Annotated in this window: 49 protein-coding genes and 3 pseudogenes (1 of these 52 running past the window's edge); 42 read left to right on the plus strand and 10 right to left on the minus strand. The window is 41.1% G+C overall.

Annotation, left to right across the window (positions count from 1 at the left end; all coding sequences use genetic code 11):
* The first annotated feature begins 151 nt into the window (after positions 1–151).
* The 7 genes from JQM81_RS07225 (at position 152) to JQM81_RS07255 (ending at position 5,981) form a co-directional block, all read left to right on the plus strand.
* Positions 152–355 (plus strand): PLDc N-terminal domain-containing protein, encoded by a 204-nt coding sequence (locus JQM81_RS07225; protein ID WP_235232851.1) that lies wholly within the window; start codon positions 152–154, stop codon positions 353–355.
* A gap of 1 nt (position 356) precedes the next feature.
* Complete coding sequence (locus JQM81_RS07230) at positions 357–1,253, plus strand: ABC transporter ATP-binding protein (protein WP_235232852.1); 897 nt, start codon at positions 357–359, stop codon at positions 1,251–1,253.
* Positions 1,250–2,011, plus strand: coding sequence for an ABC transporter permease (locus JQM81_RS07235; protein ID WP_235232853.1), 762 nt, complete (start codon positions 1,250–1,252; stop codon positions 2,009–2,011). The genes JQM81_RS07230 and JQM81_RS07235 overlap by 4 nt, the downstream gene beginning before the upstream one ends.
* Positions 2,012–2,093: 82 nt before the next feature.
* Positions 2,094–3,410 carry a sensor histidine kinase gene (locus tag JQM81_RS07240; RefSeq protein WP_235232854.1) on the plus strand — a complete coding sequence of 439 codons (1,317 nt, stop codon included), beginning with the start codon at positions 2,094–2,096 and terminating at the stop codon, positions 3,408–3,410.
* Positions 3,407–4,159, plus strand: coding sequence for a response regulator transcription factor (locus tag JQM81_RS07245; protein ID WP_235232855.1), 753 nt, complete (start codon positions 3,407–3,409; stop codon positions 4,157–4,159). The genes JQM81_RS07240 and JQM81_RS07245 overlap by 4 nt, the downstream gene beginning before the upstream one ends.
* On the plus strand, positions 4,062–4,352 hold the full coding sequence (locus JQM81_RS13590; RefSeq protein WP_268826469.1) for a YmaF family protein: 291 nt from the start codon (positions 4,062–4,064) through the stop codon (positions 4,350–4,352). Before JQM81_RS07245 ends, JQM81_RS13590 begins: the two co-directional genes overlap by 98 nt.
* 90 nt (positions 4,353–4,442) lie before the next feature.
* On the plus strand, positions 4,443–5,981 hold the full coding sequence (locus JQM81_RS07255; protein WP_235232857.1) for an alanine/glycine:cation symporter family protein: 1,539 nt from the start codon (positions 4,443–4,445) through the stop codon (positions 5,979–5,981).
* 59 nt (positions 5,982–6,040) lie between these two features.
* Here JQM81_RS07255 and JQM81_RS07260 read toward each other — a convergent pair whose 3' ends face one another.
* Complete coding sequence (locus JQM81_RS07260) at positions 6,041–7,279, minus strand: amidohydrolase family protein (RefSeq protein WP_235232858.1); 1,239 nt, start codon at positions 7,277–7,279, stop codon at positions 6,041–6,043.
* Between the two features lie 202 nt (positions 7,280–7,481).
* Between JQM81_RS07260 and JQM81_RS07265 the strand changes: the two genes are divergently transcribed.
* From JQM81_RS07265 to JQM81_RS07315, 11 genes are all read left to right on the plus strand, one after another.
* The gene (locus JQM81_RS07265; RefSeq protein ID WP_235232859.1) at positions 7,482–8,717 is read left to right on the plus strand and encodes a threonine/serine ThrE exporter family protein; all 1,236 of its coding nucleotides are present in this window, start codon (positions 7,482–7,484) and stop codon (positions 8,715–8,717) included.
* Between the two features lie 29 nt (positions 8,718–8,746).
* A complete protein-coding gene (locus tag JQM81_RS07270; RefSeq protein WP_235232860.1) occupies positions 8,747–9,577 on the plus strand; it encodes a deoxyribonuclease IV in 831 nt (276 codons plus the stop codon).
* Positions 9,578–9,581: 4 nt separating this feature from the next.
* Positions 9,582–10,274, plus strand: a complete 693-nt coding sequence (gene tsaA / locus JQM81_RS07275) for a tRNA (N6-threonylcarbamoyladenosine(37)-N6)-methyltransferase TrmO (RefSeq protein WP_235232861.1) — start codon at positions 9,582–9,584, stop codon at positions 10,272–10,274.
* A 26-nt stretch (positions 10,275–10,300) separates the two neighbouring features.
* Positions 10,301–10,813: a GNAT family N-acetyltransferase gene (locus JQM81_RS07280; RefSeq protein WP_235232862.1), complete on the plus strand. Its 513-nt coding sequence runs from the start codon at positions 10,301–10,303 to the stop codon at positions 10,811–10,813.
* An 11-nt stretch (positions 10,814–10,824) separates the two neighbouring features.
* The gene (locus JQM81_RS07285) at positions 10,825–11,238 is read left to right on the plus strand and encodes an RrF2 family transcriptional regulator (protein WP_235232863.1); all 414 of its coding nucleotides are present in this window, start codon (positions 10,825–10,827) and stop codon (positions 11,236–11,238) included.
* Between the two features lie 119 nt (positions 11,239–11,357).
* Positions 11,358–12,233, plus strand: coding sequence for a pyridoxal 5'-phosphate synthase lyase subunit PdxS (gene pdxS, locus JQM81_RS07290; protein WP_235232864.1), 876 nt, complete (start codon positions 11,358–11,360; stop codon positions 12,231–12,233).
* Position 12,234: 1 nt separating this feature from the next.
* Positions 12,235–12,795 (plus strand): pyridoxal 5'-phosphate synthase glutaminase subunit PdxT, encoded by a 561-nt coding sequence (pdxT, locus tag JQM81_RS07295; protein WP_235232865.1) that lies wholly within the window; start codon positions 12,235–12,237, stop codon positions 12,793–12,795.
* Positions 12,796–12,960: 165 nt separating this feature from the next.
* Positions 12,961–13,893, plus strand: a complete 933-nt coding sequence (gene cysK / locus JQM81_RS07300; protein WP_235232866.1) for a cysteine synthase A — start codon at positions 12,961–12,963, stop codon at positions 13,891–13,893.
* A gap of 30 nt (positions 13,894–13,923) precedes the next feature.
* On the plus strand, positions 13,924–14,370 hold the full coding sequence (locus JQM81_RS07305) for an RrF2 family transcriptional regulator (protein ID WP_235232867.1): 447 nt from the start codon (positions 13,924–13,926) through the stop codon (positions 14,368–14,370).
* A gap of 126 nt (positions 14,371–14,496) precedes the next feature.
* The gene (locus JQM81_RS07310; RefSeq protein WP_235232868.1) at positions 14,497–16,407 is read left to right on the plus strand and encodes a BMP family ABC transporter substrate-binding protein; all 1,911 of its coding nucleotides are present in this window, start codon (positions 14,497–14,499) and stop codon (positions 16,405–16,407) included.
* Positions 16,408–16,413: 6 nt separating this feature from the next.
* Complete coding sequence (locus tag JQM81_RS07315) at positions 16,414–17,034, plus strand: metallophosphoesterase family protein (protein ID WP_235232869.1); 621 nt, start codon at positions 16,414–16,416, stop codon at positions 17,032–17,034.
* Positions 17,035–17,095: 61 nt separating this feature from the next.
* Here JQM81_RS07315 and folK read toward each other — a convergent pair whose 3' ends face one another.
* The 5 genes from folK to JQM81_RS07340 all read right to left on the minus strand — a co-directional run bounded on the left by folK (position 17,096) and on the right by JQM81_RS07340 (position 21,188).
* Positions 17,096–17,911 (minus strand): 2-amino-4-hydroxy-6-hydroxymethyldihydropteridine diphosphokinase, encoded by an 816-nt coding sequence (gene folK / locus JQM81_RS07320; RefSeq protein ID WP_235232870.1) that lies wholly within the window; start codon positions 17,909–17,911, stop codon positions 17,096–17,098.
* The gene (gene folP / locus JQM81_RS07325) at positions 17,904–18,725 is read right to left on the minus strand and encodes a dihydropteroate synthase (protein ID WP_235232871.1); all 822 of its coding nucleotides are present in this window, start codon (positions 18,723–18,725) and stop codon (positions 17,904–17,906) included. Before folP ends, folK begins: the two co-directional genes overlap by 8 nt.
* A complete protein-coding gene (locus JQM81_RS07330) occupies positions 18,722–19,213 on the minus strand; it encodes an HD domain-containing protein (RefSeq protein ID WP_235232920.1) in 492 nt (163 codons plus the stop codon). The genes folP and JQM81_RS07330 overlap by 4 nt, the downstream gene beginning before the upstream one ends.
* Before the next feature lie 65 nt (positions 19,214–19,278).
* Positions 19,279–19,836: a GTP cyclohydrolase I FolE gene (folE, locus tag JQM81_RS07335; RefSeq protein WP_235232872.1), complete on the minus strand. Its 558-nt coding sequence runs from the start codon at positions 19,834–19,836 to the stop codon at positions 19,279–19,281.
* On the minus strand, positions 19,833–21,188 hold the full coding sequence (locus tag JQM81_RS07340; protein ID WP_235232873.1) for a bifunctional folylpolyglutamate synthase/dihydrofolate synthase: 1,356 nt from the start codon (positions 21,186–21,188) through the stop codon (positions 19,833–19,835). Before JQM81_RS07340 ends, folE begins: the two co-directional genes overlap by 4 nt.
* Before the next feature lie 206 nt (positions 21,189–21,394).
* Here JQM81_RS07340 and JQM81_RS07345 point away from each other — a divergent pair, with 206 nt between their 5' ends.
* The 8 genes from JQM81_RS07345 to JQM81_RS07380 all read left to right on the plus strand — a co-directional run bounded on the left by JQM81_RS07345 (position 21,395) and on the right by JQM81_RS07380 (position 28,229).
* Positions 21,395–21,874, plus strand: coding sequence for an RNA polymerase sigma factor (locus JQM81_RS07345; protein WP_328282601.1), 480 nt, complete (start codon positions 21,395–21,397; stop codon positions 21,872–21,874).
* A complete protein-coding gene (locus JQM81_RS07350) occupies positions 21,874–22,653 on the plus strand; it encodes a zf-HC2 domain-containing protein (protein ID WP_235232874.1) in 780 nt (259 codons plus the stop codon). Before JQM81_RS07345 ends, JQM81_RS07350 begins: the two co-directional genes overlap by 1 nt.
* 44 nt (positions 22,654–22,697) lie before the next feature.
* The gene (locus JQM81_RS07355) at positions 22,698–24,197 is read left to right on the plus strand and encodes an ABC transporter permease (RefSeq protein WP_235232875.1); all 1,500 of its coding nucleotides are present in this window, start codon (positions 22,698–22,700) and stop codon (positions 24,195–24,197) included.
* Between the two features lie 13 nt (positions 24,198–24,210).
* Positions 24,211–24,870 carry an ABC transporter ATP-binding protein gene (locus tag JQM81_RS07360; RefSeq protein WP_235232876.1) on the plus strand — a complete coding sequence of 220 codons (660 nt, stop codon included), beginning with the start codon at positions 24,211–24,213 and terminating at the stop codon, positions 24,868–24,870.
* Positions 24,867–26,099, plus strand: a complete 1,233-nt coding sequence (locus JQM81_RS07365) for a [Fe-Fe] hydrogenase large subunit C-terminal domain-containing protein (protein WP_235232882.1) — start codon at positions 24,867–24,869, stop codon at positions 26,097–26,099. The genes JQM81_RS07360 and JQM81_RS07365 overlap by 4 nt, the downstream gene beginning before the upstream one ends.
* A gap of 68 nt (positions 26,100–26,167) precedes the next feature.
* Positions 26,168–27,088, plus strand: coding sequence for a tRNA-dihydrouridine synthase family protein (locus JQM81_RS07370; protein WP_328282602.1), 921 nt, complete (start codon positions 26,168–26,170; stop codon positions 27,086–27,088).
* A 78-nt stretch (positions 27,089–27,166) separates the two neighbouring features.
* Positions 27,167–27,721: a helix-turn-helix domain-containing protein gene (locus tag JQM81_RS07375; RefSeq protein WP_235232884.1), complete on the plus strand. Its 555-nt coding sequence runs from the start codon at positions 27,167–27,169 to the stop codon at positions 27,719–27,721.
* Between the two features lie 16 nt (positions 27,722–27,737).
* The gene (locus JQM81_RS07380; RefSeq protein ID WP_235232890.1) at positions 27,738–28,229 is read left to right on the plus strand and encodes a prolyl-tRNA synthetase associated domain-containing protein; all 492 of its coding nucleotides are present in this window, start codon (positions 27,738–27,740) and stop codon (positions 28,227–28,229) included.
* On the opposite strand, the pseudogene JQM81_RS13880 reads toward JQM81_RS07380, so the two are convergent.
* A pseudogene (locus JQM81_RS13880) lies at positions 28,127–28,351 on the minus strand (hypothetical protein); the annotation flags it as partial. The gene JQM81_RS07380 and the pseudogene JQM81_RS13880 overlap by 103 nt on opposite strands.
* A gap of 47 nt (positions 28,352–28,398) precedes the next feature.
* Here JQM81_RS13880 and JQM81_RS07385 point away from each other — a divergent pair.
* The 7 genes from JQM81_RS07385 to tsf all read left to right on the plus strand — a co-directional run bounded on the left by JQM81_RS07385 (position 28,399) and on the right by tsf (position 40,103).
* Positions 28,399–29,340 (plus strand): CPBP family intramembrane glutamic endopeptidase, encoded by a 942-nt coding sequence (locus JQM81_RS07385; RefSeq protein ID WP_235232892.1) that lies wholly within the window; start codon positions 28,399–28,401, stop codon positions 29,338–29,340.
* Between the two features lie 128 nt (positions 29,341–29,468).
* Positions 29,469–34,004 (plus strand): glutamate synthase large subunit, encoded by a 4,536-nt coding sequence (gene gltB, locus JQM81_RS07390; protein ID WP_235232895.1) that lies wholly within the window; start codon positions 29,469–29,471, stop codon positions 34,002–34,004.
* Positions 34,005–34,016: 12 nt separating this feature from the next.
* Positions 34,017–35,516, plus strand: coding sequence for a glutamate synthase subunit beta (locus JQM81_RS07395; protein WP_235232896.1), 1,500 nt, complete (start codon positions 34,017–34,019; stop codon positions 35,514–35,516).
* A 161-nt stretch (positions 35,517–35,677) separates the two neighbouring features.
* A complete protein-coding gene (locus JQM81_RS07400; RefSeq protein ID WP_235232897.1) occupies positions 35,678–36,751 on the plus strand; it encodes a coiled-coil domain-containing protein in 1,074 nt (357 codons plus the stop codon).
* Positions 36,752–36,947: 196 nt separating this feature from the next.
* Positions 36,948–38,165: a C40 family peptidase gene (locus JQM81_RS07405; RefSeq protein ID WP_235232898.1), complete on the plus strand. Its 1,218-nt coding sequence runs from the start codon at positions 36,948–36,950 to the stop codon at positions 38,163–38,165.
* Between the two features lie 200 nt (positions 38,166–38,365).
* Positions 38,366–39,112: a 30S ribosomal protein S2 gene (gene rpsB, locus JQM81_RS07410; protein WP_235232899.1), complete on the plus strand. Its 747-nt coding sequence runs from the start codon at positions 38,366–38,368 to the stop codon at positions 39,110–39,112.
* Positions 39,113–39,170: 58 nt separating this feature from the next.
* Positions 39,171–40,103 carry a translation elongation factor Ts gene (tsf, locus tag JQM81_RS07415; RefSeq protein ID WP_235232900.1) on the plus strand — a complete coding sequence of 311 codons (933 nt, stop codon included), beginning with the start codon at positions 39,171–39,173 and terminating at the stop codon, positions 40,101–40,103.
* Positions 40,104–40,462: 359 nt separating this feature from the next.
* Here the strand turns inward: tsf and JQM81_RS07420 are convergent, their stop codons facing one another.
* From JQM81_RS07420 to JQM81_RS13885, 3 genes and pseudogenes are all read right to left on the minus strand, one after another.
* Complete coding sequence (locus JQM81_RS07420) at positions 40,463–41,080, minus strand: hypothetical protein (protein ID WP_235232901.1); 618 nt, start codon at positions 41,078–41,080, stop codon at positions 40,463–40,465.
* Between the two features lie 61 nt (positions 41,081–41,141).
* Positions 41,142–41,648, minus strand: a complete 507-nt coding sequence (locus JQM81_RS07425; RefSeq protein ID WP_420370573.1) for a hypothetical protein — start codon at positions 41,646–41,648, stop codon at positions 41,142–41,144.
* Positions 41,634–41,858 (minus strand): annotated as a pseudogene (locus tag JQM81_RS13885) (N-acetylmuramoyl-L-alanine amidase); the annotation flags it as partial. The gene JQM81_RS07425 and the pseudogene JQM81_RS13885, both read right to left, overlap by 15 nt.
* Positions 41,859–41,860: 2 nt before the next feature.
* Between JQM81_RS13885 and JQM81_RS07430 the strand changes: the two are divergent.
* The 9 genes and pseudogenes from JQM81_RS07430 to JQM81_RS07470 form a co-directional block, all read left to right on the plus strand.
* Positions 41,861–42,781 (plus strand): annotated as a pseudogene (locus tag JQM81_RS07430) (reverse transcriptase domain-containing protein); the annotation flags it as partial.
* Between the two features lie 235 nt (positions 42,782–43,016).
* Positions 43,017–48,779 carry a hypothetical protein gene (locus tag JQM81_RS07435; RefSeq protein WP_235232903.1) on the plus strand — a complete coding sequence of 1,921 codons (5,763 nt, stop codon included), beginning with the start codon at positions 43,017–43,019 and terminating at the stop codon, positions 48,777–48,779.
* A 142-nt stretch (positions 48,780–48,921) separates the two neighbouring features.
* Positions 48,922–50,562: a hypothetical protein gene (locus tag JQM81_RS07440; protein ID WP_235232904.1), complete on the plus strand. Its 1,641-nt coding sequence runs from the start codon at positions 48,922–48,924 to the stop codon at positions 50,560–50,562.
* Positions 50,559–51,590: a sensor histidine kinase gene (locus tag JQM81_RS07445; protein ID WP_235232905.1), complete on the plus strand. Its 1,032-nt coding sequence runs from the start codon at positions 50,559–50,561 to the stop codon at positions 51,588–51,590. Before JQM81_RS07440 ends, JQM81_RS07445 begins: the two co-directional genes overlap by 4 nt.
* Positions 51,587–52,210 (plus strand): response regulator transcription factor, encoded by a 624-nt coding sequence (locus JQM81_RS07450; RefSeq protein ID WP_235232906.1) that lies wholly within the window; start codon positions 51,587–51,589, stop codon positions 52,208–52,210. Before JQM81_RS07445 ends, JQM81_RS07450 begins: the two co-directional genes overlap by 4 nt.
* 561 nt (positions 52,211–52,771) lie before the next feature.
* Positions 52,772–53,542, plus strand: coding sequence for a hypothetical protein (locus JQM81_RS07455; protein WP_005340077.1), 771 nt, complete (start codon positions 52,772–52,774; stop codon positions 53,540–53,542).
* A 118-nt stretch (positions 53,543–53,660) separates the two neighbouring features.
* Entirely contained in the window at positions 53,661–54,488 is an 828-nt protein-coding gene (locus tag JQM81_RS07460; RefSeq protein ID WP_105309246.1) for a ParA family protein, read from the plus strand.
* The gene (locus JQM81_RS07465; RefSeq protein ID WP_235232907.1) at positions 54,442–55,377 is read left to right on the plus strand and encodes a ParB/RepB/Spo0J family partition protein; all 936 of its coding nucleotides are present in this window, start codon (positions 54,442–54,444) and stop codon (positions 55,375–55,377) included. The genes JQM81_RS07460 and JQM81_RS07465 overlap by 47 nt, the downstream gene beginning before the upstream one ends.
* 269 nt (positions 55,378–55,646) lie before the next feature.
* Positions 55,647–57,671: the 5' portion of a VaFE repeat-containing surface-anchored protein gene (locus JQM81_RS07470; RefSeq protein ID WP_235232908.1), read on the plus strand. The gene runs 1,050 nt beyond the window's last position; only the first 2,025 of its 3,075 coding nucleotides appear in the window; it begins with the start codon at positions 55,647–55,649; the stop codon falls past the right edge of the window.

Genomic DNA, 57,671 nt, shown 5'->3' on the forward strand with positions numbered 1-57,671 from the left:
TAATCAATCGGCTTCGCCGCAAATTTTGAGCGATTTGTCAAGCGTTTTTTGCAAAAAAGTGGGTGATTTTTTGAGATAAGGGTCGGAAAGCCTTATAAAATCAGGGCTGAAGATTCCGAGAAGTTATATATGGAAAAAGGAGGAAAATAATATGCCAGAGGTTCAAGAATTATTACCATTTATTATACCACTTGTCATTGTAGAATTTGTATTTCTTATTTATACTGTTCATCATATTTTGACACATCAGACTTATAAGAGAGGGAACCGTGTTCTATGGATGATCGTTGCGATTGTCGGTATGGAATTTATCGGACCAATTCTATACTTCCTTCTCGGAAAAGAGGATAGTTGATATGGATATGTTGACACTTTCTCATGTTGCAAAACATTTTGGAGAAAAACAGGTGTTAAAAGATGTGTGCCTTCATGTACCGGAGCATACGGTCTTTGGATTCGTTGGACAAAATGGAGCTGGAAAGACCACATCTATGAAGCTGATCCTGGGGCTTCTGGCCTGCGACAGCGGTGAGATTGAGGTGAATGGAATGCCGGTGAGGTATGGCAATACAGCGACCAATCGTTTTATCGGTTATCTACCTGATGTACCGGAGCTCTATTCCTTTATGACGTCTCGGGAATATTTGAGATTCTGTGGCGAGATTACAGGTATGCCGACAAAGGAAATCAAAAACCGCAGCCAGGAATTACTGGAACTGGTAGGGCTGGCAGAAGAGAAACGTCGGATTAAAGGCTTCTCACGTGGGATGAAGCAGAGACTTGGAATTGCCCAGGCACTTTTGAACCGGCCGAAGTTGTTGATCTGTGACGAGCCGACTTCGGCTCTTGACCCGGTCGGACGTAAAGAATTGCTGGATATTCTGGTGGAGGCAAAAGAACAGACAACAGTGCTGTTCTCTACCCATATTCTCTCTGACGTGGAGCGCATCTGTGATGAGCTTGCATTTCTACATGACGGAAAGATTGCTGTTCAGGGAACCATGGAAGAAGTACGGAAGATACGGAAAGCTACAGGAACAGAACTGGAGATGGAAGATCGGCAAGGGATTGAAAAACTTCGAAGGGCATTTCCGTTTCTGAAATTAATCGGCTCTCATCGTCTGCTGTTGGAGAATCCAGAACAATTACCAGATATACTGCATTTTCTGGCAGATAAGAAGATGCCTGTTCTGCGCATAGAACGAAGGGAACCGACATTAGAAGATCTGTTCATGGAGGTGATTGGAAAATGATGGCATTTTTGAAAAAGGAATGGATGGAGCTTATTCGTACGGGTCGTGTGTGGATGTTGTTATTGATCTTTATTTTGTTTGGGATTATGAATCCTGCTATGGCGAAGCTTACACCGTGGATGATGGAGATGATGTCAGATTCTCTGGCGGATGCAGGCTTTTTGCTTACAGATGTTAAGATAGATGCAATGTCTTCCTGGACACAATTCTATAAGAACATCCCCATCGGACTGATCATATATGTGTTGATGTGCAGTGGAATATTTACCACAGAATATCAGAGAGGAACATTGATTCCGGTGGTGACTAAAGGACTGTCACGGGGAAAGATTCTTCTGGCGAAAGCGGTGATGCTGTTTGGAATGTGGACAGTACTGTATACTCTCTGTTATGGAATCACATATGGATATAATGCGTATTTTTGGGACAACAGCATCGCAGAGCATCTTTGGTTTGGCGCTGTCTGTTACTGGGGATTTGGTCTATGGGTCATTGCAGTATTGATACTTTTTTCTGCGATATGTGACAGCAATACTCAGGTTCTGCTGGGAACGGGTGCAATTGCTCTGGGGGTATATTTTATAGGCATGTTCCCACAATTACAGGATTATCTGCCAACAAAATTGATGGATGGAATGACATTGCTTCAGGGCGGTGCAAAACCAGAAGATTATTATGTGAGTCTGGCAGTGGCTGTGGGAATGGCTGTATTATGTCTGGTAATGTCTTGTATTTGCTTTCATAAAAAGCAGTTATGACCTTTTCTATAAAAATAACACATTTTTCTGCTATCTTTGAGAAGCGGTCTCGGTTACAATATCAGTAAAGGGGTGAATGAGTATGCTGCGAATGGAAATTGCCTTATTACTGATATTGTTTTTTGTGGCTATGATTTATTTTTCGGCGGGAAGAAAACATACAATGCTGCATCGGACATTTTCAATCCTGCTGGTTGTGATTCAGATTCATCTGGTATTTGATGCTGTTACGATCTATACGGTGAATCATCTGGAAGCGGTACCGTTGACGTTGAATGATATTCTGCATCGGTTTTTCATCGGAACGATGGTGCTGATTGTATATCTGTTTTATCAGTATATTGCGATACTGGTAGAAGAAGAGACCGGAAAGCCTCGGAATTTTGACCTTGCAGCAAGAATCTATCTTGTGGTGGCTGAATTGGGAGCGATGCTTTTGCCGGTTCACTATGCCGTTACAGAGAAGGGGAATTATTCCGATGGAATCCATGCAAATGTATGCTATGTCAGCATGGCATTCTATCTTCTCCTGTGTGTATGGATGTTATTGTCTAACTGGAGAGAGATTGACCGGAAAAAGAAGTTTGCCATTGGTGCAGCCCTTGTAATTGAGGTATGCGTATCACTGTTGCAAGCAGTCAATCCGACCTGGCTGATCAGCGGTATGGGGCTTACCTTAATGACCATGTCTTTTTATCTGACTTTGGAGAATCCAGACATCCTCCGGGCAGAACTGACGGAGCAGAAGATGTCCATGCTATACCTGAAAAGTCAGGTCAATCCACATTTTCTCTATAATACTCTTGATACGATCCGTATTCAGGCACAATTGAATCATGATAAGCCGGTTGCCGATCTTCTGATGCGGCTGGTAGACTTTTTCCGCCTGAGTGTAAAGATAGATCGTCAGATGGTTGCCTTAGATGATGAACTGGAATTGTTGGAGTCATATATGGATCTGATGTGTTATCGGTATCCGGAACTGGTGTGCAATTATGATATTGACCCGAATCTCGGAGGTGTTTTGGTTCCGAATTTTATCCTGCAGCCGATTGTGGAAAACAGCTTGCTGCATGGATTGAAAAATAAGGGATATCGGGGAGAAGTGAAGATCTCCGCTCAAAGATCAAAACTGAAGGAATCGTTTATGGAGATTCAGGTGTCTGACACGGGCAGTGGTTTTGCAGAAGGGAAGAAAGAGAAAATCGAGGATTTACTTCGACATTATGATAAGCAGGCCCCGAAGCTGGAAGGGAACAGTATCGGTATCTTGAATGTTCAGAAGCGGATCAAACTGCTCTGTGGCAGAGAATGTGGATTATGGTATACAGAGAATATTACAGGAGGTGTGACGGCACATCTGTTGTTGACCATGGATGAAGGGAAGGGTGCGAGATGAAAAAGCTGAGAGTATTGCTGGTAGATGATGAGATTATGATTCGGGAAGGCTTCAAGCGATTGTTTGATTGGGAAGCACATGACTGTGAAGTAGTAGGCGAGGCAGCAGATGGCATGGAAGCATTAGCCCAGATTGATGCATTGCGCCCGGATATTGTAATCATGGATATTAATATTCCTATTATGAGTGGACTAAAAGTAATTCAGGTCAGCCGCATCAAGCATCCGAAGATCGCTTATGTGATCGTATCAGGATATGATGATTTCTCTTATTGTCAGCAGGCACTCAGACTGCAGATTACGGACTATATTCTTAAACCAGTAGATTATGAGGAATTCGGTATCTGTATAGACAATCTGAAAATCTCTCTGTATGAACAGCGGATGGCAGAGGAACACGAGCCGAAAGAACAAGGGGAACGCGTAATCATAGGGATTACCCGGTATCTGCAGGAACATCTGGAAGAAGAGGTGAGCCTTTCCGTTCTTGCCGAAGAATTTCACCTGAACCCACAATATATCAGCCAGCTTTTTAAGAATGAGATTGGAGTAGGATTTCTTGCCTATCTGACCAATATTCGGATGGAAAAAGCAAAGAAGCTATTGCTCTCAACTTCATTTCCGATTGCGGAGATTGCACAGAAGACGGGATATGGAGACTACCGGGTATTCACAAAAGTGTTCAAGAAAGCGGAAGGAATCACACCGTCTCAATATAGGAGAGAGTTCCTGGTGGCAGGAGAAATCTGAGCCTGTAATTCTGATACCTTTTTCCGATGAATATTTTCATGAATTCTGTGGCAAAACTACGGGTGCGATTGACGTGGGAAATGGAAAACATGTTCATTTTATCAAGGATTGTACCGAAGAAGAGGATAACCACAAGCATGAATTTCAGGCTGCAACATTGATTGACAGTCCGACAGACTTTAAGTGTAAATAATGAAATCTGGATGCTCCGGAGTGTTCCAGGGTATCTTTACCACAGGGTACTTTTTTGATACAATGAAAAAAACGAAAGAGAGGCTAGTGTATGCAGGGGATTTTTGAATCAATTAATGGGATTTTTGCCTTTGTAGGTCCGTTATCGGATTTTCTGTGGGATTTCCCAACGAATTTTGAGTGGTATTCATCGATTCCGCTTCTTGGAAATTTTTCATTTGCAATCATATTGCTTTTGGGCTCTGGAATTTTTTTCAGTTTCCGAATCGGTTTTATGCAGGTGACCTATTTCAAAAAGGGAATTAAGATTATGACGGAGAAGAGGAAGGTTGATACCGGAATCTCTCCACTTGCAGCGTTCCTGTTAAGTTCTGCCATGCGTGTAGGACCGGGAAATATTATCGGAGTTACAGGTGCCATAGCGGTGGGAGGTCCGGGAGCCCTATTCTGGATGTGGATATCTGCATTTTTCGGAATGGCAGTGGCTTACATGGAAGGTGTGCTGGCGCAGATCTTTAAAGAGAAGAAAAATGATGAATTTATCGGAGGGCTTCCATTCTATGGAAGAAAACTTCTGGGAAATAAAGTCTGGATTGGAGTGTTCCTATCCGTGCTTTATATCTTATATGCCCTCTGTTGTCTGCCGGCACAGGGATTCAACGTGGTATCCTCTGTGGGAAGAATGGCTGAGATCGTAACAGGAGCAACGATTGCGACAGATTCTGCATTTTATTATGCAGTGGGAGCGTTGATCATTGTATTGACAGCTGTCATAGCTTTTGGCGGAATTAAGAAAGTAACCAAGTGGACGGATAAGATGGTTCCGGTAATGGCGGTACTTTATATCATAACGGTGTTGATACTGATTCTCTTAAATCTTGGTTCGGTTCCGTATTTCTTCCGTGCAGTTTTTGGCGGTGCGTTTAAGCCGGAAGCGTTCTTTGGCGGAATGTTCGGAACCGTCCTGGCACAAGGTGTGAAGCGTGGATTGATGTCGAACGAGGCTGGTCAGGGTACAATCACCATGTCTGCAGCCGCTTCTGACGCAAAGCATCCATGTGAACAGGGTATCCTGGCATCTATCGGGGTGTTCCTGGATACCATCGTGATCTGCACACTTTCAGGGTTTGTTGTAGTTATGGCGCACTGCTGGGATGGACCGGATGCAGCGGCTTGGGCAGAACTTGACAAGCTTCCGAAGTTTACAGAGTCTATTGCGACACTGACACCGGGAACAGCAGCCAATGCACTGGTGACCTTTGTGATTACATTGTGTTTCTGCATGTTTGCATATACCTGTCTTCTGGGAATGATCAGCTTCTCTGAGATTGCAGCCAATCGAATCCGTAAGGATAAAGGCTTCATTAATGTAGTCAGAGGAATTGCACTTTTTGTAGCAGCATTTGGTATTCTGTGTAATATTGCCGGTCTGGAATTGGGAAACTTATGGGCATTTTCGGATCTTGGAAATATCCTGATCGTGTTCTTCAACGTTCCGATCGTCTATGTGGGAGCGAAATATGTGCTTCGTGCTACAAAGCATTATAAGAAAAATGATGGGACGCCATTTACTTCGGAAGTGGTTGGAAGAACAGACTGTACGTTCTGGGATGAACGGGCAGAGAAATGATACTTAAAATGTAAAATAGCTTTCTCAGGGAATGGAACCTTGAGAAAGCTATTTTTTAATTACATGAACATATTCTGTGTTCCTACATAACGGATGCCATCTTCAAATACTCTTTTTCCTCCAAGAGTTACCAGTTTGACATCGTTTAGAAGAGTAATGTCTTTACTTAAGTCACCGCCGACCACGAGGAGGTCTGCATCCAAGCCTTCTTTGACCAATCCGCGTTCATTTTCAAAACCAAGCACTTTTGCAGGATTGGAGGTTGCAGTCTGGATGGCCTGAACTGGTGTGATTCCATATTCCACCATATACTGCAGCTCTCTAGGAAGTGGCAGCAAAGGAGAACCATAGACTACCATATCGGTTCCGGCAAGAACGGTTACGCCTGTGTCGTAAAATTTCTTGAAATTGTCACGGTAAGCCTTGTATGCTGGTTCGAAATATTCCCAGTTGGCCATTTCTTTCTGCATGACTGGATCATTGACCGGTTTGCCGGCACATTCTTCCAGATTCTTCTTGGTAATCTCATACAGATATGTATAAGCCATGATTGTAGGCGTCCATGCAAGTCCCTTTTCAGCCATCTGCTGTGCCTGTTCATAGGTCATAAAGGTACCATGCTCAATGGTATCAAATCCAGCATCAATACTCATCTGGATACCTGGCTGTGTTCCGGCGTGAATTCCACATTTAATTCCTCTTCTGTGACATTCATCGACAGCTGCATCCAGTTCTTCCTGGGTATATTCTGGAATGTGGCTGCGGTGGGTTGTGAGGATTTTGATCCATTCAGCACCGTCACGCACCTGACGACGAATCTCCTTACGAATCTCCCAAGGTCCATCCACCTGTGCGATATCATCATCCCATCCATGGCCACCGGTCATGCACATTCCATTATCAACATGCGTGATTCTTGGAATCGTGATAAATCCCTTTTCTGCGGCTAATTTTAAAGTCGCACACAGTTTTCTTGCAGATGTCATATCACGTACACTGGTGATGCCGCGTTCAAAAGCGGACTGCGCATGCTGGACTGCAAATAATGTGATCAGCTGATCGTTGTAATTGAAGCTGTCCGGCTGTGAAAACCAGTAGCCAAGATGCACATGCATATCACAAAGTCCTGGTAAGAGCGTTGCATCCCCATAATCCTTTACTTCTTTTTCAGGAAACTCTGCGATGAGTTCTTCTTTGGTGCCGATTTTCTTGATCTTGCCATCTTCAATGGCAACCGCCTGATCTTCAAGAACGGTCTTTCCGTCGCCGGTAATCATGTGTTTTGCGCTAATAATCATAGTAATTCCCTGCCTTTGTTTATTTATTGACATAATTATAACGCATATTGATAAGAATAGCTATCCTTGTACTAGATAATAGTGAAAAAAATATCATATGAAAAGTTTAAAAAAATGGCTTGACTTCTGGAAAATCAGTGTATATGATTCGTATGTCGGTGTTTATCAAATGCAAAATAATTATAGTTATTGAGGTAGTTTTATGAATTATAACAAAATTTTACAGGGGATTCTTGATATTGGAGAAGCAATGCTGCAAAGTGGTGCAGAGAATTTCAGACTGGAAGACAGTCTGTACAGAATGTGTAAAAGTTATGGATTTACACGGTATGATGTATTTGTAATTCCGAGTAATATCCAGATAACAGTGGAAACACCGGAAGGGGATATTATCACTCAGATCCGGCATATTGAATCAACAGATATTAATTTTGATCGTTTAGATTATTTGAATAATTTGTCCCGTTATGTCTGTCAGAATAAACCAGATGAGAAAAAATTACGCGAAAAGTATCTGGAGGTTATGAATCGGGAAGAGCAGCATCCTGCTGTTAAGTATTTTGCAGGAGTTATGGGTGGAACCGGATTTGCGGTTTTCTTTGGATGCGGATTTATGGATGCAATCGTTGCAGTCATTGTCTCATTGATGATCGTAGTGGTTGGCGAATGGCTGAGTAAAAGAGAAAGTAATCTTATGGTATATAATATGATTCTGTCTTTCTTATCAGAGGTCATTATCATTCTGCTGGTGCGACTTGGAATTGGAAGCCATGCGGAATGGATTATGATTGGAATTGTTATGCTTCTGATCAGTGGACTTGGAGTGACGAATGGAATCCGTGACCTTTTGCAGAGAGACTTTATCTCTGGATCTTTGAATATCATGAATGCGTTTTTAGGTGCAGCCGGAATTGCGTTTGGAATTGCGCTTGCTATGCTCCTGCTGGATGGCGTATCTTTGGAAGGATTTATTTTAAATAACAGTATTCCGATTCAGTTGATTTCCTGTACGATTGCATGTACTGGTTTTGCATGGTGGTTCAAGATTAAGGGAAGACAGGTATTATATACCAGTGTTGGTGCGTTTTTTACATGGGCAATTTATCTTGTAGTATTCGAGTTAGAGCCAAGTAATTTTCTGGCAACTCTCTTAGCATCGATTTTCGTGGCATTTTATGCATTTATTATGTCTAGAATTAACAAAGCTCCATCTACCATCTTTTTGACAGCTTCAGTATTTCCGTTGATTCCAGGACCAAATCTGTATTATATGATGTATGGATGTGTGAGCAGGGATATGGAGATGGCATTCAGCGAAACGGTTGTTTTACTTGCAACCTGTCTTGCTATTGCATTTGGTTTTATCATTGTAGATGTAGCTTCAAGGGGAATTATGCGCACATTGAAGAGAGAATATCATATCAGTAAGAGTTCATAGAAGATACGTGACTTATAGGGAGGGTATAGATGCTGACAATTGGAACGCATATGTCGATTGCCAAAGGACTGGCAAAAACTGCAGAAAATGTGGTGGAGATGGAAGCAAATACTATGCAGATCTTCAGCCGCAATCCCAGAGGTTCTAATTTTAAGACATATGCGGATGAAGAGATTGCAAAATTTCAAAAAATACGGCGGGACAATCAGTTTGGCCCGCTTTTGGCGCATGCGCCATATACCATGAATCTTGCCAGTGCGCAGGAAAAAGTGTATGAATTCGCATGCACAGTGATTCGGGAAGATACGGCCAGGATGGATGCGCTTGGAATTGAGAATATGGTATTTCATCCGGGCAGCCATACCGGAATCGGAATAGAGGCAGGCATAGAGAATATTATTGCTGGTCTTGATCAGGCAATTACCGGTGAAGAGAATATCACGATACTATTAGAGACTATGACGGGAAAGGGAACAGAGATTGGTGCAAGGTTCGAGCATCTGAAAGCAATTCGTGATGGTGTGAAGCATCCGGAGCGTATTGGTATCTGTCTGGATACCTGTCATGTATTTGCGGCAGGATACGATATTGTCAATGATCTGGATGGCGTTCTGGAAGAATTTGATCAGGTCCTTGGTCTGGAGCTTTTAAAAGCGATTCATCTGAATGACAGTATGATGCCATTTGGCTCTCACAAAGATCGACATGCGACGATTGGTTCGGGAGAGATAGGAATGAATACGCTGCTACATGTATTAAGACATCCGTTATTAAGGGAACTTCCTTTTTATCTTGAGACACCTTTGGATGATCAGGGACACAAAGAAGAGATACAGATGATCAGAGAGAAGTTGAGTTAGATTTATGGATGCAGGATTAACATTACGACCGATTGCATATATACATACAGAGTTTTCGTCTAAGTTTGGAATTCCCCGCCAGAGTGGACTGGCGGATACGAAAGCAGAGATTGTTTTTACGCCAGAGTATCGTAATCCAGATGCATGCAAAGGAATGGAAGGATATTCACATCTCTGGCTGTTGTGGGAATTTACCGAGGCAGTGCAAAAGGAATGGAGTCCGACGGTAAGACCTCCAAGATTAGGTGGGAATCAGCGAGTAGGAGTGTTCGCTACGCGTTCTCCATTTCGGCCAAATCCTATCGGACTGTCTTGTGTTGAATTAGAGAAAATAGAATTAAGGGAAGGGTTAGGAATTGTGTTACATGTAAAGGGAGCCGATCTTTTGGATGGGACTCCCATTTATGATATTAAGCCGTATCTTTCTTATGTAGACAGTTACCCAATGGCGAGAGGAGGATTCTCGGAGAAAGTAAGAGAGTATAGACTTGAAGTAGAGATTCCAGAACAATGGATTGCAATCGTTCCTGAGGAAAAACAAACGGTGTTGAAACAGATTCTCAGCCAGGATCCCAGACCGGCTTATCAAAAAGATCCTGAACGCGTATATGGAATGGAGTATGCGGGGATGGAGATTAAATTTCAAGTACGAGAGCAAGTATTGACTGTATGTGAGATAAAGAAACATTTTAAATAGATATATATAAGATTAGGAGGGTGTGTATGGATTTTATAGTAGCTTCTTATGAGCATATTGATAAGATGTGCGAGATTACAGAACAGGCAAAACGACAATTACGTGGTCTGGGGCTCGATCAATGGCAGAAGGGATATCCTTCCAGAGAAGTGTGGCTACAGGATGCGAAAGAGGGCTGTACATATCTCGCAGTGGAGGATGGAGAGATTGCGGGAGTATTTGCATTTCAGACGACTCCAGATCCATCTTATGCGCAGATTGACGGGAAGTGGTTGACAGACGGAGAATATGCATCTATGCATCGTGTTTGTGTGTCTGATGACTTTAAAGGTAAGGGTGTTGCCGGAAAGATGTTCCAGTATGGATTTGAGATGGCGAAGAAGGCCGGATTCCGGGCAGTAAGGATTGATACACATCCGGGAAATCTTCCGATGCAGAGAGCACTTACTAAGGCAGGATTCGTCCCGTGTGGTAATATCCGTTTAGTTGGCGGATGTGAAGATGGGGATCCAAGAATTGCTTTTGAGAAAATTCTGTAGGAGGGATTTTGGTGAAGATTTCAACAAAAGGACGTTATGCGTTAAGAATTATGATTGATCTGGCCAGACATGATGAGGGAAGCTATATTCGGTTAAAAGATATTGCAGAACGGCAGAATATCACATTGAAATACATGGAACAGATCATGCCGCTTCTGACAAAAGCCGGATATGTAAGAAGTTACCGAGGAAATAATGGTGGCTATATGTTGGCACGTAAACCGGAAGAATATACTGTGGGAGATATTTTACGTACAACAGAAGGAAGCATGGCACCAATTGCGTGTATTGAAGATCGGCCAAACCGCTGCCCAAGATGTGAAGAATGTACAACATTGCCGTTTTGGGAAGGATTGTGGAAGGTTATCAATGAATATACAGATCGCTATACATTGGCAGATCTAATGGAAGATAAAGATAAATAAAAAGAAAATAATAAAGTGGCATGTACAAAAAAAGCAAAACTGGATATTTCAAAAACGCCAATTGTAAGTATAATACTCCTATATAACATATTAAATATATAGGAAAGGTAGTATATCGAATGAAGGAAAACAGATATGAATTAAATAAGCAGTTGGCACAGATGTTAAAAGGCGGCGTTATTATGGATGTTACAACACCAGAGCAAGCCAAAATTGCAGAGGCAGCAGGTGCTTGTGCAGTAATGGCTTTGGAGAGAATTCCTGCGGATATCAGAGCAGCAGGTGGAGTATCTCGTATGAGTGATCCAAAGATGATTCGGGGAATTCAGGAAGCGGTGTCTATTCCAGTTATGGCGAAGTGCAGGATTGGTCATTTTGTAGAGGCTCAGATATTAGAGGCAATTGAGATTGATTATATCGATGAAAGTGAAGTCCTTTCTCCTGCAGATGATATTTATCACATTGATAAGACAGAATTCAAGGTTCCATTTGTCTGTGGAGCGCGAGATCTGGGAGAGGCACTTCGCCGTATTGCAGAAGGAGCATCTATGATTCGCACGAAAGGAGAACCAGGTACCGGAGATGTTGTTCAGGCAGTCAGACATATGAGAGTTATGAATGCAGAGATTCGTCGGGTTGTGAATCTTCGTAAAGACGAATTGTTTGAAGCAGCAAAGCAATTACAGGTTCCAGTAGATTTGTTAGAATATGTGCATGAGCATGGAAAACTTCCAGTGGTTAATTTTGCAGCCGGCGGTGTAGCTACACCAGCAGATGCAGCGCTGATGATGCAGCTTGGAGCAGAAGGCGTGTTCGTAGGTTCCGGAATCTTCAAATCTGGAGATCCGGCAAAACGGGCCTCTGCAATTGTAAAAGCAGTGACTAATTATACAGATGCAAAATTAATCGCAGAATTGTCCACAGATTTGGGTGAAGCTATGGTCGGTATCAATGAGCAGGAAATTGAACTTCTTATGGCAGAGCGAGGAAAATAATATGACAGTAGCAATCTTAGCCTTACAAGGTGCATTTGCGGAACATGGACAGATGTTGGATAAGCTTGGTGCAGATCATTTTGAGATACGACAGAAAAAAGATTTGGAGAAAGAGTTTGATGCACTGATATTACCGGGTGGAGAAAGTACCGTAATGGGGAAATTACTTCATGACTTAGACTTATATGAATCAATCAGAGATAAGATATTGGAGGGGATGCCGGTATTCGGCACTTGTGCAGGATTAATCTTATTGGCCAAAGATATAGAAGAGGAATCAACACATCTGGCAACTATGGATATCCGTGTGAAGCGGAATGCATATGGAAGACAGCTTGGAAGTTTCTATACGGGAGATGAGTTCCGGGGGATAGGAGAGATTCCAATGACATTTATCCGTGCACCATATATAGCAGAAGTTTTTGGCGAAGCAGAAGTTCTGGCTCGGGTAGGCGGAAAGATTGTAGCAGCAAGGCAGAACAACCAGTTAGTGACTGCCTTTCATCCAGAGCTGTCAGATGATCTTAAAGTACATCAATATTTTTTGAATATGATTTCTTAGATAAAAACCATCAGAGATATACAGATATCTCTGATGGTTTTCTTGTGCTTTTGAAAAAATAATTATAAAATATAGTTGACAAATATGAGAAGTAGGAATATAATCCTATTAAACCTATTAAAAAAGTAGGAAAACGGAAAATAAAGAAAAGGAAGGAATAGAGACATGGCAAAGATTTATAAAGGAACATTAGGACTGATTGGAAATACACCACTTGTAGAGGTGGCTAATATTGAGAAAGAATTAGGATTAGAAGCAACGGTTCTGGTGAAATTGGAATATTTCAATCCAGCAGGAAGCGTAAAAGACAGAATTGCCAAAGCAATGATTGAAGATGCAGAAGAAAAAGGAATATTAAAAGAAGGTTCTGTCATTATTGAACCAACATCAGGCAATACAGGAATTGGGCTTGCATCCATTGCAGCCGTAAAGGGATATCGTATTATATTGACGATGCCTGAGACCATGAGTGTTGAGAGAAAAAATATTTTGAAAGCATATGGAGCAGAGCTGGTGTTGACAGAAGGTGCAAAAGGAATGAAGGGAGCCATTGAAAAAGCAGAAGAACTTTCCAAAGAGATTCCAAATAGTTTTATCCCTGGACAGTTTGTTAATCCTGCAAATCCTGCAATTCATAGAAGTACAACGGGTCCGGAGATCTGGAAAGATACAGACGGAAAAGTAGACGCATTTATTGCCGGTGTAGGTACAGGAGGAACACTTACAGGTGTAGGTGAATATCTGAAGTCTCAGAATCCAGATGTAAAAGTGGTAGCAGTGGAACCGGCGGGATCTCCGGTATTGTCAGAAGGAAAAGGTGGTCCGCATAAGATTCAGGGAATTGGTGCGGGATTTGTTCCAGAGGTATTGAATACATCTGTTTATGATGAGATTATCAAGATTGAGAATGAAGATGCATTTGAGAAAGGAAAACTTCTTGCAAAATATGAAGGTGTTCTGGTGGGAATTTCTTCTGGAGCTGCGTTGTCAGCAGCAATTCAGCTGGCAAAACGCCCGGAATACAAAGGCAAGACGATTGTAGCATTATTGCCGGATACAGGCGACAGATATTATTCTACACCACTGTTTACAGAATAGATGAATTGAAAGATGTGTAGGTAGAAAAATATGAAATTTTCGAAAAAAAGCAGATACGGGCTTATAGCTTTGATAGATCTATCGGTGAATTCAAAAACAGATCATGTGGCGTTGAATAGTATTGCTGAGAGAAATGGGCTATCTTCACAATATTTGGAACAGATTTTTGCTGCACTTCGTAGAGCGGGTATTGTAAAAAGTGTAAAAGGTCCGCAGGGTGGTTATCTCCTGAGCCGGGAAGCCGGTAAAATTACGGTGTCCGAGATACTGGAAGCTTTAGAAGGGGATTATCGTTTCGAAAGTGAATCAATATCAGAAGACAGTAAAAATGTTGGAATATCGATTACTATTCAGCGATTGGTCATTGATAAGGTAAATCAAGAGTTAGAGAATATACTTACAAATCTGACTCTGGCAGATCTTGAAAGAGAATATCAGGAGCATAATGCATACAGTCAGGATATGTATTATATATAAAAATGGGAAGCATATGCTTCCTATTTTTATGTAAGTCGGATACTGGTGAAATTCTAGAGAATGGTATATAATAAGTTGGAAATGATGTTAATATCAAAGATAATTTCTAATTATTAGGAGGATATTATGGCAATAGAAGAATATATCAAAGCATATAAAATGGGCAAGAAAGAGTATCAATCTCGAATGCTTCGTGGTCTGAAACCGACACTGGAGGTGCTGGATGACATCCTTCCAGGTAAAGGTACATTATCTGAAGTGCCTTTGGGATTAGTTCAGATTCCGGTCGACCAGATCGTGGGAACGAAAACTTATGGAAGAAGTGAAGCTTTTGCGTCTAATTTTATGCCGATATTGAGAGAAAATACAGAATTTGCAATTAAATGGGCGCATCTTTGTACTGCTCACGAAAATGAAGGAATTCGTGAACCAATTAAGGCTTATGAATATATGAATAAATTCTATGTAGAAGAAGGAAATAAGCGTGTCAGTGTCATGAAGTTCTTTGGTGTCGTGTCTACTCCGGCCATCGTTACTCGTGTCGTACCAAAGCGTACAGAGGAAAAAGAAAACAAGATATATTATGAATATATGGATTTTTATGATAAGACAAAGATTAATTATATCTGGTTTTCTGAGGAAGGAAGATTTGCAAAATTATTAGAAGCGGTCGGCAAAAGTGAAGATGAAGAGTGGAATGACGAAGACCGGTTAGATTTTAATTCTGTATATTCCAGATTTAATGGAGAATATAGAGCAAGGGGTGGAGAAAAGCTTTCTATCACAGCAGGGGACGCATTCTTGTCATTTATTACATTATATGGATATGAAGCGTTAAAAGATAAGACAACAAGTGAGTTGAAGGCTTTAATCACGAAGAGCTGGGAAGAGTTCAAGTTGTTGGAAGAAGATAAGGAAGTTGATCTTAAGATGGATCCAGGAAAGGAGAAAAAACCTATTTTAAGCCGTCTGCTTCCAATCAGTGCACCAAAATTGAAAGTAGCCTTTATCTATGAAAAGACAGCAACATCTTCTGCGTGGACCTATGCACATGAATTAGGAAGAATGCATCTGGAACAAAAATTCCCGGAAGAGGTAAGTACAATCTATTATGATAATACAACATTGGATAATATAGAGGAACGCATCGAAGATGCGATACAGCAGGGATGCAATATCGTGTTTACAACGACGCCTTCTTTTGTACCGGCAAGTGTAAAGGCTGCAATTGCACATCCAGATATTCGTATTTTAAGCTGTTCAGTAAATACTTCACATCGGTATATCAGAACTTACTATGCCAGGATGCATGAAGCAAAATTCCTGATGGGGGCTATAGCAGGAGCAATGGCGGAGAATAATAAGATCGCTTATATAGCAGATTATCCGATATATGGTGCAATAGCCAATATTAACGCATTTGCGCTGGGAGCGAAGATGATCAATCCAAGGGCAAAAGTATATCTGGAATGGTCAACGAAGAAAGAAGGCAATGTTATTGAAAATATCAGACAGTTACAGCCCATGTGTGTATCTGGAAAGGATATGGTAATACCGGAAGAAGCGTCTCGGTATTTTGGACTTTATCGACTGGATGGAGAAGTTCCTCACAATCTTGCAATGCCATTATGGCATTGGGGTAAATTCTATGAGCAGTTGATTCAGACGATTATGGATGGGACCTGGAAGTATGATGATAATCCGTCAACGATGCAGGCAATCAACTACTGGTGGGGGATGTCTTCGGGAGTAGTAGATGTTATCTGTTCTCAGAACCTTCCGATAGGAACAAAGAGACTGGTAGATCTTCTGAAGAATACAATCTGTACAGGAGAATTTAATCCATTTTCAGGAGTTCTTTATTCTCAGGAAGGAGTGGTTCAGAACAATCCAAATAAGAGTCTGACACCAGAAGAGATTCTTACTATGGATTGGCTGGCAGAGAATGTCGTTGGATCTATTCCAAAAGAAGAGGAGTTACAAGAGGCATCCAGACCTGTTATTTCACAGCAGGGAATCGATATAACGAAAGGTTAGAATATTATGAGAATATTAGCACTTGCGGATGAAGAGGCTCCTGCCCTTTATGATCATTTTGATAAAAGCAGGCTAGAGGGAATCGATCTGATTATTTCCTGTGGGGATTTGAATCCGAGGTATCTTTCATTTTTGGCTACATTCGCATCTGTACCGGTATTATATGTCCATGGAAATCATGATGAAAAATACAAACAGATTCCACCGGAAGGCTGTATATGTATAGAAGACCAGATCTATGTATATAAAGGAGTTCGCATCCTGGGCTTGGGAGGTTCCATGCGTTACCGTGAGGGAGAACATCAGTATACAGAATGGGGGATGCGGCACAGAGTCAGCAAATTATGGTTTCAGTTGCTGAGAAGGCGGGGATTTGATATTCTGGTCACCCACGCTCCGGCTTATCAGCTGAATGATGGACGAGACCTGCCACATCAGGGATTTCAGGTATTTAATACATTGATGGAAAGGTTTCATCCGAAATATTTTATCCATGGGCATGTACATATATCATATGGAAGAAGGCATAAGAGATATGATAAATATCAAGATACTCATGTGATCAATGCATATGAACGCTGCGTATTTGATTTTGAGGATGAACATCCAGAAGAACATATAAGATAAGATGTTTGGTGAGATAAAGACCTTGGGAAAATTTTCCTGAGGTCTTTATTGGATGATGCAATTATAATGTTAGTGATTCCAGCATCTCATGAACAGTCTTGCCGGTACAAGGGTGATGTTTGTATGGTGCGATCTCATGAAGTGGCTTTAATACAAAGTCTCGTTTGTGCATTTCGACATGAGGGATGCATAAGTCCATAGTCTCATAGATGAGATCATCATAGAAAATAATATCCAGATCCAGTGTACGAGGACCCCAGTGAATGATGCGTTCTCGCCCGGCAGCCTGCTCAATACGATGAAGTTCGCTTAACAGTTCCGCTGGAGGCAGAAGTGTACGAAGTTCAAGACAGGCATTCAGAAAGTCGTCTTGTTCGGTCATTCCGTAAGGCTCTGTTATCAGAAAAGAAGAGACTTTAGTTACTTCACAGTAAGGAGTCGTGTTTAAGGCAGTAATTGCATCGTTTAGATATTGCTCTTTATTCCCAAGATTAGAGCCGAGTGCAATATAGGCGGTATGCCATTGGCGCTCGATTTCAACAGATACGGTTTCCAGAGGAAGACCAATCGGAGCCCAGGGCTTTTTGAGCTCTAATTGAATCTTTTCTAGACCGGCAGTGTGGAGTAATAATTCTTCTGCCAGAGCTTCGGCTGCACGCTCGAGTAGTTTATACGTATGTGTTTTTAGAAAATGATCGATGAACTGGCTTATTTCGCCATAATGGATAGAGTCGGTTAATTCGTCGGTTTTCCCGGCTTTTCGAGTGCTGGTGTACAGAATGGCTGAGACGATAAACTTCTGACCCAGTACATTTTCTTCTGGGAATACCCCGTGATTGGCGAAGATTTCCAGGTTTGATATCTTGATTTTATCCATGGTTCTTACTCCTTTGCAAGATGGCTTCTATCATGGTAATTGCCCTGTGATTCGCCTTGACATCGTGAACTCTTACGAAAGAACAGCCGTGCAGCATTCCATATACTGTAGTAGCAAGGGTTCCTTCTTCACGTTCATCAGAAGGAAGATCCAGGGTAAGTCCAATGACTGATTTTCGGGAAGTTCCAAGAAGAATCGGATATCCGAGTTCCTGCATGCAGTCAATTTCCCGGATAATATCCAGGTTCAATTCATAAGTTTTGCCAAATCCTACTCCGGGATCAAGGATGATCTTATCGTCTTCGATTCCTGCTTTTTTCGCAAGAGAGATGCATTCTTTCATATCCTCCAAAAACTCAGCAATAAAGTTCTGATATAAGGCTTCTTTTCGATTGTGCATCAGGCAGCAGGGCACCTGATAACGGGCAATTAGTTTGGCCATATGTTCGTCGTATTTTAATCCCCAGATATCATTGACCAGATCAGCTCCGGCATCAAGAGCTGCCTTTGCAACCGTACTTTTATAAGTGTCAATAGAGACTGGAATATCGAAATGGTGTTTTAGCTGTTCAATGACGGGAGCAACACGTTCGATTTCTTCGGCATCCGTAATCTGTGTATGTCCGGGACGTGTGGACTCTCCGCCAACATCCAGAATATCAGCCCCATCATGGATCATTTCTTCCGCATGTCTGAGTGCGGCATCCAGATGCTGATATTTTCCTCCATCGGAAAAAGAATCAGGGGTTACATTTAGAATTCCCATAATATAGGTATGGTTTGTAGCATCAAAGTTTTTCTCTCCAATAATCATAATAGAATCTCCATATTTTTCTTATTATTACTCCAATTACAATCTGCTTCTGCCTGACATGCGTAGCAGGCCCGGGATGCCTTATCACTCTCATATAGAAGCGCTTCCAGCGGTTCGGCATCTTGTCGAAGCCTTCGGTGGCCGCGGATTGCAGTCAGGATTTGTTGCTTTTCCTCTGGTGTAAAGCAGATCGGTTCAGGCATGTCGGATAATATTGTGGCTGCAATCGCTTCACTTGCGATTTCGTGTGGAGTACCGTCTTCATATTGACGGTATTTTCCGATATCATGCAGAAGAGCAGCGGCATAGATGAGTTCCTTTCGGATGCCAAGTCCGTGTTCAAGATTATGAATGTATGCAATTCTTGCCACATCCAGAAGATGCGTCATCTGATGGCGGCAGAAGATACGGTCATATTCTAATTCTTCAAGCCGCTGGTAAGAGGAACGGTATAAAGGATGTTTTCGCAGAAATGCGACCTGCTGCATGGAATCATAACAGTCAGATGGTATTACTTGTGTCTCAGACATAGTTTCCTCCAATAGAAATAACTTTAGCGGTTCAGTATATGGAAAAATCGTTCTTCCAACACAGGATTGTTCTCAAATTCCCCTCGTTTTGCAATCGTCACAGTCTGGCTTCCGGGTTTTTTGATGCCGCGCATAGTCATACACATATGCTCCGCCTCAATCATAACCATCACACCTTTCGGCTGCATGTGCTCCATCAGAGCGTCTGCAATCTGGCCGGTTAATTGCTCCTGAAGCTGCAGTCGTCTTGCAAATACCTCTACCGTGCGGGCTAGCTTGCTTAGTCCGACTACTTTCCCGTCCGGGATATAGGCAATATGCACTTTCCCGTAAAATGGCAGCATGTGATGTTCGCAGGTGGAATAGAAAGTAATGTCTTTTTCTAACACCATCTCACTGTTCTCCACGTGAAATACCTTGCAAAGGTGTGTGCCGGCATCCTCGTTCATCCCACCATAGAGCTCTTCACACATACGCGCAATGCGGTCTGGTGTCTCACGCAGACCCTCGCGGTGGATATCTTCTCCGATGCCTTCCAGCATGAGTTGAACGGCTTGTTTGATTTTTTCTTGATCTATCATAGTTTCTTTCCTTCTATCATTTTTTTTTCTATTATTTGTTGCGTGAGTTGGTGGTATTCTTCGCGTACCTGTCCCAGATAGGAAAGGGAGCCAAAAGCAAGGATGATATTATCTCCATCGGATGGATCCATAGCTTTGGCATCTGCCAGAGCATTTTTCACAGCATCTTTGATGCTTCGCTCACAGGATACGGGAATGTCAGGTGAACAGTATGTCCTCATCACTTCTGCAAGATCACCAGCAGAAAGTGTACGTTCTGCATTGGGCAGATCAACCGTGTGCACAGACTTTGCCGATGGAGCCATGATTGCAGCAAGCTTTTGATATTCTTTATCATGGAATACTCCCATAATATAGATAAGACGCTTTCCTGGGAAATAAGTATCAATGGATTCTTTTAATCGCTTTGCAGCATCTTCGTTGTGTGCCCCGTCGATGAAGAACAGAGGGTGTTCTCCAAGACAGGTAAAGCGGCCCGGCCAGGAAGTCTGGGAAAATCCTGTATCAATGTCATTTTCTGTGATATTATATCCCAGTTCTATAAGTGCATCTATAACTTCCAGTGCAGTGATGGCATTATCGGCCTGGTATTTTCCAGCGAGAGGGCAGAAGATGTGTTCTCGCTTTTTATAGGAAAAAGTCTGACCGGAATAGCTTTCATTCAGAATCGTTCTTTTATTGCGTTCTGCAGTGTGAAATGGACAGTGTAAAGAGTTGGCTCGTTGTTCTAATATCTGCAATACTTCTGGTTTCTGAGGAGCAGAAACAACTCTGCATCCAGATTTTATGATACCGGATTTTGTCTGTGCAATCTCTTCTATAGTATTGCCGAGAATTCCAAGATGATCAAGACTGATAGAAGTAAATACAGCGCACAGCGTATTTTCAATAATGTTCGTTGCGTCTTGATCACCGCCAAGTCCACATTCCAGAACAACCAGGTCACAGTGCTCTTCTTTGAAATATAAAAAAGCTATTGCTGTCTCAGCTTCGAACACAGTCGGGCTTCTCTTGCCGGCTGTCTCCATGCGCGCAATAGCTTCCTGGATCTTATGTGTACATCTGGCGAATGCTTCTTCAGATATCCATGTTCCATCAATCTGAATCCGCTCCAAATAGGAAACCACTGTTGGCGATACATATCGTCCGGTCTTGTATCCTGCCTGACTTAAAATTGAAGAAGTGTATGCAAGCACAGATCCTTTTCCATTAGTCCCTGCGATATGTATAAACTTTAGATCTTTCTGAGGATCACCCAGTTCATGCAACAGTTCACGAATCGTATCCAAACCAAGTACACTTCCGTATTTTGACATATTGTCTAAATATACCCTTGCTTCTTTATAGGTCACGTTCTTCGTTTCCTTTCATATTACTGTTATCCATCATAGCACTAAAGGACATTTTCGACAAGCCAGTTTCTGGAATCTTTTTACGTTGTTATGTATCTGAAGAAAGATGCGGATATCAGGTTTTTCAGTTCATAATGATAAAATACATTCATACGTGTAACGAATCTCATTTTTTGGTAGTCTAATAATCAAAGGAGGTGGAAATCGTGAGTTTTGAAGAAATATATCGTTTGTATTTCAGAGATGTATATCTTTTTTTGCTTGCAATGAGTGAAAACCCTGATATTGCAGAAGAGATTACACAGGAAACATTCTATAAAGCGTTAAAGAATATCCATAAATTTAAAGGAGAATGTTCGCTAAAAACCTGGCTTTGTCAGATCGCAAAGAATACATATCTGACACATTGTAAAAAACAAAAACGATTGACTCACGAAGATATCTCCGAAGTGTATGCGGATGCAACGATGGAAGATCTGGTGCTCCAGAAAGAAGAGGAGTTGTCTGTTTACAGGATAATGAATTGTCTGAACGAGCCGTTTAAAGAAGTGTTTATGTTAAGAACGTTTGGTGATTTGTCATATAAGGAAATCGGGGAGATATTTGGGAGAAAAGAAGGATGGGCACGCGTGACATATCATCGGGCTAAATTAAAGATCCAGGAACATATCAAGGAGGAATCGTAATGAGTGATAAGATAAGCTGTAATGTGATTCAAGATCTGCTGGTTCTGTATGAAGATGAGGCATGCAGTGAGGAAAGCTGTAAACTGATTGAAGATCATCTCTCGAAGTGTGAGGTGTGCAGAGATATCTATGAGAAAGCAATGAAAACAGTTCCAGTCACAATGGAAGATCGTCAGGAGGAAGAGCGTTTTGTAAGATTTGCCAAAAAGATGAAGCGAAAATTAAATTCATTCTATATTATCCCGATTGCACTTTTTCTGCTGCTCGTATTGATGATTGATTATGCGTGGTCAGAATATTTTTCGGTCTGGATTAATTCTGTTGCAGCAAAAGATGTCAAAATTACAGAATTATATCAGCTTGATACGGGTGATATCTATTGTACGATTCAGACAGACAGACCATTTGCACATATTACAGATTATGGGATACAGATAGATGGTAATCCAGATGGTGATAATGATGAGGCATGGTATGAGCTTCACTTTCAATATCTGATGCCATGGCAAGATGAAGAAGACAGCTTTTATTCAGACTGTAATGGAAAGATCAGTTTTATATTTCCAATGACACAGACGGTGCATTATGATTACCTCTATACCTGTTCATCTATTTTTTACACAGGAAAAAATAAAAGTGATAAAGCAATCATCTGGAAAGAAGGGCAGTCAGTAGAGAAAGCCCCGCCAGAGATTCAAAAGAAAGCAGATCAATATTATTTGTTGGAAGAGGAACATTATGGATACCCGATTTATATACGAAGTGGAGAACGAAAATGAAAAATTCGTCTGTAAAGATAATATGGATTTTGGCATGGAAATATATGAAAAGAAATAAGCACCGAACAATTTTGACAATTCTTGGGATTGCATTGTCTGTTGCAGCGTTAACCTTTGTTGTCCTTTTCTCTTCAGCATTTCGCAATGCTGAAGAAGGTAAGATTATAGAAAAAGAAGGAGGATGGCATGCCAGATTTCATCAGGTGACGGAAAAACAGATTCAGGAAATTGCAACGTGGAATAAAACAAAGCAGATAGCGGTGACGTCCAATTGTGAAGAGCATGCCGGCAATTGTGTGGATGTGGAATTAAAGCATCCAGGAGTATCTGCAATCGGCAGGACACAACGTTTTGCAGAAAAGATTAATATGAGCATACTTCCCGAAGAAGAGCAGTATGAAGATATCGGGCATGAAAAAATAAAATACAATATTACTTATCATTATAGTCTGTTAGAACTATACGGTATATTTTACGAAGGAGCGCAAGGATCAGGGGCATTGACACTTACAATGATTGTAATTATCATCATTTTTTCCAGTGTGTTTATCTATAATGTGTTTGCAATCTCTGTCAGTGAAAAAATCAGATACTTAGGTATGCTTGGAAGTGTGGGTGCTACCAGATGGCAGAAAGCAAATTGTATATTTTTTGAAGGAATAATAGAAGGAATGTCAGGAATCTTTCTTGGACTTATTCAGGGAATCTTCATAGAAAAGCAAGTACTCTCAAGGAAAAGTGATATGGAATTTATAATAAACAGAATCGATATAGGAATGATTCTTTTATGTGGATTCCTGATAGTATCTCTGGCAAGTATGATACCAGCATCAAGAGCCGGAAATGCATCCATTATGGATATGGTAATTCGCAGATATCCTTCAAAACTGGAAGGGCAAAAGCTTACAACATTAAAAAAACAACATCGTATATTGGGAACGGAAGGTGCGATTGCTTTGAAAAATGTATTCTTTCATGAAAAACAGTATACTATCTGCATTGCTATGTTAAGTCTTATCTGCTGTATTATGGTATGGGCATGTTTTGGCATGCAATGGAGAAGGGAATATACAAAGATAACAGGAGTTCAGCTAGATGGGGAACCTCTTCGGCTTGTTTTCCAATGTGGTATGCTGATTGCTCTGACAGCGTTTTGTATGACCAGTATGATTCAAAAGATTGCAGCTGATATCCGTATGAGACGAAGAGAATTTGCGGTCTATCAGTCGTTAGGCATGGGAAAAAGGCAATTGGCTAAGATGATGGTCATTGAAAATTCTATTTATGGGATCGCAACAGGAGTCATTGGGATTCCGTTCAGTATTTTTCTGCTGCATGAGCAGTATAAAGAGATTGCAATTGGAGGTGTGTATGTAAAAACGGCACAGGATGCCTGGGTTGTAAAGTTCCAATTGAGTATGCCGTATCAAATTGTTGTCGCGGAAATATTGCTGGTATTGGTGGTGGTTTTGCTGCCTACGCTGTATGGTCTGACAAAAATGAAGAGATTGGATATGCAATATATCTGTAATGAAAATGATTGATTAAGGGGGTATTATGACAATATTACGGGTAGAAAACTTAACAAAGATTTATGGTACAGGAGAAACGAAGGTGAAAGCTCTGGACCATGTCTCTTTTAATGTAGAAAAAGGAGAATTTATTGCAATTACTGGTGCGTCTGGTTCGGGAAAATCTACGCTGTTACATTTAATGGGAGGTGTGGAAAAAGCAACAGAAGGAAGGGTGTTGATAGGAAATACAGATATTTTAGCATTGAATGAAAATGAACAGGCTGTTTTCAGGAGAAGACATATTGGGCTTATCTATCAGTTTTATAATTTGATTCCGATACTGACTGTAGAAGAAAATATTCTACTTCCTTTACTGCTGGATGGGAAAAAAATAAATACAAAACGACTTTCTGGAATTGTGAAAATGTTAGGGCTCGAGGCGCGCAGAGAGCATTTGCCAAGTCAGTTGTCTGGAGGTCAGCAACAGAGAGTCGCAATTGGAAGAGCTCTGATTACGCGCCCTGCGATTATCCTTGCAGATGAACCTACTGGTAATCTCGATCAGAAAAATACATTAGAGATCATGCATTTATTCCGAATACTTAACCAACGATTGGAGCAGACTATTCTTATGATTACACATGATCTGGATCTTGCAAAGCAATGTGACAGAATCATAAGAATTGAGGATGGAAGAGTATGAAGACATTTGAAGAACTTTATCGTGATCTCTTGGAAAGGAAGGTATCGTTAGAGGAACCGTTGCCGGACGGATATGATCCATATCATCTGGATTGTCTGTTGCATCCAGAAAAGTATGCACCCGTCCTTCCGGTCAGTACATGTGAGCAGTGTGCCTATGACAGAGCGTGTCAGAACAGTTGTATCTTTGATGCGATTGAGAGGGATGCATCCGGGAAATTATGGATCAATCCCTCTCTTTGTGTTGGCTGTGAGGCATGTATCGAAGCCTGTAAGGATCATCACATTGTTGCTGGGAAGGATGTGCTGCCGGCTATGAAAGCAGTAAGAGAGGCAAAAGGACCAGTATATATGATGATTGCACCGGCTTTTCTCGGACAGTTTGGAGAAGATGTGACACCGGGAAAGCTTCGGACTGCGTTTAAGGCTCTGGGATTTACCGGAATGGTGGAGGTCGCGTTATTCGCAGACATTCTAACACTGAAAGAAGCGCTGGAATTTGATAGCCATGTGAAGCAAAAAGGAGATTATCAGTTGACCAGCTGCTGCTGCCCAGTGTGGATTGCCATGATACGTAAGAGTTATCATGAGTTGATGCCTCATGTACCGGGCGCTGTATCACCGATGATTGCGTGTGGACGTATGATTAAAAGGATTCATCCAGATGCTCTGACGGTATTTGCCGGTCCATGCCTTGCGAAAAAGAAAGAAGCAAAGGAGCCGGATATTGACGATGCTGTCGATTATGTACTGACATTTCAGGAAGTCCGTGATATCTTTGAGGTGGCAGACATCCATCCGGCAGAACTGACAGACGAGTGGAAGGAACATGCATCAAAGGCGGGAAGGCTCTATGCAAGAACTGGAGGGGTAAGTCAGGCTGTCTCAGAGATGGCAGAACAACTGCAGCCTGACCGTAAGATTCAAGTCTGTTCAGAGCAGGCAAATGGAACCAGAGAATGTATGGAAATGATCCAACGGATCAAAGAAAATCAGACAGAAGCAAACTTTTTTGAGGGAATGGGATGTATCGGCGGGTGTGTAGGTGGACCGAAAGCAATTGTTGAGAAAGAAGAAAGCCGAAAACGGGTAGATATATACAGTGATGAAGCGTCATTTCAGACGCCCTTGGAGAATCCCTATGTATTGAAGATTCTGGAAGAACTGGGATTTGAGACAGTGGAAGAACTTTTGGAGGAAGATTCTCTGCTAACCAGAGATTTTCATTAAGAGTTGGTTGTAATCGGAGGGTAAGATAGGGTACAATAGAGCTCGACAGTATTTTGCCAGGAGGACAAATGATGAAGTATTATCTGGCCCCTTTGGAGGGGATTACGACTTATATCTACCGCAGAGCATACCATACTTATTTTCATCCGATGGATAAGTATTTTATCCCTTTTCTATCTCCACATATGAAGAAGGGATTTACAACGAAAGAATTGAGAGAAATTGCACCTGAGAATCATATGGGAATGAGGACGATTCCCCAGATCTTGACGAATCATGCGCAGGATTTTGCCAGAACAGCGCAGAAACTGGAAGAACTTGGATATGATGAGATCAACCTGAATTTGGGTTGTCCATCGAAGACGGTAGTGTCAAAAGGACGGGGCTCGGGATTCCTTGCTAAGCCAGAAGAGTTGGACCGATTCCTGGATGAGATCTATGCAAATGTGAAGGTTAAGGTCTCAATTAAGACCAGACTTGGCAAGTATCAGCCTGATGAATTTGAATGGCTGTTGTCAATATATAATCAGTATCCTGTAGAAGAGTTGATTATCCATCCCAGAGTGCAGCAGGATTATTACAAAAATACACCGAATTATGAGGTGTTTGGTGAGGCACTCAAGAACAGCCGGAATCCAGTTTGTTATAATGGGGATCTGTTCAGGACTGAAGATGTCAGACGGCTTGAACAGAGATTCCCGGAAGTATCAACGATTATGCTGGGAAGAGGAATTATATACAATCCGGGTCTTGTCAGCGAGATGGAGGATGGAGATAAATTAGATAAGAATCGTCTTCGTCAGTTTCATGATCAGATATTTGATGAATATCAGAGTCTCAATATGGGAGAGAGGAATGTACTTTTCAAGATGAAGGAAATATGGTGTTATATGGGACATCTCTTCCCAGATTGTGAAAAGCCTCTTAAGAAGATAAAAAAGGCAGAACATATGAATAAATATGAAGAGGCCGTGCGAGAGATTCTATAGTTTTTCTTTACTTTTGCATAAATTTGCAATATAATAGAAAAAAATTCCATATACAGGAATTTTTGGGGAGGCGTTTGTTTGGAACATTTGAATCAGTTAATTGCAGAGAATTTGAAAGAGATCCGCAAGAAAAAGGGATTAAGTTTAGAACAGGTATCCTCACTTACCACAATCAGTAAGAGTATGCTGAGTCAGATTGAACGTGGAGAAGTGAATCCGACGATTTCAACAGTATACAAGCTTTCTCTTGGCTTAAAAGTTCCGGTTACTGCATTTACAGCAGATAAGCCGATGCCATTTTCAAAAACAGGGAAAGCAGAAGTGATTCCTCTGGTTGGAAACGAGGGGAAATATCGCCTGTATCCAATCTTTAGTTTTCGGGACGGGCAGGATTTTGAAATATTTGACCTGGAATTTGATGAAGGTGGTATGATGGCTGGAAATCAGCAGATGAATGGAACCAGAGAGTTCATCACAGTGTATGCCGGACAGTTGACAATGATCTTTAAAGACAGGGAATATGTATTGGAAGCAGGAGACTCTGCGTCTTATAATGCTTTTGATGAATACATATACAAAAACACAGGAAAGGGTATGGTGACTGCCTGTATTGTAGTCCATTATCCGAATTAGAAAGGAGTTTTGCAGCATGGAAGACCAGAAGAAACGTGTATATGACGCATTGGACAAGTTGAAGATCAAGTATGAGGTCGTGGAACATGAACCCGTACATACGATGGAAGATATGGATAGATTAGGATTACCGGAGAAAGGAACTCTGTGTAAGAATCTATTTTTAAGAGACTCAAAAGGGAAGAGACATTTTCTTGTGACCTGTGATGAAAAAAAGAAGGTTGACCTGAAAGCATTAGGCAGACAGCTGGGAGCTGGAAATATCAGCTTTGCTTCCGAAGATCGTCTGGAAAAATATCTGGGACTGAAGCAAGGAAGTGTATCTCCATTTGGACTTATGAATGATACAGATCATGCGGTAGAATTCTTTATAGACAAAGACCTGAGCAGATGCAAGAGCCTGGGAATACATCCACTGGAAAATACCGCGACCGTATTCTTGTCATTCAAAGATCTGGATAAATTCCTTTGGGATCTCGATGTAGATGTTGTGAAGATTAAGTTATAGATTCTATCTTTTGTTCGACAGCTCTCGAACATCCTGCCATTCCTAAGTTCCACCCATCTCCTACCCAGGGGTCTCGACCAATGAACAAATTTAATACTTTTTTTATTGCATGTTCTGGTCATGAGAAGTAGAATAGGTAACGTAGTGATAGATGAAAGAGAGGATCAATATGGAAGAGCAGAATAGACAGGTCCCTCCTATGCCGCCGAGAAGCAATGGAAAGCGAATGTGGCATTTGTGCGGACCGCTTGTTATAAAATGGGCAATCGGATTCGGTGTCAGTATGGCTGCGATGATGGCATTGAGTTTTACGTATATATATGCACATTATGATGCTGCGATGAGTGCAATGCAGGATGAAACACAGATGATGAATCTCTATGCGAATCTGTTGGAGGAATATATCAATGCAACGACACTTGTAGAAGGAATTGCTGCATTGGTTACAATTCCTGTGATGCTGGTACTGTTTCATAAAGACAGGGTTGCAGAAAAGTTACGAGGTGTGATTCCGAACAAGAAAGCTCCAATCTGGAAGTATCTGGCGGAGATTGTCTTGGCATTATCGTTGAGTATGGGATTGAATAATTTGATTCTTATTGCGAATCTGTCTTCCGTCAGTGATGGATATCAGGAGACGATGGATGCACTTTATTCAGCTCCATTATTCGTGCAGATCATTTCCCTGGCGGTCTTAGTACCAATAAGTGAAGAGTTGGTATTCCGGGGATTGCTTTTTAAGCGATTACGGGAGCAGGGAGCATTTATGCAGGCTGCGTTGTATTCTTCAATTGTATTCGGATTGTTGCATATGAACATGGTACAGATGATCTACGGATTTATCCTTGGAATGATGCTGGCATATGTTTATGAAAAGTATGGTTCTGTGAAGGCGCCGATTGTGGCACATATGGCTATGAATTTGTTGTCTGTACTTGGAACGGAGTTCAAACTGTACGAGTGGTTAGTGGAAGATTCCTTGAGAATTGGTATTATAACAGTAGTGTGTGCGGCTGTTTCAGCAACGATGTTTGTATTGATTCAGAGAATCGATGAGAGACCGGATATAGAAGAACAAATGAATAAAAATGAAAATCTGGCAGATGCATAAACTGCCAGATTTTTTTTGCAAAAATATTAAATAATCTAATTATCTGACAATTTAATAAAAATAATTGTTTACATTTTAACAGAAAAGTAGTATAGTAGGAAAAAATAAAAACAGAAAGGACTAGATATATGAACGAGCAGACAGTAAGCAATCAAGCTGGATTGTATCGTTCTCAGTTTGAACATGACAACTGCGGAATTGGTGCGATCGTTAATATCAAAGGCCAAAAAAGTCATGATACAGTGGCAAATGCCTTGAAGATAGTAGAAAATTTAGAGCATAGAGCTGGCAAGGATGCCGAAGGTAAGACAGGCGATGGAGTTGGAATTTTATTACAGATTTCACACAAGTTTTTCTCCAAAGTCTGCGAACCTCTCGGCATCTTTTTAGGTTCAGAGAGAGATTACGGGGTGGGAATGTTTTTCTTCCCCCAGGATGAGCTGAAAAAGAATCAGGCAAAAAATATATTTGAAGTGATTGTCAAAAAGGAAGGCATGAATTTCCTGGGATGGAGAGAAGTGCCGGTAAGACCTGATGTGCTGGGAAGCCGTGCGGCAGAATGTATGCCATGTATTATGCAGGGATTCATTGAACGTCCGAAAAAGATTGCAAAAGGAATTGATTTTGACAGACGACTATATGTCGTACGCCGAATCTTTGAGCAGAGCAGTGATGATACTTATGTAGCATCCCTTTCTAGCAGAACGATTGCCTACAAAGGAATGTTTTTGGTAGGACAGCTTCGTTCATTTTTTGAAGATCTGCAGAATGAGGATTATGACTCTGCGATTGCATTAGTGCATTCCCGATTTAGTACCAACACGAATCCAAGCTGGGAACGTGCACATCCGAACCGTTTTATCGTACATAATGGTGAGATTAATACGATTCGTGGAAATGCAGATAAGATGCGCGCCAGAGAAGAGAATATGGAATCAGAATATCTGAAGGGCGAACTTCATAAGGTCCTTCCGGCAATCAATACTGCGGGTTCTGATTCTGCAATGCTGGACAATGCAATTGAATTTATGGTGATGAGTGGTATGGATCTGCCATTAGCAGTTATGATTGCTATTCCAGAACCATGGGCGAATACCAAGAACATGTCTCAGAAAAAGAAAGATTTTTATCAGTATTATGCAACGATGATGGAGCCATGGGATGGCCCGGCCTCCATTCTGTTCAGTGATGGTGATTGTATGGGAGCAGTACTTGACAGAAATGGTTTGCGTCCTTCTCGTTACTATATTACGGATGATGATACCTTAATTCTCTCATCTGAGGTTGGAGTACTGGATATTGATCCGAGAAAGATTGTTGTAAAAGAACGTCTTCATCCAGGGAAAATGTTATTGGTCGATACCGTAAAAGGAAAAGTGATTGATGACGAAGAGTTAAAAGAGATGTATGCGAGCAGACAGCCATATGGTGAATGGCTTGACAGTCATATGGTACAGCTGAAAGACCTGAAGATTCCGAATCAGAAGGTTCCTTCTTATACAGCAGAGGAATGCAAAAGACTTCAGAAAGCATTTGGATATTCCTACGAAGAAGTAAAGACATCTATCTTGACAATGGCAATGAATGGTTCTGAAGGTACGGCGGCGATGGGTATTGACGCACCGCTGGCAGTATTATCTGATCAGCATCAGAACCTGTTCGGTTATTTTAAACAGCTTTTTGCCCAGGTTACCAATCCTCCAATTGATGCGATCCGTGAAGAAGTCGTTACATCTACAACCGTCTATATTGGATCAGATGGCAATCTTCTGGAAGAAAAAGAAGAGAATTGTAAGATGCTGAAGGTAAATAATCCAATTCTTACCAATACAGATCTTCTGAAGATAAAGAATATGAAGCAGGATGGATTCAAAGTGGCAGAGATTCCAACAGTATATTATAAGAATTCCAGTCTGGAAAAAGCTATTGATTATCTGTTCATTGAAGTAGACCGTGCGATCCGAGAAGGCGCGAACATCCTGATCCTTTCTGACCGGGGAGTCGATGAGTATCATGTTGCAATGCCATCCTTGCTGGCGTTGTCCGGACTGCAGCAGCATCTGGTCCGTACGAAGAAGAGAACATCGGTGGCGATTATTCTGGAAACTGGTGAACCTCGGGAGGTACATCATTTTGCGACACTTCTTGGTTATGGTGCCTGTGCGATCAATCCATATCTGGCGCATGAATCTATTAAGCTATTGATTGATACAAATATGGTCCAGAAGGATTATTATGCGGCAGTGGATGATTATAATCGCGCAATTATCAATGGTATTGTCAAGATCGCATCCAAGATGGGAATCTCCACGATTCAGTCTTATCAGGGTGCAAAGATCTTTGAGGCGATTGGTTTAAAAGAAGAATTTATCCGCAAGTATTTTACGGATACGGTAAGCCGTGTAGGCGGTATTGGAATAGAAGAAATAGCAAAGGATTATATTGCACGCCATTCTCAGGCGTTTGATCCATTAGGATTGGAAGTAGATCTGACATTGAATAGTGTGGGTCAGCATAAGTCTAAGAGTGGCGGAGAAAAACATCTTTATAATCCACAGACGATTCATATGTTACAACAGTCTACCAGACGTGGCGATTATGAGATGTTTAAAAAATACACGGAAATGGTCAATAAAGAAGGTGAACACATCAATCTTCGCGGACAATTAGAGTTCAATTATCCGAAGAAAGGAATTCCAATAGATGAAGTAGAAAGCGTAGATTCTATTGTTACAAGATTTAAGACAGGAGCGATGTCATATGGTTCTATTTCCAAAGAGGCACATGAGACATTGGCAATCGCTATGAATCGTCTTCATGGTAAATCTAACAGTGGTGAAGGTGGAGAAGAGATCGACCGTCTTGACAGTGACAGATGCTCTGCGATTAAGCAGGTGGCTTCTGGACGTTTTGGTGTGACTTCAAGATATCTGGTAAGCGCAAAAGAGATTCAGATTAAGATGGCACAGGGAGCAAAACCAGGAGAGGGCGGACATCTCCCGGGAGGAAAGGTATATCCATGGATTGCCAATACTCGTCATTCTACGCCTGGTGTAAGTCTGATCTCTCCGCCGCCACACCATGATATCTATTCTATCGAGGATTTGGCGCAGTTGATCTATGACTGTAAGAATGCGAATAAAGATGCCCGAATTTCTGTAAAGTTAGTATCAGAGGCGGGCGTAGGAACCGTTGCAGCAGGTGTTGCCAAAGCAGGCGCCGGATTAATTCTGATCTCCGGATATGATGGGGGAACCGGTGCGGCTCCAAGAAGTTCGATTCACAATGCAGGTCTTCCTTGGGAACTTGGTCTGGCAGAGACACATCAGACCTTGATTCAAAATGGATTAAGAGAGCGTGTCCGCATTGAAACAGATGGTAAATTGATGAGTGGACGGGATGTGGCGATTGCAGCTATTTTGGGAGCCGAGGAATTTGGATTTGCAACGGCACCATTGGTAACAATGGGATGTGTTATGATGCGAGTGTGCAATCTGGATACTTGTCCGGTCGGAGTGGCGACCCAGAATCCAGAATTGAGAAAAAGATTTACCGGAAAACCGGAATATGTAATTAATTTTATGCGTTTTATTGCACAGGACTTGAGAGAACATATGGCCAGATTGGGCGTACGTACCATTGACGAACTGGTAGGCCGCACAGATCTGTTGCGAGCGAAAGAACAACCGACTTCTAACAGAGCAGCTACATTGGATCTGCAGCAGATTCTTTATAATCCATATGAGGGTACGAAGACTCCTGTTACATTTAACCCAAAGAAAGTATTCGATTTTGAATTAGAGAAGACGTTGGATGAAAAAGTCCTGGTGAAAGAATTACTCCCGTCTCTTGAGAAGAAACAGAAGAGAATCATAGAAGTGGATGTTACCAATACCAATCGTACTTTTGGAACAATCTTTGGTTCTGAGATTACAAAACGATATCCAGAAGGATTGCCGGAAGATAGTTTTGTTGTGAAATGTACAGGTGCCGGAGGTCAGTCATATGGAGCATTTATTCCAAAAGGCCTGACTCTGGAGCTGGTTGGTGACAGTAATGATTATTTTGGTAAAGGCCTGTCTGGCGGTAAGTTGATAGTCTATCCGCCAAAGGGTGTTCAATATAAACATAATGAAAATATTATAATAGGAAACGTTGCACTCTATGGTGCTACCAGTGGAAAAGCATTTATCAATGGTGTTGCGGGAGAACGTTTCGCAGTGCGTAACTCTGGTGTGACTGCAGTAGTAGAAGGTGTGGGTGATCACGGATGTGAATACATGACCGGAGGACGTGTGGCAGTCTTAGGAAAAACTGGTAAGAACTTTGCGGCAGGTATGAGCGGTGGCGTAGCGTATGTCCTGGATATGGACAGCGATCTGTACATGAATGTAAATAAGCAGATGGTCAATATTGAACATGTATCGTCCAAGTATGACGTAAATGAACTGAAAAGTATGATTGAGGAACATGTATCAAATACGAACTCAGAGATTGGAAAAGAAATATTGGATAACTTCACAGAATATCTGCCGAAGTTCAAGAAGATTATTCCGATTGATTATGAACGTATGTTGAAGACCATTTTACAGATGGAAGAGCAGGGTATGAGTAGTGAACAGGCAAAAATCGAAGCATTCTATGCAATCAAAAATGGAAGATAGGGGGCGAGAAAAGTGGGAAAAGCAACAGGATTTATGGATTATGAAAGACAGGATAAGATAGCTGAAGAACCAAAAGAGAGAATCAAGCATTTTAACGAATTCCACACCCCTTTGTCCAGAGAAGAACAGGAACGTCAGGGAGCAAGGTGTATGGCTTGTGGTGTGCCATTTTGTCAGGCGGGACAGATGATCGCAGGGATGGCCAGTGGGTGTCCGCTGCATAATCTGGTACCGGAGTGGAATGATTTGATTTATCATGGGAATTGGGAGGAAGCATACCATCGTTTGAAAAAAACGAATAATTTTCCAGAATTTACTTCACGTGTGTGTCCGGCCTTATGTGAGGCAGCATGTACCTGCAGCCTGAATGGAGATTCTGTATCGACGAAAGCCAATGAATATGGAATTATTGAAAATGCATATGAACAAGGATATGCGTCGGCAAAACCAGTGAAAGTGCGTACTGGAAAGAAAGTGGCAATCGTAGGTTCCGGGCCATCCGGACTTGCGGCTGCAGATATGCTGAATCGCAGAGGCCACAGTGTTACTGTCTATGAACGTGAAGACAAAGTTGGGGGCTTGCTTCGTTACGGTATCCCGAATATGAAGCTGGAGAAACAGATTATCGATCGCAAGATTGCGATTATGGAAGAAGAAGGTATTACTTTTGTAACAGGATGTAATATCGGAAAAGATAAGAAGGCGGCAACATTATTGAAAGAATTTGACAGGGTCATCCTATGCTGTGGAGCATCAAATCCAAGAGATATCAAAGTTCCAGGGCGCGATGCAAAAGGCATCTACTTTGCAGTAGATTTCCTGAAGTCAACAACAAAGGCTCTCTGGGCGAACAAGATGCAGCTAAAAGATGGAACTTATATCTCTGCAAAGGGCAAGAAAGTTATGGTCATAGGTGGAGGTGATACTGGAAATGACTGTGTTGGTACTTCGATGCGTCATGGTGCCAAATCAGTCCTTCAATTAGAGATGATGCCAAAGGCACCAGATGAACGTACAGAGATGAATCCATGGCCGGAATGGCCGAGAATCTGCAAGACAGACTATGGTCAGCAAGAAGCAATCGCTGTATTTGGAAAAGATCCCAGAGAATACCAGACCACTGTAAAAGAATTCAAGAAAGACAAAGATGGCAATGTATGTAAAGCAGTTCTTGTAAAACTGGAGTCTAAAAAAGATGAAAAGACGGGCCGAACGATGATGGCAGAGGTAGCAGGAAGTGAATATACTGTCGATGTAGATTTGGTGCTGATCGCAGCCGGGTTCCTGGGAAGTGAAAGTTACGTTACCAAGGCATTTGGTGTAAATGTAAACGAAAGAACGAATGTTGCAACACCAACAGGAGAATATCACACGAACATGAAGGATGTATTTACAGCAGGAGATATGCACAGAGGTCAGTCGCTGGTCGTGTGGGCAATCCGGGAAGGCCGGGAGGCAGCACAAGAAGTTGATATTAGTCTGATGGGATATACAAATATGAATATACAGTAAATACCTTGTTAGTTCTCAAAGATATTTCTTAAGATGTTACAAAAATGTTAAAAAATATTGCAAAAAATATCGTATTAAGGTATAATTGGTTCCAGATATAGGATTATCTATGTTAATAAGGGTAAAAGAGTATAAAAATAAGTTAAAGGATGATAAGATTTATGAAGAAATTTGGAACAAGACTGTTAGCTGTTGTGGTTGCAAGTTCTATGATTGCAATGCCGGTTATGGCTGCTCCTTCGGTAGATGATCTGAAGGAAGATAAAGCTGCGAAGGAGAGCGAAGTGAAGTCTCTGCAGGATGAATTGAACAGTATTATGACAAAGCTTAGCGATCTGGAAGAAGATCTGATCTCGAAAGGTGAAGAGATCAGTCAGGCAGAGAAAGATCTGGAGGCGGCAGAGGAAAAAGAGCAGGAACAGTACGAGGCGATGAAAAAGCGTATTAAGTTCATGTATGAAGAGGGAAATTCTACAGCACTTGAGACACTTGTAACATCCGAAGATTTTTCTGATCTGGTAAATAAAGCTGAATATGTACAGAATGTGCATACATATGATAGAAATCAGTTACAGGAATACGTAGAGACAAAGCAAGAGATTGCAGATCTGAAGACAACTCTGGAAGAAGACCAGCAAAAAATGGAATCTATGCAGGTAGAGTATGAAGAACAAGAAGAAGAGCTGAATACAGTGATTGCTTCTAAGCAGGCAGAAGTTTCTGATCTTGATGCACGGATTCAGGAAGCGGCTGAAGCGGCGGCAGCCAGAGAAGCTGAGGCACAGCGTCAGGCACAATTGCAGGCTCAGCAGGCAGCGAATAATACGAATACAGGAAATACGAACACAGGCAATACGAACACAGGCAATACAAATACTGGTTCAAGTAATTCTGGTTCATCGAATGTGCCACCAAGCGTAAATGGAGGCACTGTTGTAAGTAGAGCATACAGCCAGCTTGGTAAACCATATTCTTGGGGAGCTTGTGGACCGAATAGTTTTGATTGCTCTGGTTTCGTAAGCTATTGCCTGACTGGAAGTTATACTCGTATCGGAACGACAATGACTTTCATGGGATGGACAAGAGTAAGTAATCCGCAGCCGGGAGATGTAGTAACATCAGCTACCCATTGTGGTATCTATATTGGAGGTGGTCAGATGATTCATGCTCCACATACAGGAGATGTTGTTAAGATTGGACCGGTTCAGGCTGGTATGGTATATGTTCGCAGATAATATTCGAATTAATAAAGATTAATTTACAGCTCATTTTTTAACTGAGCTGTAAATTTTTGGGATTTTTGATAAAATAATTGAAAATTGACACATAATGTAGTATTCTGACCTTAAGATATCTCAGGGAGAATAGTATGTATAGACAAAGAGGGAGCCTTTGTTTGTGCGGATAATAATTAATAGGACGGGTGAGAGTATGAAGAAAAGATATGTGCAGACACTCATCACGGTTCTTGTGATGAGTTCTTTAGTTGTAATGCCTGTTATGGCAGAACCTAACGATGAAGTGCAGGCGCTGGAAATACAAAAAAGTGAATTGGAAGATCAGGCAGGAGATATTCAGAGTCAACTGGTCAGTCTTTTGGTTAATTTTAATGCGTTACAGCAGGATATAGAGAATCAAAGCCAGAGAATTGTACAGGCAGAGACAGATCTTCAGGAAGCCGAAGCAAAAGAGAAAGCACAATATGAAGATATGAAGCTTCGGATTCAGTATATATACGAAGAAAGTGATGATTCACTTCTAGAAGCCCTGATAACGTCCAGGTCTTTCTCTGAGTTGGTGAATAAGGCAGAATATATTCAGAATGTACATAGTTATGACAGAAAGCAGTTACAAGAGTATATAGATACAAAGCAGGAAGTTGAGAACCTGAAAGTAGAATTGGAAGCTGGACAGGCAGATATGGAGGCAATGGCAGCTGATTTGAGCACGCAGCAGGCAGGACTTGAAACAACGCTGGCGGATATGAGAAGCCGGATTGCAGATTTTGACAGTCAACTGGAGAGTGCAAAAGCGCAGGCGGCGGCGGAAGTACAGCAGTTGACGCAGGCAACAGAGAATGTGGTTGCTGCGGCAGAGCAGGGAGGCGGTAATGCATCAGTATCAAAACCTGCTTCTCAGCCATCCAACCCGACTGGCGGTACAAGTACTTCTACAGGAAATTCTAATTCTTCTGTAAGTAGTTCGAATAATACGAATACCAGTAAACCTTCTGGGGGAACGTCTGGAAGTACCGGAAGCGGCTCGACGACGACTTCGAAACCAAGCAATGTAGCTTTGGGACAGCAGATTGCCAACAAGGCATGTCAGTATATTGGTAATAAATATGTCTATGGTGGCAACAGTCTGACAAATGGTATTGATTGTTCGGGCTTTGTAAAAGAGATACATGCATTGTTTGGAATATATACTCCAAGAACTACGGATTCCATTCAGGTTGCTGGAAAAGCGGTAAGTTATTCTGAGATGCTTCCTGGAGATGTAATCTGTTATAGCCAGCATGTGGCAATTTATATAGGAAATAATACTGTAGTTCACGCGTCAAATAGTAATCCATATCCGGTCGGTGGTATTAAAACGACATCGCCAGCTAATTACAGGACGGTTCTGGCAGTAAGAAGATTCTGGTAATACATTGTGAAATATAAGTTAATGAGATCACATGGTAATGAGAAAAAAGCCTTGCATTTGCAGGGCTTTTATGCTATCATAAAAAAGTCGCAAAAAATCACGCATTTGTTTGTCCAAGATGGTGCCAAAGCTTGATAATAAGCCGGTTTCAAGGACTTACACATATGCGGAAGTAACAAAACCAAATGGAGGAAAGAAATATGAGCGTTATTTCAATGAAGCAACTTTTAGAAGCAGGTGTTCACTTTGGACATCAGACAAGAAGATGGAATCCTAAGATGGCTCCATACATCTACACAGAGAGAAATGGTATCTATATTATCGACTTACAGAAGTCTGTAGGAAAAGTAGATGAAGCATATCAGGCAGTATCTGATATCGCAGCAGATGGTGGCACAATCCTGTTTGTAGGAACAAAGAAACAGGCTCAGGATGCTATCAAGACAGAGGCTGAACGTTGTGGAATGTATTTTGTAAATGAGAGATGGCTTGGAGGTATGCTTACAAACTTCAAGACAATCAAGAGCAGAATTGCACGTCTGAAAGAAATCGAGAGAATGTCCGAAGACGGAACATTTGATGTACTGCCTAAGAAAGAAGTTATCCAGTTAAAGAAAGAATGGGAGAAGCTTGAGAAGAACCTTGGTGGAATCAAAGATATGAAGAAACTTCCAGATGCAATCTTTGTAGTAGATCCTAAGAAGGAAAAGATCTGTGTACAGGAAGCACATACACTTGGTATTCCACTTATCGGAATCGCAGATACAAACTGTGATCCAGAAGAACTGGATTATGTAATCCCAGGAAACGATGATGCAATCCGTGCAGTAAAATTAATCGTATCTAAGATGGCAGATGCTGTTATCGAAGCAAACCAGGGAATGACTGGTGAAGACGAAGTATACGAAGAAGTAGAAGAAGCAGTTGAGGAAGCAGTAGAAGAGTAATCTGATTTTTTGTATCGGGTGATACATTTTATAAGATGATAAAATGGAGGAAATAATCATGGCAGTTACAGCTAAGATGGTAAAAGAATTAAGAGAGATGACAGGCGCAGGAATGATGGACTGTAAAAAAGCTCTTAACGAAACAGACGGTAATATGGATGCAGCTGTAGAATACTTAAGAAAGAACGGACAGGCTAAAGCTGAGAAGAAGGCTGGACGTATCGCAGCTGAAGGTATTGTTATGGCTGACGTAAAAGATGACAAGGTTGCAGCAATCGTAGAAGTTAACTCTGAGACAGACTTCGTTGCTAAGAATGCAGAGTTCCAGGGATTCGTTAAAGCTGTTGTTAATCAGGCAATCGCAACAGAATCTGCTGATATGGACGCATTCATGGCAGAAGCTTGGAATGAAGATACATCTATGACTGTAAAAGATGCTTTGACAGCTAAGATTTCCGTAATTGGAGAGAACCTGAATATCAGAAGATTTGAAAAAGTTGCTACAGATGGATGTGTAGTTTCTTACATCCACGGTGGCGGACGTATCGGTGTTCTGGTAGAGGCTGATACAGATGTTGTTAATGACGAAATCAAACTTTGCTTAAAGAATGTAGCTATGCAGGTAGCAGCTATGTCTCCAAAGTATGTATCTCGTGAAGAAGTTCCGGCAGATTATCTTGAGCATGAGAAAGAGATCCTTCTTGCACAGGCTAAGAAAGAGAATGAAGAGAGCAAGAAACCGAAGCCGGATAACATCATCGAGAAGATGATCATTGGACGTCTTAACAAAGAGATGAAAGAGATCTGCCTGCTTGATCAGGTATATGTACAGGACGGCGACCTTACAGTTGGCAAGTATGTAGAAAAAGTTGCAAAAGAGAATGGTGCAAATGTAACACTTAAGAAATTCGTTCGTTTCGAGACAGGGGAAGGTCTTGAGAAGAAGAATGAAGACTTTGCAGCAGAAGTTGCAGCTCAGATGGGAATGTAAGTATCTCGGCAAACTTCTGAGTAAGAGACCGCTAAACCCCAGTAAAATCAAGGGATTTGGCAGGTTAAGGTTCAAATATGTAAGTTGAGTAACCTATCATAAACTATCGTAAAATTACGCATCTCGATATAGTGTTTTGCGTCAAAGTTGCGTAGAGAATTGCGTACAAGAAATCTGAAGTATCTTCAGCGAAGTTTACGCAAAATAATGATGAGTTACAGTGTAAGTTTACACATATGTAGTACAGGGAGTGGTGGTGAGCCACTCCTTTACTTTTGCAGAAAAAGAAGGCAGACTGGTTTTGTTCCCAATCTGCCTATCTTATTTTGTCCCGAATAATGTATATTATTAGTGACAAATTAGTTCACGTCGTATCCCAGAGCGTCTTCAACAAATGTGTGATTCCGCATATGCGTCTCATACGATTCTTTGATAATGCGATATGCAATATCAACTTCTCCATTTGTTAAACCGTTGGCCTCAATGATTTCCTCGTATTCGGCGTAGAGCTTAAACACACGATTAAATTGCTCTCTGGTCACCATACAGTTCTTATCAATTACTTTTGCCGCAAAATTAATGATTGTATTACGTTTGCTATCAATCAATAATGAGAGCGTATCAGCATTGTTCTTATCTAACTTCTTATCCAGTTCCTTTATCCACTTATCGTTTTCTTGGAGACTATGATTAACATTCTCAATCCACTCATCACGCAATTTGATATTATCGACACTGTAATGGGAGTTGAATTCATTTAATGTTTCCTTTACATCTTTAAGCATTTCAGGAACCTGTTTCAAAGTTTCGCGCTCCTGCTTTTTATGTTTAAAGTATTTACGCAATTTAATGCATTCAGGAACTACTTTTCCCTTTATTTCTAATATCTCACCTAATATTTGAGACGCCAAAAACAAGGCCACAATACCTATTGCAAGCTTGGTTGGCAAATTCAAGTATTCGATATAATTAATCAAGATTACCACCATCCATAATTTTTATTGAAAGGTGGCGGGAAATGTAATCCCGCCATCATTATTAGACTTTTTCGCAGAAGTCAAGAGAAATCCAGCCTGCGCCGGATTTTAATTTACCCCAGCCTTTAGCGGAGCCTGCTCCCGCCTTCTCTTCAACAATTGTGAACACCCCTTTGCCTGTGTACTTACCTGTTTTCGCATAGTTAGTACCAGCACCTTTACGGATATTCAAATCGCTTACATTGACACGCACTGTATACGGAACTTTTGGCGTAGCAGGTTTATTGCCTGTGTTTCCAACAGTAGAACCGATAGTACAGTAAGATGCGTTTTCAAGGTAAATCCATCCAGCACCAGATTTCAGTTTGCCCCATCCATCTTTTACCTCGGTAATAGTGAATGTGCCCTTGCCAGTGTAAGCACCAGTTGTAGCGTATCCCATACCAGCACCTTTTCTGATATTCAAGTCAGAAATGATTACCTGTACGGTAAACGGAGTAGCAGGGAAGTTTTTGTTTGTCGGGTTAGAAGGATTAGACGGCGGTGTTACTACAGTAGTTCCGCCCATTTTAGCCTTAACAGCCTGTCTGAACGTATCCATTGTATATCCCATACCTAATCCCTTCCATAAATGTTCCGGGTCTCCGTGGTTTGTAGCAATACCTCTCGCATGACCTTCTTTGTGAGAAATAATTACTCCGTCAGCGAGCGGGTTGAGCCCATATTCTTTACAAAGGAATGCGAAAAGCTCAACAGCAGCTTCGTATGTACGTTTAGCAGATTCATAAAGTGAAGGAGTATGCAGAGCAAGGATATACATTTGCTGTAGTTTTGGATTTATCAAAATACTTTGACACACTCAACCATGAAATCCTTATTAACTTACTTCGTAAGAATGTAAAGGATGAACGAGTGGTGCAACTGATTAAGCGCTATCTGAAAAGCGGAGTAATGGAAAACGGAGTGGTAATCGAGACAGAGGAAGGTTCGCCACAAGGGGGCAATCTATCGCCACTACTTGCGAATATCTATCTCAATGAGTTCGACCAAGAGTTCTTGAGGAGAGGTGTTCCATGCATAAGATATGCGGACGACATCGTGCTCCTTGCAAAGAGCAAACGAGCCTCGGAGAGACTATTGGAAAGCAGTACAAGTTTTCTTGAAGAAAAGCTGAAGCTTACAGTAAACAGAGAGAAAAGCCGTACTGTCAGCGTGTTTGCAATCCGAAATTTTAAGTTCCTTGGCTTTGCATTGGGAAAGAATGGGAACGGTATTTATGTTCGAGTCCATTCAAAGTCATGGAAGAAGTTTAAGTCGAGGCTGAAAGAGTTATCTTCCCGTAAGTCTGTACAGTCAATCAAGCCAAGCCTTGGAAAAATCAAGGTGTATGCGAGAGGATGGCTTAACTACTACGGAATAGCAAGCATGAAGAATAATATCGAGGAGATCAACGGATGGCTCTATCACAGAATACGAATGTGCATATGGAAGCAATGGAAACTCCCGAGGACTAAGATGAGAAATCTGATTAAAATGGGGATTCCCGAATACTATGCATATATGGCGGCTAACAGTCGCAGAGGTCATTGGTTCTGCGCAAACTTGACGACGGTCAAAAGAGCAATGACAAAAGAAAGACTGATAAACAGTGGCTTTTATGATTTAGCCACAGCCTATCAGTCTGTGCACGTCAACTATTGAAACCGCCGTGTACCGAACGGTATGCACGGTGGTGTGAGAGGACGGGAGCTAATCACTCCCTCCTACTCGATTCTGCCAAAATCTTTACATAAAAAAGGATTATGTACGGCATATTTTTGAATGATTTTTAAAATTAATTGAAAAAACTACCTTTTTGTGTGGGGTAATTTGTTTTCATACTTGATAAAATGATTTAAATAGAGGAATAGGACCATGATGGAGGTAGTTTGAGAGTATGGGAGAGCGAAGATTAAAGAAAAAAAGAAAACGAATCATAGCCGGCGTTTTATTATTGGTAATGATTGTGCAAATGTTTCCGTTGTCAGTCATGGCAAATCCATCTTCGGACAAGCTGATATTTTCGGCGGATGGAGGAGAAAATACGATTACGGTTACACCGAAACAGGAAGAGCCAGATGAAGGAACCGAGGAAATTTTTAATAATGGTATTCTTGATTTTTCCTGTGATGTAGTTACCCTTGACAGGGATTATGCACAGACTGTGAAGGTGAAAGTAACCAATAAGTCTGAGAAGATGGTCCAATATTATCTGGAAGCTGAGAATAGTTATGAGGATATATATCTTAATTTCGTGCAGGAAGGTTCTGAAAATGCAAAAATGGTCATTGAGCCACAGGAAACACAGGAAATTGAATTGAGTGTGTTTCTTCAAAATGCTGCAGAAGATACATATCGGATTCCTATTACAGCCTATGTGAATGATGGTGAGGAAGGTTTTTGGTCCGCTGCTGTCCAGAAACGTATTCTTTTCCACTGTAAACAGAGTGATTTCAATGTGAGTATCGTACCACAAGAGAGTGGATCACCTGCTCAAAAAGCGTATCGTATCACAAATAATGGAGAGAAAATTACAGATCTTACATTGAGTGCAAGTGATAGTGTGAAAGATTATTTGATCTTTTCACCGGCAATTGAAAATTATACGTTGGATACAGGGGAGTCAGTTTCGACTACGGTGTCTTGTGATCTGGGTCTTATGAAAGAGAATGATGTTTCAAATGTTGAAGGAGAACTGATTGTATCTTCCGGTAAGCAAAATGTTAAACAATCTATTTCTTTTGAAAAAACAGATGATGTTAAGGAAATTGATGCGTGGAGGCTGGCGCTTTATCAGGAGAAAAGTTCTTATTATACGATAGATCAGCCGGAATTTGCAGATAATTTTGAAACTCCAAATGATTCGGCAAAAGCTTCTATGAAAAGACGGAGCAACGAATGGACAGAAGAGAGAGTTATTGAACTTTGCCATTTGAATATGGAAGAGGGGGGAATTAGTGAAGAGAATCCAATATCACTGACAGCAACCTATCCATATATTGATGAAGAGGGGAAACAGCAACAAATTACGATTGAAACAAATGTTTTTAGTCATATGATAGCGGAACCACAAGAGAATCGAATCAAGTATAAACAAACAAAATTAGATGGGACATCAATTGGAGATCATGTGGCGTGTTATGTTCTAACAAGTGCTAATTTGAAGAAAGCTGATTATCTTGACGCTATAAGTACTTATTTAAAAGAGGCTTCAAATTTTGTTAACTTAGAAGAGGATGCGAAGCTCATATTTGATAAAGTTTGGGAAGCATTTTCCGGCAAAGAGATGGGTGGTGGTGAAATTTTTGTTAAATCCATCATTCGAGATACGGCATGGGATGCGTTTGAAGTAGGGACAAAAGATTATACAAAGGATATATTAGAAGCTTCCAAAGGCATTTCAAAGGTCTTTGGTGATATGTCTGATGCTGCAAAAGCAGGGAAATATATGGCTGTGATATCTAATCCTACCATTGAGAAAAGCGAGAAAGATAAAGCAAGTGCGCATTTGTTGATGCATATGGCGAGCGTTGGAATCAAGGCCATTAAAAGCACGCCCCAAGGAAAAGTTTCCTTCTTTACGGCAGGACCGGAAAAGGCTATAGAAATTTTGAATAAAATGGATGAGATCCGATATTCAGATATGAGCGATGAGGAGTTTGGACTTTATTTCCAACAACTGGTATATGGATCTCAATGCACGAATGTAGGAAGCGTTAAGAGTCAAGTGAAAATAAATAGTCTTGCACGCGGAATGCAGGGATTTTGGGGAATGAATAGGGCATATTATCAGCTTGGTAATAACAGTTATACAAATGCAGAAATATTAGAACTATTTGGTAATTCCAAGTCAAAACGAAAAAGAAATACAGGATTAACAGAGGATGATTTCGCTTCTCATCCGGATGCAAATGTAGTAGTCACAACAGGTCGATTAAGTAATGAAGCATTATCCTATGCTTATCAAGATACGACGAATCAGATATTTAAAGTAAATGGTACACAAATAGGAAGCATAACAACGAATGGTTTGTCAGGTCTCTATAATGTTGCTCTTGTTACAGATACTTTTCAACAGGGAGTAAATACTGTTATTCGGGATTATGATACAAATCCGGGTAGTTATAAGGTGACGGCAGATACGGAATATAATACATTGGTACCGGATGATTCAACACTGTTTTATTCAGATTCCCTGGATACGTTAGATGATATTCGGTGTATCCCGGATTTTGCAATCTATGCAGAAAATATCCGCAATCAGGAGAAAAATATAATCGGAGAAAAAATGGAGATTCCTTTTACAATTTATAATCGTGGACCACGTGGTGGATGGACAGATGTCAGTGTGACAGCAGAGGGAGAGACTGTCTATACAGAGAAAAACGTGTATGTTGGACCATTTGGATCTGCAGATTTAAGTTTTACCATGACTCCTCAGAAAGAGAGAAATAAAATCACCGTTTCTTTGGAAAATAAGACAGAATATGTAGAAGAACGTACCATTGAAAATAATACGGCAACAAAAGTTTTGAGAGCTGAAAAAATGGAGGCTCCGGAAATTGTTAAGATCAGTCCGGAATTAATTGAATTAAAAGAAACAGATAAAGGAGCCTTTGTTTCAGCCCTTTTTAAAAATGGGAAGTGGATGAAATCCGTTCAATTTAGTCTGGATGAGGATGCATGGACAGAAACTTATGAATGTGATGGAAAAGATCGATACGCTGCTCTGCTCCCGATAAAATATTTGGCTGAGAAAGATTCTCATACACTGAAAGTCATAGCGACTTATCAAGATGGAACAAGTGAGACAAAAACAATATCAGGAGAGATCCCTGTTTCTGTTAAAATCAAAAAGGGTATATCGTTTACCTGTGTAGGACGATACCCCAGAACAGAACTTGTAGTTGAAAAAGAAGATGCTTTTGAAAAGATTGATCCAGATTGTTATGAGATTGTCAGTCATGTTACATATGATGACAAAACAAAACAAACGATTTATCAAGAGTCTATATATTTTGATGAGTCCTACAAACCTTCTGAAGATTGTAAGGTTTTCATTGTCGGTAATGATGAAAGAATGGATCTAATCCCATTGAATAAGATTCAGAATAAAGAAATTTCGGGAAATCCATCTGGCAAGGTAATGGTAACAGCAGATTCAGAGAATATAAGAAGTATTTCAGTTTCCTGTGCAAAGCTAAATGGAAAAATGTTGCCGGGCTACTGTTGGCTTGACAAAACGGTATATATTGGCGAAGGTATTTCAGACGTTCATCTTAAGATTAACTATTCTTGTAATGGACACTATCAAACAATAGAAAAAGATTTGGATGAATTGTCTTCTGAACAAACCATCCATTTACAGGATACTTCGAAAAAAGTTGTATTAACCAATGCGTCCGGAGATTTGACAAATGCATTGCTAATTATGAAGAATCAGGGTGGCTCAGAATCTTCGTATGGACTTTCGGTAGAACAAACTGAAGATGGCCAGTCGGTGATTTGTTTTGATGATGCGATATGGAAGAATATTACAAATGCCAAAACAGTTTCTCTTGTATGCAGTGATAATTCAGCAATTTATCAAATGGATCCAAGAACAATGGAAGGTTCGGTTGATCTGAAAGAATTGAAGAAGGATTATCATAAGATTTCATATAAGGAAAGCGATGCCAAGATTCAAAAGAGTGTGATTTGCTTGATGAATTATGATTTTACTGCAAATTCAGATACGATGTTACTGGCTCCCGGAGATTATCAAATTGAGACGGATTATACGATAAATGGAGTTGCCCTTCATAACAGGCAGGAGATAACAATAGCAGATCAGGATGTAGTCCTTGAACTGCCGGAGAATTCTTCAGAGACTACGGTTACACTGAATTGGTCGACTATTTACGATCTTGTTCAAGTATCTTATGATTCGCCAGATGGCTGGGTTAATGATCAGACTGTAGAGAATGGACAAAAGATCGTCTGCCAGACAGGAGAACAGAATATTTATATCTCAGCGCGACTGAAGGATGGCAGTAATATTAATATTAGCAAGACAGTAGATATTGCTGAAAATACGAATACCAATATCGAACTTTCCAATCAGTTCCACGGCAATGTGACGGCTCTTATGAATGGTGAAGCAACGCAAGAGGCTTCTGTAGAAGCAGGAAAGCAGATTGTGCTCAGTATGAGTGAACTGACAGATGGCGCCGGTAATAATTTCAATAATTATTATCAGGGAAACGGAATGAAGCCAACACTGATTCTGACCAATATTAGGGATGAATCCAATACGGTAGAGATAAATGCTGAGCAGAATTATTACTATTTGGATAATTGGTCAAATTATACCTTTACCGTACCGAAAGTAGAGGGTACCTATCGGTATCGTATAGAATGGAAGGTTCCGATTATGGAGCATGTTCATGTTCTGCAGAAAATTACTGCCACTGAAGCAGATTGTGAAACAGACGGAAATATAGAATATTATCTTTGTGAAGAATGTGGTGGCCGGTTCAAAGATGCAGAGGGTACAAAGGAGATTTCGGAAGAGGATATTTTGATTCCGGCTAAAGGACATCATTGGGGTGAATGGATCGTTATAGTTCCGGCAACGGAAGAACAAGAAGGACAGGAACAGCGTGTCTGCGAGAATAATAGTACGCATGCAGAGACACGTGTGATCCCGAAATTGACACATACACACGAGCTGGTATTCGTTCTGGCAAAAGAAGCCACTTATGAAGCAGATGGTAATATTGCGTATTATCATTGTAAATGCGGACGTATTTTTGCAGATGAAAATGGTGAAAAGGAACTCACGGAAGAAGATGTTGTGATTCCAAAACTGGTTCAACATATTCACAGTATAACAAAAGTTGGGGCAAAAGAAGCCACTTGTGAGGAAGCAGGAAACAGAGAGTATTATTATTGTGATCTTTGCGGAAAGTATTTTGAAGATACGAATGGTGAAAAAGAAGTTTCAAAAGATGATTTGATTATTTTACCAAAGGGTCACGACTGGGGTGAATGGACAATCAGTAAAGAACCAACCGCCGATGAACCAGGTGAGATGATCCGGGTATGTAAGAATGACAACAATCACGTAGAGAAACAGAAAATACCGCCAACCGGACAGCCAGAACAGCCGGACATTGATTATCAGATCATCAGGACAGGCGATCTGGTTTGGACAAAAGATTCGAATAAGACATTGCCGTTGTTTATAAGAAGAACTCCTGAAAAAGAAGGAAGCCTTGAGCATTTCAGAAATGTGACGGTTGATGGAACACGGCTGGATTCGGCTGATTACGATATTGACGGAGGTGAAAATCCGGGAACTGTTCTCGGTATTCAGTTATGGCCTTCCTGTCTTCAGAAACTGGCAAACGGCGAGCACGTCGTTCAGGTAATTTTTGATGATGGTAAGCTTGATGTGAAGTTAAAGATTGTGAAGCAAGAAGAATCTGGGGGAACAAATTCTCCGGACACCGGAGATGGAAACCAGAATTCCTCCGGAAAAAATGAAAAATTAACTTCTGATACAACATCATCAAAGACCGGAGACTCCGCAGATCTGACTCTGTGGATCACATTATCGGTGGCGTCTATAGCGGGGGCCGGCAGTATATGCGTTATCAAACGCAAAAAGAAAAGATAAGATTTAATTAAAAGGGAAATACCCACAAGCCGAATGGTACTTTCTGCATCTTACGCTTGTGGGTATTGTTTTTATGTTATAATACTTTTATTATTCATTGTAGATTGGTTAAAATTATCTTTCAGTAGAAAGGGGGGATATGATGGGTGAGCGTAAAAAATATATTGTTCGACTTTTTGCGGCAGCTATTTTGTTGTTTGTTGTTTCCGCATATCGGCAGTTCAGCATGCGGTACTTGCCGGAGGATTTTTTGCGTCCATATCTTGTCTGGGCGGTCTATATGTTTCTGCTCTTCTGCTGGCAGCATACCATTACAACAAAAATTACCCAGAAAGCCATGCGTGGCCACCTGACGGCGCAGAATATCGTCAGTATCCTGTATTTAACTGTTCGCTTTATCCAGGATGCATTCCTCTATGTCAATATTCCCTGGATGCGCTTTACCGGATACTTTATCAATATAGCAGCCATTTTCATACCGCTATTCGGTCTTTACGGCGCATTCTATCTCGGCAGGCCGGAGGATTACCGGATCAGCAAAAAGTGGTATCTGCTCCTGATCCCGGCTTGTTTTCTGAGTGTGATGGCATTGAACGATAATCTGTATCATTTTTTCTATTATATCGTGCCAAATGAGCCACAGCCGAATTTATACTTTCATCCATACATTGGCACATATATCATCTATATTTGGGGACTTAGTATCATCAGTTATCAGGTATATGTGATTTATCAACGAAATGGTACGACAAAGTCAGATCCGCTTTACCGGAAGCTGATCCCCTTCTATGAACCGATCCTACTGTTCCTGTTCAGTATTCCTTATGCTGCGACGGCCTACGTTGTGCGGTTTGAGATTGTGGAATATTCGGCGGGACTGATTTTCATTCTTGTGCTTTGCTGGGAGCTTTATATCCTAGTCGGACTGATTCCGGTAAACACGCAGTACGAGGAAGTGTTCCGGCGGTCTACGGTGGCGATGCAGATTCTCCCATCAAGCGGGGAGACGATTGCAGCATCGGAAAATACGGCGGAAATCACGCCTGCTATGCTGGAAGCTCTAAAGCTGAATCAGCATTTTTCTGTTACGGAAGATATTATCATGCACCTGCACCAAATCCCGGGCGGGTATATGGTCTGGCAAACCGATCTCTCGCAGATCAACCAAGCTTTGCGGGAGCTTCAGAGACTGAATGCGGAATTGGAAGAAAAACAGGATCTACTGGCGCAGGAAATTCGCATTCAATCGGATGAGACAAGTATTCAGGCGCGCAATGATATTTACGACAGCCTATCCTCGGAGGTGGCCGGGCAGCTTACTTTGTTGACAGAACTTTTATCGAACAAAAACATTACGGCGGATGACTGGAAACGCATCTGCCTCATCGGCACGTATATCAAGCGATTCTGCAACTTGCGGCTCACTTATCAGGAGCAACAGACGATTCCGATGGGCGATTTAGCCATCAGCTTACAGGATATGGCGAAATGTATGAAGAATGTCGGTATTCGAACAAGCTTGGATTTTTGCCCCACATCGAATTTAGAACCAGAGCTGATTCTTCTCATTATGAAGGTCTTGGAAGCGCTTCTGGAGGAGGCGGATTTTTGTCTGACCTCTATGGCAATCCGAATCAGCGATACGGTTTGCTTTGAGATTACCGGTACAGATCACGAGTTTGTTCCTCGTTCTTTAGAAGGTGGATATCGTCTTCAGGCAGAAAAGGTTCCGGCAGGTTATCGGCTTTTGCTCTTGCAGGAGGGAGAGGTGGTGCAGTCATGAAAAAGAATACGTCAGCTAAAATGATTAAAAAAGCCATCGACTCTTACCCCGGCGGAATCTGCTTCTCCGCATTGGATGGACGGGTCATTCTCGTTAATGAGAAGATGAACAAACTGATGCTGGAGCTGACCGGACATACAATTCTGAACGCAAAGACGGCATGGGAGGAGCTAACAAACTTTGCTAATAACGGCAAGGCGGAAAAGCTAACCCAATCCTGGCTGCCAAAAGATATGAACAATGAAAATGAAAGCACCCACCAACAGTTGTTCTTCCGCTTCTCCGACAACTCGGTCTGGCGTTTTGAGCTGAGGTTTCTTGATTCCAATACCGTTCAGGTTGAGGCGGCGGAAATTACAGAACTCTACCGGCTCAGCGAGGAACTGTACGAGAACACTATCCGGCTGCAGGAGATTCAAAAGCGGCAGAAAGCCTTGCTGGACAGTATCGTGGAAATCAATTTGAATAAAGAGATTCTTGCCGCGAAAATGCATATCCATGATGAGCTGGGGCATTGTTTGCTGGCCACCACTAAGGCGATTACGGAAGACCGTCTGGCTGAGAACGCTGATGTACTGAGGGAAAATTGGAACAGCGCCATTCATGATTTTTCCAATATCTCTACAGTATGGACGGTGCCCGATTCCTCTCTGCAGTCTGAACTGATGCAGGTTGCGGAGCTGATTGGCTGTAAGGTTACCTTCCTTGGAGAACAGCCCAAAAGCCGCAAGGCATTACAGCTTTTGTATGCCGCCATTCGGGAGGCGCTCACCAATGCGGTACGCCATGCGGACGCCACAGAATTGATGGTAAAAATTGAGCAAGACGAGAAAAACTATCATATAGAGATATCCGACAACGGCGGCGTTACTGTTTCAAAAATTACGGAGGGCAATGGTCTTAGCGCATTGCGGCAACGATTAGAACAAGAAGGAGCTACCCTGAAAGTACTCTGCGACAACAGTGTTTCCCTGCTTGTGGATATTCCCTTTGATTTTGATGAACCCCAGAAAGGAGGACGAAAATGATACAGGTTCTAGTTGTAGAAGATTCCAGGATTACCCGCGATGCCATTGAGAGCCAGATTGCCAAATCAGAAAGATATGTCCTGTACGCCTCCATAGAAAATGCAGCCAATGCAGAAATTGCCTGTCTGCGTGGAAGTGTCGATTTAATCTTGATGGATGTATGTACGGCTGACGAAGAATCCGGCCTGAAAGCTGCGGCAAAGATCAAGCAGTATAATCCAAAAATCAAGATTATTATTATGACCTCCATGCCGGAACATTCCTTTATTCAGAAAGCGAAAGCGTGTGGTTGTAACGGCTTTTGGTATAAGGAATATAGCAACACTGACTTGATGGAGGTTTGCGACAGGGTGATGAACGGCGAATATGTTTATCCCGAGGACACGCCGGTGATTCGCATTGGATACAGTAACAGCAATGAATTTACCACTCGGGAATTTGATATTATTCGGGAGCTGGCGCAAGGCAGAAAATATGAGGAGATTGCGGCGGATCTGGATATTACGCTAAATACAGTCAAGTACCACATCAAGAATATTTTGCAGAAAACGGGCTGCCAGAATACCTTGCAGTTGGTGGCCGAGGTGGTAGAAAAGCGGCTGATTCTGCCAAAATATTAAATTGGGGGAGGATGATATTAATGGTAACATACATGGTTGATGTAGAAAAATGTATTAAACAGATTAATGCAATGAGCAAAACTGATTTTCACCAGAGAATCTTGCGAGGTGTTGCTGCCAGTGAGGAGAACGCATAATCTTACAGTTCGCATAAGAATTTGAACCGTATGATTATCATGTAAATCAACGAAAAACCTTGAATTTCCTATGAAAATGGGATAATTCAAGGTTTTTTTGCGTATTGGGGAATAAATTTTGACTTATCGTAAATTATCGCTATTTATGCATGGAATTGGGTAAAAGTTGGGGAGTGAGTTGGGGAATTTCAATTCCCCAACTGGAGTATGAAACTTTGCCTCATTCTTCTGAAATAAAAGGGCGAAGATTGCTTGTTTTATTTTATTGGGGGATAGCGTAGTTCCCCAACTTTTGGTGTATGATAATATGAGATGTCTTAACATTTTGTAAGTTGTTATGAAAATATTTTTCAATTGATGAAATTAAATATACAGATTATAATAGAGATAGATGAAAACTATTTGTAGTAGAAATGGAGAAAAAATGAAATATAAAATTATTGCTGTTAATAATGATACAACAATTAAAACAATTGTAGCTGAAATATCGGAGGAAGAATATGAAACTATTATGTCTAATATAAAACAACTTCAAATATCTATGTTGAGTAAAGATTATTATGTTGTAGTTAGAGATAATATAAAAGAGTTACTTGCGTTTTTGCCTACAATAAAGATGCAAGATAAGTATTCAATTGATACAATTAATCGATATACATACAATGTATTAGGCACTTTTTATGCATGGATTGAATATTATGAAAGCCATTATAAAAAAATTTTTGAACCCATTAAGAAAAAATATTATGATAAATATTTTGAGTATCGAATGATGTATAATCTTCGGATTTATATGACTCATTGTGAAATGGCGATTACAAAAATAGAGTTTTGGCCTGGAAAATTGGAAATGTATATATATATTGAACCAGAAAATTTGTTACAAAATTCGAGCAGATTGCAAAAAAAGATTATTACAGAGTTGCAGAAAATGCGTGATGATAATGAAAAAATTGATTTATATGAATTAATGTTAGGATTTGAAAAAATATTTACATCTATGCATAAAGAACTTTTAAAAGCATTAGAACCAGAATTACAAAACGTATTAAATGAAATAAATCCATATCTTCAATTTACATCTGAAGGAAAAGCAAAATTATGTTATATATATGAAAAAGAAACGGATAAGAGAGTATATTCATTAACGGCATTTATAGGAGCTTTTATAAATAAAATGTGTAATCCATATTAAATGTACATAGCCGATTGGTTCACTAAGAATCAGTCGGTTTTTCTATGCCCACTTTTATACATAGCCAGTCCCGTAAAAAGGATTGGCTATTAAATTTTTCGAGGAAGGAGGAAACCATATGACCAAGTGTAAAGTAATCGCCCTTGCAAATCAGAAGGGAGGAACCGCAAAGACTACAACTACATTAAATCTTGGAATTGGTCTTGCACATCAGGGGCGAAAAGTATTATTGGTTGATGCTGATCCACAGGGAGATTTAACAACTGCATTGGGTTGGACGAATGCAGACAGTCTTCCGATTACACTGGAAACGCAAATGAAGAAGATATTACAAGACGAACCATTTGTGTATAATGAAGGCATTTTGCATCATAAAGAAGGAGTAGATATTGTTCCGACCAACATTGAGTTATCGGGTATGGAAATATCACTGGTAAATGCCATGAGCAGAGAGCAGACATTAAAGCTGTATCTGGCAAATTTGAAAAAAGATTATGATTATATCCTGATTGATTGTATGCCTAGTCTTGGTATGCTGACAATCAATGCATTAGCTGCCGCAGACAGTGTAATTGTTCCAGTGCAGGCTCATTATCTTCCACTAAAGGGCATGACACAGTTAATGAAAACAATTGGTAAGGTACAAAGACAGCTAAATCCTAATCTGAAGATTGATGGAGTATTGCTGACACTTGCAGATATGCGGACAAAACTTGCAAAGACAACAGAGGATAGCCTTAGAGAGAATTATGGAAAGCATATTCGGATTTTCAAAACGATTATTCCAGTGGCTATCACAGCAGCAGAAAGCAGTGCAGCAGGACAGAGCATTTATGAGTATGACAAGAATGGAACTGTTGCAAAGGCATATGCAGAATTTACGAGGGAGGTGATTCAATGTGGCGAAAAGCAGAGAAATAAACATGAATCTTCCCTCAGCCGATGACCTTTTTACCACTCAGGAAGAAAGGGACCATAAGAATCAGGAATATGTAAAAAATATTTCTCTTTTTGAGATTACTGATTTTCCTAATCACCCATTTAAGGTAAGAATGGATGCTAAGATGGTGGAGACTATCGAAAGTGTTCGTGAACATGGTGTATTGGTTCCTGCTCTTGTCAGAGAGAAGCCAACAGGTGGGTATGAAATGATTTCTGGACACCGTAGAAAAATGGCAAGTGAACTGGCAGGGTTAGAAAATATCCCTTGTATTGTAAGAAATCTCAGTGATGACGAAGCAGTTATTGTCATGGTTGACAGCAATCTTCAAAGGGAAGAAATATTACCATCAGAAAAAGCATTTGCTTACAAAATGAAGTTAGATGTCATGAAAAGACAGGGACAAAGAACTGATTTAACTTCGTCGCCATTGGCGACAAAGTTGAAAGGGAAACGTTCTGATGAATTATTGGGTGAGGAGGTTGGAGAAAGTAAAGACCAAATAAGAAGATATATTCGATTAACCTACTTGATACCGGAAATTCTTGATATGGTCGATAACAAGAAAATTGCCATGCGTCCGGCGGTGGAGCTGTCTTATTTGCCAAAAGAAGAACAGGAGATATTGTACGATACCATGGAATCGGAAGATTGCACTCCAAGTCATGCACAGGCAATCAAAATACGCAAATTTTCCGCAGAAGGCAGATTGAATGAAGATGTGTTACTGTCGATTATGTCAGAAGAAAAGCCAAATCAGGTAGAGCAATGGAAAATTCCGAAGAATCGACTGAAGAAATATTTTCCATCGGGAACTACACAGCAGAAAATGGAAGAAACTATTATCAAAGCACTGGAATTATACCGAAGACGGGAAAAAAGCAGGGAACGATAAGCAATTTGACACCAAGGGAGCAGTCTATCCGTTGGCAGTCAATGAGAAATCAGCATTTTCCTGTTTTCCCCTCCCCACACCCTACCCCTTTGGTTTACCAGCAGATTACCAGCCGAAAAGACAATAAGGAGCCGGGAACATCTTTTCTTTCGGCAGGTCAGAGATTCCCACACCTGCATGACAGCAAGAAGTAAACAGAATAAAGCAATAGCAGGCGTTTCAGACGGACGTCTTTTTTTATTGGATTGAAAAGAAAGGAATTGTAGAAAATGAAGAAGATATGGAAACGAGTGTGTACAGGGATTCTTGCCCTGACCACGATTTTAACTGCATTGCCGATTACATCGGTTCAGGCAGCGGAAACACAGTATTGGACAGAGTCCGCAGAGAGAGTTGGACATGTGGAACATTTGATGAACGACGGAACAATAAAAAGTACTTTCAACGAAGGACATATGAAAGTAGAGGGCGAAACCGCCTACTGTGTAAATATCAACATGAAATTTAAGAATGGCTATAAAACTAGACATGACGCAAGTGCCAGCATGAGTGCAGATCAGATTGAAGATGTGGCATTGTCGCTTGAGTATATGAAACAGTATACAGGCAGTCACAGTAATCTGAGTGCAAATCAGGCATATCTTTTAGAGCAGTGCCTTGTGTGGCAGCGTTTAAGTGAGCATTTGGGTTGGCAGTGTGATAATGTCCGAGCTGTATATTCCGAGATTTCTCAGGATATTCAGAATGAAGTGTATGCTGGAGCGAAAGCATTTGTAAAGGCAAATAAGGGACGCTATAAATGCGGTGGATATATCTATACTGGAGAAGGACAGGACATCGGACAGTTTTGGGCAGAACTGAATGTTGGAAATGCAAAGGTAAAGAAAACAACCGCAAATGAGATTGTCACAAATGGAAATGCGATGTATTCCATTGCGGGAGCAACCTTTGGTATATTCTCAGACCAGAATTGTGGTAATCAGATTGGAACACTTACAACAAACGAAAATGGAGATACAAATGAGGTTGAAGTAACTGCCGGAACTGTTTATATCAAAGAGCTTTCTGCACCGAAGGGATATAAGCTGGATACGACAGTACGCAGTCTGAAAGTTGAAGCCGGAAAAACAGCCGTATTAAATGTTTCAGATGTTCCGAAAGTGACAGAAACATTGGTAGACCTGTTCAAGATTGATATGGAGACAGGAAAAGCAACTGCACAGGGAAATGCAGCACTGGCAGGAGCAGAGTTTACCTGGCATTATTATGACGGACTTTATACAAAAGACAACTTACCGGAGAAAGCAACACGTACCTGGGTTACAAAGACGGTAGCAGAAAAAGACAGTGACGGAACCATTCATTATGTGACAAAACTGGCAGATGCCTACAAAGTATCCGGAGATGCATTTTACACTCAGAATGAAAAAAGCGTATTACCACTTGGAACATTGACTGTTGAAGAAACAAAAGCACCAAACGGATATTTACTGGACGGAGCTTATATGCAGGCAGGAGACAGTACAGAACAGATAAAAGGAATGTATCTGACACAGATCACAGAGGACGGAGAACTTGCAGTTCTTTCCGGAAGCAATCAGTATTCCGTATCTGATCAGGTAATCCGAGGTGGGGTGAAGATTCAGAAACGTGATTTAGAGACAAAAGATACCAAAGCACAGGGAAGTGCCACATTAAAAGATACAGCATTTGCAATTATTTCTCTGAACGAGAATCCGGTTCTGGTAGAAGGAAAACTGTACAAGAAGAATGAGACAGTTAAGATGATTCAGACAGGAATTGACGGAATTGCAACAACGACGGCAGATTTACTTCCGTATGGTAAATACAAAATGGAAGAAACCAAAGCACCGGAAGGTTATCTGACTGACGGGGCAAAAGCGATTGAATTTTCGATTACAGAAAATGGAAAAATCGTGGATTTAACAGACGAAAGTCATTCCATTTACAACCAGATTAAACGTGGAGATCTGGAAGGCGTAAAGATTGGAGCAGGTACACATAAGAGACTTGCGAATGTTCCTTTTAAGATTACGAGTAAAACAACCGGAGAGAGCCATATCGTAGTGACAGATAAAAATGGTCAGTTTTCAACCGCTTCCGATTGGGCGTCTCATAAGAAAAATACAAATGCAGGAAAATCCAGTGAGGACGGTATCTGGTTCGGAACTTCTGAGCCGGACGATAGCAAAGGTGCATTGCTTTATGATACTTATGAGATTGAGGAATTATCTTGTGAATCCAATAAAGGCATGAAGCTGATCCCTGCATTT

The organism is Faecalicatena contorta, from assembly GCF_021531895.1.
Classification (GTDB): Bacteria; Bacillota; Clostridia; order Lachnospirales; family Lachnospiraceae; genus JAFBIX01.

Coding starts and splice junctions, on each gene's coding strand:
- folP (WP_235232871.1), bottom strand. CDS start 18,725: ATGATTATTGGAGAGAAAAACTTTGATGCTACAAACCATACCTATATT.
- pdxT (WP_235232865.1), top strand. CDS start 12,235: ATGACAGTAGCAATCTTAGCCTTACAAGGTGCATTTGCGGAACATGGA.
- rpsB (WP_235232899.1), top strand. CDS start 38,366: ATGAGCGTTATTTCAATGAAGCAACTTTTAGAAGCAGGTGTTCACTTT.
- JQM81_RS07355 (WP_235232875.1), top strand. CDS start 22,698: ATGAAAAGAAATAAGCACCGAACAATTTTGACAATTCTTGGGATTGCA.
- folE (WP_235232872.1), bottom strand. CDS start 19,836: ATGATAGATCAAGAAAAAATCAAACAAGCCGTTCAACTCATGCTGGAA.
- tsf (WP_235232900.1), top strand. CDS start 39,171: ATGGCAGTTACAGCTAAGATGGTAAAAGAATTAAGAGAGATGACAGGC.
- JQM81_RS07445 (WP_235232905.1), top strand. CDS start 50,559: ATGAAAAAGAATACGTCAGCTAAAATGATTAAAAAAGCCATCGACTCT.
- JQM81_RS07230 (WP_235232852.1), top strand. CDS start 357: ATGGATATGTTGACACTTTCTCATGTTGCAAAACATTTTGGAGAAAAA.
- JQM81_RS07455 (WP_005340077.1), top strand. CDS start 52,772: ATGAAATATAAAATTATTGCTGTTAATAATGATACAACAATTAAAACA.
- pdxS (WP_235232864.1), top strand. CDS start 11,358: ATGAAGGAAAACAGATATGAATTAAATAAGCAGTTGGCACAGATGTTA.
- gltB (WP_235232895.1), top strand. CDS start 29,469: ATGAACGAGCAGACAGTAAGCAATCAAGCTGGATTGTATCGTTCTCAG.
- JQM81_RS07450 (WP_235232906.1), top strand. CDS start 51,587: ATGATACAGGTTCTAGTTGTAGAAGATTCCAGGATTACCCGCGATGCC.
- JQM81_RS07225 (WP_235232851.1), top strand. CDS start 152: ATGCCAGAGGTTCAAGAATTATTACCATTTATTATACCACTTGTCATT.
- JQM81_RS07440 (WP_235232904.1), top strand. CDS start 48,922: ATGGGTGAGCGTAAAAAATATATTGTTCGACTTTTTGCGGCAGCTATT.
- JQM81_RS07305 (WP_235232867.1), top strand. CDS start 13,924: ATGAAATTTTCGAAAAAAAGCAGATACGGGCTTATAGCTTTGATAGAT.
- JQM81_RS07385 (WP_235232892.1), top strand. CDS start 28,399: ATGGAAGAGCAGAATAGACAGGTCCCTCCTATGCCGCCGAGAAGCAAT.
- JQM81_RS07370 (WP_328282602.1), top strand. CDS start 26,168: ATGATGAAGTATTATCTGGCCCCTTTGGAGGGGATTACGACTTATATC.
- JQM81_RS07425 (WP_420370573.1), bottom strand. CDS start 41,648: ATGGGCGGAACTACTGTAGTAACACCGCCGTCTAATCCTTCTAACCCG.
- folK (WP_235232870.1), bottom strand. CDS start 17,911: ATGGATAAAATCAAGATATCAAACCTGGAAATCTTCGCCAATCACGGG.
- JQM81_RS07255 (WP_235232857.1), top strand. CDS start 4,443: ATGCAGGGGATTTTTGAATCAATTAATGGGATTTTTGCCTTTGTAGGT.
- JQM81_RS07460 (WP_105309246.1), top strand. CDS start 53,661: ATGACCAAGTGTAAAGTAATCGCCCTTGCAAATCAGAAGGGAGGAACC.
- JQM81_RS07405 (WP_235232898.1), top strand. CDS start 36,948: ATGAAGAAAAGATATGTGCAGACACTCATCACGGTTCTTGTGATGAGT.
- cysK (WP_235232866.1), top strand. CDS start 12,961: ATGGCAAAGATTTATAAAGGAACATTAGGACTGATTGGAAATACACCA.
- JQM81_RS07260 (WP_235232858.1), bottom strand. CDS start 7,279: ATGATTATTAGCGCAAAACACATGATTACCGGCGACGGAAAGACCGTT.
- tsaA (WP_235232861.1), top strand. CDS start 9,582: ATGGATGCAGGATTAACATTACGACCGATTGCATATATACATACAGAG.
- JQM81_RS07235 (WP_235232853.1), top strand. CDS start 1,250: ATGATGGCATTTTTGAAAAAGGAATGGATGGAGCTTATTCGTACGGGT.
- JQM81_RS07240 (WP_235232854.1), top strand. CDS start 2,094: ATGCTGCGAATGGAAATTGCCTTATTACTGATATTGTTTTTTGTGGCT.
- JQM81_RS07280 (WP_235232862.1), top strand. CDS start 10,301: ATGGATTTTATAGTAGCTTCTTATGAGCATATTGATAAGATGTGCGAG.
- JQM81_RS07270 (WP_235232860.1), top strand. CDS start 8,747: ATGCTGACAATTGGAACGCATATGTCGATTGCCAAAGGACTGGCAAAA.
- JQM81_RS07380 (WP_235232890.1), top strand. CDS start 27,738: ATGGAAGACCAGAAGAAACGTGTATATGACGCATTGGACAAGTTGAAG.
- JQM81_RS07310 (WP_235232868.1), top strand. CDS start 14,497: ATGGCAATAGAAGAATATATCAAAGCATATAAAATGGGCAAGAAAGAG.
- JQM81_RS07435 (WP_235232903.1), top strand. CDS start 43,017: ATGGGAGAGCGAAGATTAAAGAAAAAAAGAAAACGAATCATAGCCGGC.
- JQM81_RS07265 (WP_235232859.1), top strand. CDS start 7,482: ATGAATTATAACAAAATTTTACAGGGGATTCTTGATATTGGAGAAGCA.
- JQM81_RS07400 (WP_235232897.1), top strand. CDS start 35,678: ATGAAGAAATTTGGAACAAGACTGTTAGCTGTTGTGGTTGCAAGTTCT.
- JQM81_RS07330 (WP_235232920.1), bottom strand. CDS start 19,213: ATGCAGCAGGTCGCATTTCTGCGAAAACATCCTTTATACCGTTCCTCT.
- JQM81_RS07350 (WP_235232874.1), top strand. CDS start 21,874: ATGAGTGATAAGATAAGCTGTAATGTGATTCAAGATCTGCTGGTTCTG.
- JQM81_RS07315 (WP_235232869.1), top strand. CDS start 16,414: ATGAGAATATTAGCACTTGCGGATGAAGAGGCTCCTGCCCTTTATGAT.
- JQM81_RS07360 (WP_235232876.1), top strand. CDS start 24,211: ATGACAATATTACGGGTAGAAAACTTAACAAAGATTTATGGTACAGGA.
- JQM81_RS07245 (WP_235232855.1), top strand. CDS start 3,407: ATGAAAAAGCTGAGAGTATTGCTGGTAGATGATGAGATTATGATTCGG.
- JQM81_RS13590 (WP_268826469.1), top strand. CDS start 4,062: ATGGAGACTACCGGGTATTCACAAAAGTGTTCAAGAAAGCGGAAGGAA.
- JQM81_RS07365 (WP_235232882.1), top strand. CDS start 24,867: ATGAAGACATTTGAAGAACTTTATCGTGATCTCTTGGAAAGGAAGGTA.